The 56,338-nt window shown below is 67.1% G+C and carries 50 protein-coding genes and 1 pseudogene (1 of these 51 cut by a window edge); 17 read left to right on the forward strand and 34 right to left on the reverse strand.

The genetic code is table 11. The annotated features are described in order from the left end of the window. Window positions 1-164: 164 nt before the first annotated feature. Both ABE423_RS02375 and ABE423_RS02380 read left to right on the forward strand, forming a co-directional pair. Entirely contained in the window at window positions 165-1,235 is a 1,071-nt protein-coding gene (locus ABE423_RS02375; RefSeq protein ID WP_253143342.1) for a sensor domain-containing diguanylate cyclase, read from the forward strand. Window positions 1,236-1,355: 120 nt separating this feature from the next. Next, window positions 1,356-2,516 carry an AAA family ATPase gene (locus tag ABE423_RS02380; RefSeq protein ID WP_134951490.1) on the forward strand — a complete coding sequence of 387 codons (1,161 nt, stop codon included), beginning with the start codon at window positions 1,356-1,358 and terminating at the stop codon, window positions 2,514-2,516. Window positions 2,517-2,546: 30 nt separating this feature from the next. Here ABE423_RS02380 and ABE423_RS02385 read toward each other — a convergent pair whose 3' ends face one another. The 3 genes from ABE423_RS02385 to ABE423_RS02395 are packed head-to-tail and all read right to left on the reverse strand — an operon-like array spanning window position 2,547 to window position 4,795. Continuing rightward, window positions 2,547-3,494 (reverse strand): DMT family transporter, encoded by a 948-nt coding sequence (locus ABE423_RS02385; protein WP_049461762.1) that lies wholly within the window; start codon window positions 3,492-3,494, stop codon window positions 2,547-2,549. A gap of 45 nt (window positions 3,495-3,539) precedes the next feature. Further along, a complete protein-coding gene (locus tag ABE423_RS02390; RefSeq protein WP_125893806.1) occupies window positions 3,540-4,352 on the reverse strand; it encodes a DUF72 domain-containing protein in 813 nt (270 codons plus the stop codon). Next, window positions 4,352-4,795 carry a VOC family protein gene (locus tag ABE423_RS02395; protein WP_253143341.1) on the reverse strand — a complete coding sequence of 148 codons (444 nt, stop codon included), beginning with the start codon at window positions 4,793-4,795 and terminating at the stop codon, window positions 4,352-4,354. The genes ABE423_RS02390 and ABE423_RS02395 overlap by 1 nt, the downstream gene beginning before the upstream one ends. Window positions 4,796-4,905: 110 nt before the next feature. Here ABE423_RS02395 and ABE423_RS02400 point away from each other — a divergent pair, with 110 nt between their 5' ends. The 3 genes from ABE423_RS02400 (at window position 4,906) to agp (ending at window position 9,771) form a co-directional block, all read left to right on the forward strand. Beyond that, complete coding sequence (locus ABE423_RS02400; RefSeq protein ID WP_253143340.1) at window positions 4,906-6,465, forward strand: serine hydrolase; 1,560 nt, start codon at window positions 4,906-4,908, stop codon at window positions 6,463-6,465. 199 nt (window positions 6,466-6,664) lie between these two features. After that, entirely contained in the window at window positions 6,665-8,497 is a 1,833-nt protein-coding gene (smrA, locus tag ABE423_RS02405) for a multidrug efflux ABC transporter SmrA (RefSeq protein ID WP_180838104.1), read from the forward strand. 44 nt (window positions 8,498-8,541) lie between these two features. Further along, the gene (gene agp / locus ABE423_RS02410) at window positions 8,542-9,771 is read left to right on the forward strand and encodes a bifunctional glucose-1-phosphatase/inositol phosphatase (RefSeq protein ID WP_125893815.1); all 1,230 of its coding nucleotides are present in this window, start codon (window positions 8,542-8,544) and stop codon (window positions 9,769-9,771) included. A 142-nt stretch (window positions 9,772-9,913) separates the two neighbouring features. Here agp and ABE423_RS02415 read toward each other — a convergent pair whose 3' ends face one another. Further along, on the reverse strand, window positions 9,914-11,722 hold the full coding sequence (locus tag ABE423_RS02415; RefSeq protein ID WP_346484867.1) for a DUF885 domain-containing protein: 1,809 nt from the start codon (window positions 11,720-11,722) through the stop codon (window positions 9,914-9,916). A 113-nt stretch (window positions 11,723-11,835) separates the two neighbouring features. Here ABE423_RS02415 and ABE423_RS02420 point away from each other — a divergent pair, with 113 nt between their 5' ends. Together ABE423_RS02420 and ABE423_RS02425 are read left to right on the forward strand one after the other, a co-directional pair. Beyond that, window positions 11,836-12,192, forward strand: coding sequence for a GFA family protein (locus tag ABE423_RS02420; RefSeq protein ID WP_046983156.1), 357 nt, complete (start codon window positions 11,836-11,838; stop codon window positions 12,190-12,192). 32 nt (window positions 12,193-12,224) lie between these two features. After that, window positions 12,225-13,004, forward strand: a complete 780-nt coding sequence (locus ABE423_RS02425) for a DUF4349 domain-containing protein (RefSeq protein WP_346484914.1) — start codon at window positions 12,225-12,227, stop codon at window positions 13,002-13,004. A 31-nt stretch (window positions 13,005-13,035) separates the two neighbouring features. Here the strand turns inward: ABE423_RS02425 and ABE423_RS02430 are convergent, their stop codons facing one another. Beyond that, a complete protein-coding gene (locus ABE423_RS02430; RefSeq protein WP_005415831.1) occupies window positions 13,036-13,329 on the reverse strand; it encodes a hypothetical protein in 294 nt (97 codons plus the stop codon). A 68-nt stretch (window positions 13,330-13,397) separates the two neighbouring features. Beyond that, window positions 13,398-14,342 carry a LysR substrate-binding domain-containing protein gene (locus ABE423_RS02435; protein ID WP_346484870.1) on the reverse strand — a complete coding sequence of 315 codons (945 nt, stop codon included), beginning with the start codon at window positions 14,340-14,342 and terminating at the stop codon, window positions 13,398-13,400. 115 nt (window positions 14,343-14,457) lie between these two features. Here ABE423_RS02435 and ABE423_RS02440 point away from each other — a divergent pair, with 115 nt between their 5' ends. Beyond that, complete coding sequence (locus tag ABE423_RS02440) at window positions 14,458-15,330, forward strand: DMT family transporter (RefSeq protein ID WP_346484872.1); 873 nt, start codon at window positions 14,458-14,460, stop codon at window positions 15,328-15,330. On the opposite strand, the gene ABE423_RS02445 is transcribed toward ABE423_RS02440, so the two are convergent. Both ABE423_RS02445 and ABE423_RS02450 read right to left on the reverse strand, forming a co-directional pair. Further along, window positions 15,318-15,608 carry a hypothetical protein gene (locus ABE423_RS02445; protein ID WP_153856883.1) on the reverse strand — a complete coding sequence of 97 codons (291 nt, stop codon included), beginning with the start codon at window positions 15,606-15,608 and terminating at the stop codon, window positions 15,318-15,320. The two genes, ABE423_RS02440 and ABE423_RS02445, sit on opposite strands and share 13 nt — an antisense overlap. 285 nt (window positions 15,609-15,893) lie before the next feature. Next, the gene (locus tag ABE423_RS02450) at window positions 15,894-16,796 is read right to left on the reverse strand and encodes a peptidylprolyl isomerase (RefSeq protein ID WP_346484874.1); all 903 of its coding nucleotides are present in this window, start codon (window positions 16,794-16,796) and stop codon (window positions 15,894-15,896) included. A 136-nt stretch (window positions 16,797-16,932) separates the two neighbouring features. On the opposite strand from ABE423_RS02450, the gene ABE423_RS02455 reads away from it, so the two are divergent. Together ABE423_RS02455 and ABE423_RS02460 are read left to right on the forward strand one after the other, a co-directional pair. Then, window positions 16,933-17,298 (forward strand): PadR family transcriptional regulator, encoded by a 366-nt coding sequence (locus tag ABE423_RS02455; protein ID WP_032128337.1) that lies wholly within the window; start codon window positions 16,933-16,935, stop codon window positions 17,296-17,298. After that, window positions 17,295-18,284, forward strand: a complete 990-nt coding sequence (locus ABE423_RS02460) for a sensor domain-containing protein (RefSeq protein ID WP_346484877.1) — start codon at window positions 17,295-17,297, stop codon at window positions 18,282-18,284. The genes ABE423_RS02455 and ABE423_RS02460 overlap by 4 nt, the downstream gene beginning before the upstream one ends. A gap of 199 nt (window positions 18,285-18,483) precedes the next feature. Here the strand turns inward: ABE423_RS02460 and phaZ are convergent, their stop codons facing one another. Both phaZ and ABE423_RS02470 read right to left on the reverse strand, forming a co-directional pair. After that, window positions 18,484-19,791, reverse strand: a complete 1,308-nt coding sequence (phaZ, locus tag ABE423_RS02465) for a polyhydroxyalkanoate depolymerase (protein ID WP_107433367.1) — start codon at window positions 19,789-19,791, stop codon at window positions 18,484-18,486. Between the two features lie 93 nt (window positions 19,792-19,884). Beyond that, the gene (locus tag ABE423_RS02470; RefSeq protein ID WP_253143336.1) at window positions 19,885-20,475 is read right to left on the reverse strand and encodes a class I SAM-dependent methyltransferase; all 591 of its coding nucleotides are present in this window, start codon (window positions 20,473-20,475) and stop codon (window positions 19,885-19,887) included. A gap of 149 nt (window positions 20,476-20,624) precedes the next feature. Here ABE423_RS02470 and ABE423_RS02475 point away from each other — a divergent pair, with 149 nt between their 5' ends. Continuing rightward, on the forward strand, window positions 20,625-21,080 hold the full coding sequence (locus ABE423_RS02475) for a CopD family protein (RefSeq protein WP_032128333.1): 456 nt from the start codon (window positions 20,625-20,627) through the stop codon (window positions 21,078-21,080). A gap of 140 nt (window positions 21,081-21,220) precedes the next feature. Here the strand turns inward: ABE423_RS02475 and ABE423_RS02480 are convergent, their stop codons facing one another. From ABE423_RS02480 to ABE423_RS02595, 24 genes and pseudogenes are all read right to left on the reverse strand, one after another. After that, complete coding sequence (locus tag ABE423_RS02480; protein WP_032128332.1) at window positions 21,221-22,180, reverse strand: acetyl-CoA carboxylase carboxyltransferase subunit alpha; 960 nt, start codon at window positions 22,178-22,180, stop codon at window positions 21,221-21,223. A 113-nt stretch (window positions 22,181-22,293) separates the two neighbouring features. Beyond that, the gene (locus ABE423_RS02485; RefSeq protein ID WP_125893830.1) at window positions 22,294-23,163 is read right to left on the reverse strand and encodes a hypothetical protein; all 870 of its coding nucleotides are present in this window, start codon (window positions 23,161-23,163) and stop codon (window positions 22,294-22,296) included. A gap of 64 nt (window positions 23,164-23,227) precedes the next feature. Continuing rightward, window positions 23,228-26,818: a DNA polymerase III subunit alpha gene (dnaE, locus tag ABE423_RS02490; protein WP_121503847.1), complete on the reverse strand. Its 3,591-nt coding sequence runs from the start codon at window positions 26,816-26,818 to the stop codon at window positions 23,228-23,230. Between the two features lie 218 nt (window positions 26,819-27,036). Beyond that, complete coding sequence (locus ABE423_RS02495; protein WP_049461544.1) at window positions 27,037-27,705, reverse strand: ribonuclease HII; 669 nt, start codon at window positions 27,703-27,705, stop codon at window positions 27,037-27,039. Further along, a pseudogene (gene lpxB / locus ABE423_RS02500) lies at window positions 27,702-28,865 on the reverse strand (lipid-A-disaccharide synthase); the annotation flags it as partial. The gene ABE423_RS02495 and the pseudogene lpxB, both read right to left, overlap by 4 nt. Before the next feature lie 92 nt (window positions 28,866-28,957). Beyond that, window positions 28,958-29,749, reverse strand: coding sequence for an acyl-ACP--UDP-N-acetylglucosamine O-acyltransferase (gene lpxA, locus ABE423_RS02505; RefSeq protein ID WP_032128327.1), 792 nt, complete (start codon window positions 29,747-29,749; stop codon window positions 28,958-28,960). Between the two features lie 16 nt (window positions 29,750-29,765). Further along, on the reverse strand, window positions 29,766-30,224 hold the full coding sequence (gene fabZ, locus ABE423_RS02510; protein ID WP_032128326.1) for a 3-hydroxyacyl-ACP dehydratase FabZ: 459 nt from the start codon (window positions 30,222-30,224) through the stop codon (window positions 29,766-29,768). Further along, a complete protein-coding gene (gene lpxD / locus ABE423_RS02515; RefSeq protein ID WP_346484881.1) occupies window positions 30,221-31,243 on the reverse strand; it encodes a UDP-3-O-(3-hydroxymyristoyl)glucosamine N-acyltransferase in 1,023 nt (340 codons plus the stop codon). Before lpxD ends, fabZ begins: the two co-directional genes overlap by 4 nt. Before the next feature lie 434 nt (window positions 31,244-31,677). Beyond that, window positions 31,678-34,041, reverse strand: a complete 2,364-nt coding sequence (bamA, locus tag ABE423_RS02520) for an outer membrane protein assembly factor BamA (protein ID WP_049463624.1) — start codon at window positions 34,039-34,041, stop codon at window positions 31,678-31,680. Window positions 34,042-34,115: 74 nt separating this feature from the next. Then, the gene (gene rseP, locus ABE423_RS02525; protein WP_197614916.1) at window positions 34,116-35,474 is read right to left on the reverse strand and encodes an RIP metalloprotease RseP; all 1,359 of its coding nucleotides are present in this window, start codon (window positions 35,472-35,474) and stop codon (window positions 34,116-34,118) included. A gap of 55 nt (window positions 35,475-35,529) precedes the next feature. Then, window positions 35,530-36,720, reverse strand: coding sequence for a 1-deoxy-D-xylulose-5-phosphate reductoisomerase (locus tag ABE423_RS02530; RefSeq protein ID WP_346484883.1), 1,191 nt, complete (start codon window positions 36,718-36,720; stop codon window positions 35,530-35,532). A 2-nt stretch (window positions 36,721-36,722) separates the two neighbouring features. Further along, a complete protein-coding gene (locus ABE423_RS02535) occupies window positions 36,723-37,559 on the reverse strand; it encodes a phosphatidate cytidylyltransferase (protein ID WP_010486331.1) in 837 nt (278 codons plus the stop codon). Next, window positions 37,556-38,323, reverse strand: a complete 768-nt coding sequence (gene uppS / locus ABE423_RS02540) for a polyprenyl diphosphate synthase (protein WP_032127943.1) — start codon at window positions 38,321-38,323, stop codon at window positions 37,556-37,558. The genes ABE423_RS02535 and uppS overlap by 4 nt, the downstream gene beginning before the upstream one ends. Window positions 38,324-38,328: 5 nt before the next feature. Beyond that, complete coding sequence (gene frr, locus ABE423_RS02545; RefSeq protein ID WP_032127942.1) at window positions 38,329-38,883, reverse strand: ribosome recycling factor; 555 nt, start codon at window positions 38,881-38,883, stop codon at window positions 38,329-38,331. 96 nt (window positions 38,884-38,979) lie between these two features. Next, complete coding sequence (gene pyrH / locus ABE423_RS02550; RefSeq protein ID WP_032127941.1) at window positions 38,980-39,708, reverse strand: UMP kinase; 729 nt, start codon at window positions 39,706-39,708, stop codon at window positions 38,980-38,982. Between the two features lie 121 nt (window positions 39,709-39,829). Further along, window positions 39,830-41,368, reverse strand: coding sequence for a GGDEF domain-containing protein (locus ABE423_RS02555; protein WP_132809702.1), 1,539 nt, complete (start codon window positions 41,366-41,368; stop codon window positions 39,830-39,832). A 257-nt stretch (window positions 41,369-41,625) separates the two neighbouring features. Next, window positions 41,626-42,501 (reverse strand): translation elongation factor Ts, encoded by an 876-nt coding sequence (tsf, locus tag ABE423_RS02560; protein ID WP_253143333.1) that lies wholly within the window; start codon window positions 42,499-42,501, stop codon window positions 41,626-41,628. 126 nt (window positions 42,502-42,627) lie between these two features. Further along, window positions 42,628-43,434, reverse strand: a complete 807-nt coding sequence (rpsB, locus tag ABE423_RS02565; protein WP_005408748.1) for a 30S ribosomal protein S2 — start codon at window positions 43,432-43,434, stop codon at window positions 42,628-42,630. Between the two features lie 220 nt (window positions 43,435-43,654). Continuing rightward, a complete protein-coding gene (locus ABE423_RS02570; protein ID WP_125893837.1) occupies window positions 43,655-44,353 on the reverse strand; it encodes a molecular chaperone in 699 nt (232 codons plus the stop codon). After that, complete coding sequence (locus ABE423_RS02575; protein ID WP_049399532.1) at window positions 44,353-44,571, reverse strand: hypothetical protein; 219 nt, start codon at window positions 44,569-44,571, stop codon at window positions 44,353-44,355. The genes ABE423_RS02570 and ABE423_RS02575 overlap by 1 nt, the downstream gene beginning before the upstream one ends. Before the next feature lie 260 nt (window positions 44,572-44,831). Continuing rightward, window positions 44,832-45,869: a spore coat U domain-containing protein gene (locus tag ABE423_RS02580; protein ID WP_346484886.1), complete on the reverse strand. Its 1,038-nt coding sequence runs from the start codon at window positions 45,867-45,869 to the stop codon at window positions 44,832-44,834. Then, complete coding sequence (locus ABE423_RS02585) at window positions 45,866-48,244, reverse strand: fimbria/pilus outer membrane usher protein (RefSeq protein ID WP_346484888.1); 2,379 nt, start codon at window positions 48,242-48,244, stop codon at window positions 45,866-45,868. Before ABE423_RS02585 ends, ABE423_RS02580 begins: the two co-directional genes overlap by 4 nt. Before the next feature lie 7 nt (window positions 48,245-48,251). Further along, entirely contained in the window at window positions 48,252-49,001 is a 750-nt protein-coding gene (locus ABE423_RS02590) for a molecular chaperone (protein ID WP_049399527.1), read from the reverse strand. Further along, complete coding sequence (locus ABE423_RS02595; protein WP_032127934.1) at window positions 49,001-49,531, reverse strand: spore coat U domain-containing protein; 531 nt, start codon at window positions 49,529-49,531, stop codon at window positions 49,001-49,003. Before ABE423_RS02595 ends, ABE423_RS02590 begins: the two co-directional genes overlap by 1 nt. Window positions 49,532-49,704: 173 nt before the next feature. Between ABE423_RS02595 and map the strand changes: the two genes are divergently transcribed. The 6 genes in view from map to dapE are tightly spaced (at most 31 nt apart) and all read left to right on the forward strand, a layout consistent with a single transcriptional unit that may run on beyond the window. After that, window positions 49,705-50,547: a type I methionyl aminopeptidase gene (gene map, locus ABE423_RS02600; RefSeq protein WP_080355365.1), complete on the forward strand. Its 843-nt coding sequence runs from the start codon at window positions 49,705-49,707 to the stop codon at window positions 50,545-50,547. Between the two features lie 2 nt (window positions 50,548-50,549). Beyond that, a complete protein-coding gene (locus ABE423_RS02605) occupies window positions 50,550-53,177 on the forward strand; it encodes a [protein-PII] uridylyltransferase (protein WP_125893843.1) in 2,628 nt (875 codons plus the stop codon). Further along, a complete protein-coding gene (gene dapD / locus ABE423_RS02610) occupies window positions 53,177-54,286 on the forward strand; it encodes a 2,3,4,5-tetrahydropyridine-2,6-dicarboxylate N-succinyltransferase (protein ID WP_346484891.1) in 1,110 nt (369 codons plus the stop codon). Before ABE423_RS02605 ends, dapD begins: the two co-directional genes overlap by 1 nt. A gap of 2 nt (window positions 54,287-54,288) precedes the next feature. Continuing rightward, complete coding sequence (locus tag ABE423_RS02615; RefSeq protein WP_346484893.1) at window positions 54,289-55,158, forward strand: hypothetical protein; 870 nt, start codon at window positions 54,289-54,291, stop codon at window positions 55,156-55,158. Between the two features lie 31 nt (window positions 55,159-55,189). Next, window positions 55,190-55,561: an arsenate reductase gene (locus tag ABE423_RS02620; protein ID WP_180838119.1), complete on the forward strand. Its 372-nt coding sequence runs from the start codon at window positions 55,190-55,192 to the stop codon at window positions 55,559-55,561. After that, a protein-coding gene (dapE, locus tag ABE423_RS02625; protein WP_346484895.1) for a succinyl-diaminopimelate desuccinylase crosses the window boundary here: on the forward strand, window positions 55,558-56,338 show its 5' portion. 356 nt of this gene lie beyond the right edge of the window; 781 of the gene's 1,137 nt are visible here — the first part of the coding sequence; its start codon is at window positions 55,558-55,560; the stop codon falls past the right edge of the window. Before ABE423_RS02620 ends, dapE begins: the two co-directional genes overlap by 4 nt.

A 56,338-nucleotide genomic window follows, 5' to 3' on the forward strand; every position in this document is an offset into this window, starting at 1 on the left:
CTATGCCGGGGTCGTGGTACCGGGGGGTTGGGCCGGCCGGGGGCGGGCTGCCCCTGGATTCTTTGGCGGGGGGTTTGCGGCCCCGCGCCCGGCACTCCCCGTTGTGCGGATTGCGCACCGGCATCAGCTAGACTCCGCAGTGACCTGCCGGAATGTGACGCTGCATGATCAAGCCCGACAAGCCTGCCAACGAAGCCCTTCGGCTCGAGGCGCTGTACCGCTACCGGATCCTGGATTCGCAGCGTGAGAAATCCTTCGACGACCTGGTCGCGATCGCCAAGGCGGTCTGCGGTACCTCGATGGCGGCGGTGACCCTGATCGACGTCGAACGGCAGTGGTTCAAGTCGATCCAGGGCATCGACGCGGCGGAAAACCTGCGCAGCGAATCGATGTGTGGCCACGCCATCCTGCAGCCACAGGAAATCATGGTGGTCGAGGACGCGTTGCAGGACATCCGCTTCCATGACAACCCGGTGGTGACCGGCGACCCGCACATCCGCTTCTACGCCGGTGCGCCACTGATCAGTTCCGATGGCCTGCCACTGGGCACGCTGTGCGTGTTCGATGCACATCCGCAGCGCCTGCCCAGCGACAAGGCCGAGGCACTGGCCGCGCTGTCACGGCAGGTGATGCTGGTGATGGAGCTGCGCCGTTTCGCGCTCGACATCCAGAAGCACATGCTGGAGCGCGATGACTACGAGCGCCTGTTGGCGGAGTACCAGGACGTGCTGCTGGCGCAGAATGCCGACCTGGCCGAGCAGAGCCGCACCGATGCGCTGACCGGCCTGCCCAACCGCCGCGCAATGGCGGCGGCACTGGAAGAGGCGGTGGTGGAGATCGATGGGCAACCGGGCGTCGCCTGCGTTGCGTTGCTCGACATCGATCATTTCAAGCACATCAATGATTTCCAGGGCCACGCTACAGGCGACCGGGTGCTGGCCGAGCTGGGCGTGCTGCTGCGCTCGCACTTCGCCGGCCGCGGCATGGCTGCGCGCTACGGCGGCGAGGAGTTCGTGGCGGTAATGCCGGGCACCGACCTGCACACGGCCGAACTGCAATGCGAGTTCCTGCGCCTGGCCGTGGCTGACCTGCCGCTTGGATTCCCGGTCACGATCAGCATCGGTGTTGCCCAGCACCAGCCAGGTGAAAGCGTGGATGACATGCTGGCGCGCGCCGACAAGGCGCTGTACCGGGCCAAGGGCAATGGTCGCAACCGGGTGGAACGGGCGGGCTGAGCCCTGCATGCAGTAGATCCACGCCATGCGGGGATGCTTTTGCAGATGAGGTAACGCCGTGTCGCGGCCTGTGCGATTGCGCCCGGCGAATATGCCGTTCCTGTTCCCACGGACACAACCATGCTGCAGACCCTGGCCATCGCCCACTATCGCTCGCTGCACGGGCTGATACTGCCGCTGCAGCAGTTGAATGTGGTGACCGGCGACAATGGCAGTGGCAAGTCCAGCCTGTACCGCGCGCTGCGCCTGCTGGCAGAGACCGCGCAGGGCGGCGTCGCGGCGGTTCTGGCCCGCGAAGGTGGGCTCGGTTCGGCGCTGTGGGCGGGGCCGGAAAAAATGGACCGTCGGGTTGCTGCCGGCGAAATCCCCTTGCAGGGCGGCCCACGTCAGGAATCGGTGGGATTGAAGCTGGGCTTCACCACCGACGAGTTCGGCTATGCCATTGACCTGGGCTACCCACCGCCCAGCCGTTCGGCCTTCGCACTGGACCCGCAGATCAAGGCCGAGGCGATCTGGGCCGGGCCGTTCCTGCGCAGCGCCAACCTGCTGGTCGACCGACGTGGGGCAATGGTGCGGCAACGCCATGCGCGCGGTTGGGATCTGGTCGATGACCGGTTGTCGCTGTTCGACAGTCTGTTCACCCAGGTTGGCGATCCGCAGCGCATGCCGGAAACCATCGCCCTGCGCGAGTACATCCGTCGCTGGCGCTTCTACGACCATTTCCGCAGCGACGCCGATGCCCCGGCACGGCAACCGGCGATGGCCACGCGCACGCCGGTGCTGCATCACGACGGTCGCGATCTGGCGGCGGCCTGGGTGACCATCCTCGAGATCGGTGATCCGGGCGCACTGGCGCGCAGCGTGGAGGATGCGTTCCCGGGCGCCACGGTGGGGTTCGAGGAACTGGATGGCCGGCTGGCCCTGCGCTTCCACCAGCCGGGGCTGCTGCGGCCGTTGTCGATGGCCGAGCTGTCCGACGGCACGCTGCGCTTCCTGCTGCTGGCCGCGGCACTGCACACGCCGCGCCCGCCGCCGCTGCTGGTGCTCAACGAACCGGAGACCAGCCTGCATCCGGACCTGCTGCCGGCGCTGGCGCGGCTGATCATCGCGGCCAGTGCGCGCAGCCAGGTGTGGGTGGTCTCACACGCCAGCCGACTGATCGCAGCACTGGAGCAGGCGCCCGGCTGTCATTCGCTGCATCTGCACAAGGAACAGGGGCGCACGCTGTTGAGCGGGCAGGGCTTGCTGGATGCCCCGGCATGGCACTGGCCGCAGCGCTGACAAGGCGATTCGCACCCTGCGCGGATATGCTCAATCGGCGATGTTGCGTGCTTCCGACGTACCGAGAATCTCCGGGTGCTGCACCGGCTTGCGGCGGTTCAACAACGGATGCAGGAACACCGCGCCGACGATGATCGCCACGCCCAGGTAGAACCACGGCGTGACCTCGTGCTGCTCGCGCAGCAGCACCACTGCCAGCACCACCGCGTAGACCGGTTCCAGGTTGGTCACCAGCTGCACGGTGTAGGCGCTCAGGTGGCGTAGCGCGACCAAGGCCAGGGCGAACGGCAGCAGCGTGCAGAACCCGGCCAGTACCAGTAGCAGGATGCCGTCGTGCAGGTCCGGAACCACCCATAGTGGGCTGGCCAGCGCCGGCAGCAGGTAGGGCATCAGCGGTGCCAGCAGGGTCAGGGTGAGGGTGCCGGCGCCCAGCTCCAGTGCGGTGACTGTAAGCGGATCGGCGTGGCTGACCATGCGCTTGTTGAGCGAGCCGAACACCGCCACCAGCAGCGCCGATATCGCGCCGATCAACACACCCAGGCGCATGCCATCGGGCACGCCACCGACCACCAGTGCAACACCCGGCAGCACGGCCAGGCCGAAGGCGAGTTCACGCAGCTGGAACGGTCGCTTGGCTACCCACGGTTCGATGATCGAGGTGAATACCGGCGCCAGCGCGATGCAGGTGGCGGCCACCGAGGCGTTGGCCAGCTTCACCGCGCCGTAGAACGTCAGCCAGTGCAGGGCGACCAGCGCGCCGATGCCGGCGTAGCCCGCCACCAGGCGCAGTGGCAGGGTGCGCAATCCGCGCCAGACCCGCGGCAGCAGGGCCAGCATCGCTGTCACCAGCAGCATGCGCCACCAGACCAGCGGCAGCGCGGGCAGAGTGATCAGCTTGCCGAGGATGGCAGTGACGCCCCACAGCAGGACACAGAAGTGGATCTGCCACAGCGCTTTGCGGGTGTCGGGTGTGCTCATCCGCCTATTGTGAGGCAAGGCGGCGCCCGTCGCGCATCGGTCGTGCTATGCGCCGCCGTCCACGTGCCGCTGTAGCGCCATCGCCGCCGCAGGATTGCGCGCTTTGGCGGCGCCGATGCACAGCAGGTAGACCTCGCGCGGCTCTGACGGTGCCTGCCCGGCGAGGCAGGGCAGGTCGGCTACCGGCTCGCCGCGTGACCAGCGTCCTGCGCGCTCCGCCCAGCGCTGCTGCACGGGTGCCGGCAGGCCCTCGTTCAAGCGGGCCTGGCTGCGCTTGATCCTGGCGTAGACGAAGCCGGCACTGACATCGCCGTGTAGTGGCGCCTCGTCGCTGTCCTCGATCACCAGCGCCACGCCATGGCGGCGCGCGGCGGCGACCAGTGCCGGGCCATGTGCCTCGGCGTTGCGGACCTCCAGCGCATGCTGCAGCGGCACGCCGTCCAACTGCTTCGGCAGCTGTGCCATCAGTGCGTCCAGCGCTTCGGCATCGGCCGGATGGCGTGGGTCGAACTGCCACAGCAAGGGGCCGAGCCGGTCACCCAGCGCGAGCGCCGCCTGCAGGAACGGCGTTGCAGCCTCCACAGTGCTGGACAGGTCGCGGCGCTGCACCAGGTAGCGTGGCGCCTTCATCGAAAAACGGAAGCCGTCCGGCGTCTGCGCCGCCCATTGCGCGCACTGGGCGGCAGTGGGCGTGCGGTAGAAGGTGCCGTTGATCTCGATGCAGCGCAGCGCGCGGCTGGCATGGGCCAGTTCCTCGCGTTGCGGCAGGCCCGGCGGATAGAACATGCCACCGCGCCATTCGGGAAACACCCAGCCACCGATACCGCAGCGGATCGCGGCCTGCGTCGTTGCGGCCATCACTGGCCGTGGTCCGCGCGCCACGGATCGTAGCTGCCGAACCACCACATGTAACCTTCCGGGTCGGCACAGGCGTAGCCACGGCCACCGTAGTCCTGGTCGGCAATGTCGATGACGATGCGGGCACCGGCAGCCTTGGCCCGCGCATAGTGCGCATCGGCATCGGTGACGATCACGCAGGCGCTCTGCGTCTGGCGGCCGCCGACCTCGTCCGGCATCACCGCCAGCTTGGACCATTCGCCGCTACTGCTGCTCGAGCCGAGCATGATCATGCCGTTGCCGTATGTCAGCTGCGCATGGAACACCGTATCGCCGTCGGCATACACCGCCTGGACGTGAAAACCGAAGGCGCGTTGCAACCACTCGATGGCGGCCTGCGCGTCGCGGTAGCGCAGGCACGGAATGATGGTCGACCCGTTGCTCGGTTGGCCGTTCCCGCCCATGACACCCCTCCTATGGCACAGGGCAGGGTGCGCCGCAGACCGTTACCATCGCGCGAAACCCCGGTGACGGCCTGCACATGGCCGCCACCCCTGTTCGGAGATCGTGCTGGATGAAACCCTGGATTGGAGGAGCCGTGCTGCTGGCGTGCACGACCATGGCGAGTGCTGCCACCCCGGCGCAGCTGCAGGACCTGGATGCGACCGTCGAGCGCGTGCGCGCGCAGTTCGACGTGCCCGGCATTGCCGTGGCCGTGGTCAAGGATGGCGAGGTGGTGCTGGAACGCGGCTGGGGCGTGCGCGAGCAGGGCAAGCCGGAACCGGTGCAGGCCGATACGCTGTTCGCCATTGCTTCCAACACCAAGGCGTTCACCGCCACCTCGCTGAACCTGCTGGCCGAGGACGGCAAACTGAAGATGGACGACAAGGTGATCGACCACCTGCCGTCGTTCCGCATGTCCGATCCGTTCGTGACCGGGCAGATGACGATCCGCGACCTGCTTTCGCATCGCAGCGGGCTGAGCCTGGGCGCAGGTGACCTGCTGTTCTGGCCGACCACCTCCTACAGCAATGCCGAAGTGGTGGAGCGGCTGGGCAAGGTGCCGCTGAAGGGCGGTTTCCGCGAGAGCTATGCGTACGACAACATCCTGTACGCGGTTGCCCAGCAGGTGATCGAGCATGTCTCCGGCATGAGCTACCAGCAGTTCCTGCAGACCCGCATCTTCGACAAGGTGGGCATGGCCGGCACACGCTACAACGCCGATCACCTGAAGCCGGGCGACAAGGCCGCGGTCGGCCACGCCAAGTACGATTTCAAGGACCTGCGTACCGTTGCACCGCTGACCTGGTCGAACAATGCCGGCGCCGGTGGCATCTATTCCAGTGCGCACGACATGGCGCGCTGGATGCAGGTGCAGCTGGACGAAGGCAAGCTGGCCGATGGCACCGCGCTGTTCAGCGACAAGAGCCAGCAGCAGATGTGGCGGATGATCACGCCGCAGTCGATTCCGGCGCCGAGCGTGCCGGAGCTGGCGCCGGCGCGGGCCAACTTTGCCGGCTACGGCGAAGGCTGGAGCCTGAGCGACTACCGTGGCCGGAAGCTGGTCTGGCACACCGGTGGCTGGCCGGGCATGGTTTCGCGGCTGACCCTGGTGCCGGGCGAGAAGCTGGGCGTGGTGGTGCTGACCAACCAGGAAGTGGGCGCGGCGTTCAACGCGATCACCCTGAGCGTGCTTGATGCCTATCTGGGCGGCGAGAAGCACGACTGGGTGGATGCCTATGCCAAGGCCGTGGCCAAGGGCCAGGACAAGGCCGACGAGGCCTGGGCCAAGCACCAGAACGCGCGCGACAAGGGCAGCAAGCCATCGCTGGCACTGGCCGGCTACACCGGCACGTTCCGCGACCGCTGGTATGGCGACATGCAGATCAGCGCCCAGGGCAAGGGCCTGCGCCTGCGCTTCATGAAGACTGCACAGCTGAGCGGTCGGCTGGAGCACTGGCAGCACGACACCTTCATCGTGCGCTGGGACGACCGTTCGCTCAACGCCGACGCGTTCGTGAACTTCAGCCTGGATCCGGACGGCAAGGTGCGCGAGGTGCGCATGCAGTCGATCTCCGACCTGACCGATTTCAGCTTCGATTTCCAGGACCTGCTGTTCGCCCCGGTGAAATGACGTCGCCGGGCGTGGCCCGGCGCTGCCGTTTGACGAATCCCATCGGTAGTGCCGGCCGCTGGCCTGCAACCTGATGATCCCCGGAAGCGTCGCGAGGGGGCCGGCCAGCGTCCGGCACTACCGGAACCGCGGCGATCATCGGCTGGCGTACACACGCGGCGTGGGATACTCCGCCGGCTATTGATGGCGAGGGAATGCGATGTTCCGTTGGTTTGAATCCCTGATCCCGGTGTTCCCGCCCGTGGACGGGCGCATGCCGCCGCGCAAGGTGGTGCCGTTCTACCTGCACTACCTGCGCCCGGTGTGGCCGGTGCTGCTGGCCACCCTGATCGCCGGCCTGCTGCTGGCGCTGGTGGAAGTGGCAATGTTCGATTACCTGGGCCGCATCGTCGACATGGTCGCCGAGCAGCCGGGGGGCGATTTCTTCAAGCGCCATGCCAATGAGCTGGGCTGGATGCTGTTCATCACGGTCATCGCGCGGCCGATCCTGGTCGGCCTGCACAACCTGCTGGTCAACCAGGCCATCGTGCCTGGCCTGAGCAACCGCTCGCGCTGGCTGATGCACAACTACGTGGTGCGGCAGAGCCTGAACTTCTTCCAGAACGACTTCGCCGGCAGCGTGGCCAACCGGGTGATGCAGACCGGTACCTCGCTGCGCGAATCGGCAGTGCAGATGGTCGACTCGCTCTGGTACATCGTGGTCTACACCGGCACCGCGCTGTACCTGTTCGCGCAGGCCGACTGGCGCCTGATGGTGCCGTTGATCCTGTGGCTGCTGGCCTATGCAGTGATCCTGGCCTACTTCGTTCCGCGCGCGAAGGAACGCGCATGGATCGCCTCCGAAGCGCGTTCCAAGGCGATGGGCCGCATCGTTGATGGCTACACCAACATTCCCACGTTGAAGCTGTTCGCCCATGGCGGACGCGAGCAGGCCTATGTGGCCGAGTCGATCCAGGAACTGGCGGTCAAGCACCGTGCGCAGACCCGCATCACCACCGGCATGGACCTGACCATCGCCATCGTCAACGGTTTCCTGATTGCCGGTACCTGTGGGCTCGCGCTGTGGCTGTGGAACGGTGGCCACATCACTGTTGGCGCGATCACGCTGGCGACCGGCCTGGTGATCCGCATCCACAACATGTCCGGCTGGATCATGTGGACCATCAACGGCATCTTCGAGGACATCGGTACGGTGCAGGATGGCATCACTACCATCGCCCAGCCGCTGACCGTGCAGGACCGCGAGGATGCAGTGCCGTTGCAGGTGACCCGTGGTGGCGTGCACTTCCAGGACATCCACTTCCACTACGGCAAGAAGGGCGGTGTGATTGCCGGCCTCGATCTGGTGGTGAAGCCGGGCGAGAAGATCGGCCTGGTCGGTCCTTCCGGTGCCGGCAAGTCGACCCTGGTCAACGTGCTGCTGCGCCTGTACGACCTGGAAAGCGGCCGCATCCTGATCGACGATCAGGACATCGCCCATGTCACCCAGGAGAGCCTGCGCCAGCAGATCGGCGTGGTCACCCAGGACACCTCGCTGCTGCATCGCTCGATCCGCGACAACCTGCTGTATGGCCGCCCCGATGCCACTGACGAGCAGCTGCATGCCGCCGTGGCCAAGGCGCGCGCCGCAGCCTTCATCGATACGCTGGTGGACGGGCAGGGCCGGCGTGGCTACGACGCGCACGTGGGCGAGCGCGGCGTGAAGCTGTCCGGTGGTCAGCGCCAGCGCATCGCCATCGCCCGCGTGCTGCTGAAGGACGCACCGATCCTGGTGCTGGATGAGGCGACCTCGGCACTGGACTCGGAAGTGGAAGCGGCGATCCAGGACAGCCTGGACCAGCTGATGGGCGGCAAGACGGTGATCGCGATCGCGCACCGGCTGTCGACCATCGCACGCATGGACCGGCTGGTGGTGATGGACCAGGGCCGCATTGTCGAGACCGGCACCCATGCCGAGCTCATTACGGCCGGTGGCCTGTACGCGCGCTTGTGGGCGCGGCAGACCGGTGGTTTTGTGGCTGCAGACCAGTAGACCCACGCCATGCGTGGATGCATTCCCTGGGGTCGGAGGCCCGCATGATTCGTTCTCTACGCCCCCTGCTGCTGGCGCTGGTGCTGGCACTGGTCGCCACTGCCGCAGCCGCTGCATCGCCATCAGTGGAAGGCGAAGCCCTCGAGCAGGTCATCCTTCTCAGCCGCCACAACCTGCGCGCACCGGTGGTGGCATCGGGTGCGTTGGCCAATGCGACTCCGGAGCGCTGGCCGAGCTGGGACGTAGGCGCCGGCGAGCTGACCACCAAGGGCGGCGTGCTGGAGGTCTACATGGGCCGCTACATCGGCCAATGGCTGCGGCAGGCAAAGTTGATGCCGGCAACGGGCTGTCCGCAGCCGAGCGACTTCCACGCGCACGCCAACAGCCTGCAGCGCACCCAGGCGACCGCACAGTTCTTCGTTGCAGGTGCCTTCCCGGGCTGCCACGTGACGGTGGAACAGCGCATGCCGCTGGGCACGATGGATCCATTGTTCAATCCGGTGATCCACAACAGAGACACGCTCTTCCGCGAGCGTGCGCTGTCGGCGATGCAACAGGCGCAGGCCGCATCGGATCTGGCACCGGCGCTGGCGGCGGTGGAGGCGATCACCCGCTACCCGCAGTCGGCTGCATGCGCAGGCCGCAGCGAATGCCACCTGACGCCGGCCGATTCCATTTTCAGCGCAGAGCCGGGCAAAGAACCGCGTACTTCCGGTTCGCTGGCCCTGGCAAGCGGGTTGGTCGATGCCTTGTTGATGGAGCACTACCAGGGAAGTGGCATTCCCGGCGAAGGCTGGGGCCGATTGAACACGGAGGACCAATGGCAGGCGCTGGCGCAGGTCCGCAACCGCTACCAGGACATCCTGTTCGGAACACCCGAGGTGGCGCGTGACGTGGCTGCGCCGCTTTTGGCAAGAATAAACGGGCTGTTCGAAGATCCGGCGTCACCGAAGGTGAGCCTGCTGGTCGGCCACGATTCCAACATCGGTTCCGTGCTGGCGGCGCTGGGAATCACGGACTACACGTTGCCGGGCCAGTATGAGAAGACACCGATCGGCGGCCTGCTGCAGTTTGAACGCTGGCGTGATCGTGGGGCCGGCGAAGTGCGTTTCCGCCTGGCCTACGTCTACCCGACCACCGCGCAACTGCGAGATGCGCTGCCGTTGAGCGATGTACAGCCACCCGGTCGGGTGGAGCTCGCGCTTCCCGGGTGTGGGCAGAATGGATGCAGTGACGTGCAGTTCGAGCGCGTGCTGCATCGCGCGGTGAATTGAATGCCATCCACGCATGGCGTGGATCTACTGGCAGGCGGGTAGTAGATCCACGCCATGCGTGGATGGGTCCATCCCGGGACGCCGAACAGAAAACGGCCCGGGTTTCCCCGGGCCGTTCCGTTTCCAACTCACACCTGCGCGATCACTCGATCGGCTGGTCCAGCATCAGCTGGCGTGCGAAACGCACCGGCGGCGCGCCGTAGGACAGCATCTGGTCGTGATAGGCCTTGAGGTTGAACTTGTCGCCCAGCTTGTCCTGCATCGCCTTGCGGGTGTCGAAGTGTTCCTGCGCACCGACGAAGTAGGTCGGCAGCTGTGCCGAGGTCAGCTGCGCGCGCACCCACTTGCCCGAGGCTTCGCTTTCCTGCTGGAAGGCATCGTGGGTCATCAGGTGCATCGCCTTCTCGCGATCCCAGTTGTCCACGTGTACGCCCTGGTCGAGGATCGCGTTGGAGATCGTGCGCAGGTAGAACTTCAGCTGCACCAGGTGGAACAGCGGGTCGTTGTTGAGGTAACCCTGCTCCTGCATCATCCGCTCGGTGTAGACCGCCCAGCCTTCGGCGAACAGGCCCGAACGCAGCACCGCACGCAGGGTGGAGGGGAACTTGGCCGAGTGCCAGCCTTCCAGGTAATGGCCCGGAGTACCTTCGTGGATGCTCAGCAGGTGGATCATGCGCGAGTTGTACTCACGCAGGAACGAGTCGACCTGCTTGTCGTTCCAGTCGTCCGGAATCGGCGACACGGCGTAGAAGGTCTTCAGGTTCTTGTCCAGCGGGCCCGGCGAATCGCAGTAGGCCACGGCCACGCCACGCTGGAATTCCGGCATCAGGATGATGTCCACCGGCGCGTCGGGCAGGGTCATCAGATCGTGCTCGCGCACGAATGCGGTGGACTGCTCCAGTGCGGCCTTGGCATCGTCGACGACCTTGTCGCGTGCCGGCTTGTCGGCGTAGGCCAGCTCCAGCGCGGCCTCGATCGCCTTCTGCTGCTGCTCGTCGGTCGGCTGTGCCGGCATCTCCGGTGCGCCCGGCTTGTCCTTCAGCACGGTCTGCGCGATGCCGTACATGTCTTCGCGCACGCGCTTGAGTTCGGCGCGTGCTCGCTCACCGATCTCCTGGCGCGACAGCGACGAGTTCAGCGCGAATTTCAGCTTCTGGTCGTACTTTTCCGCACCGATGCGGAAGTCGCCCTTGGCGTTCGGCACCAGGGTCTTGTCCAGCCAGGTCTGCTGTTCGTCCACCGCCTTCTTCAGGCCATCGATGGCGGCCTGCAGGCGCTGCTGGTCGGCCTGCGGCAGTTCGCCGATGTGCGGGGTGATGAAGGTATCGACGATGCTGAGGATGCCCTTGTTCTGCTTGGCCACCGTCTCGGCATGGATCTTCGGCACGCGGGCCGGATCCAGGTTCTCGCGGGCCTGGGCGAAGATCGCCGGCAGCTTCTCCATGCGCGCGGTGGCCGACTTCAGGCGCTCGGGCAGCGGTGCGAACTCACGGGCCATCAGGCCGTAGATCGCGCTGCCGGCCACGCCGTTGTACAGCTGCGGGTCCCACTTGCCGGACTGCATGACCTCGGCATTCCAGATCTCGGACTGCAGCTGGTTGCGCAGGATCGCCGCGTCCACCTGGTTTTCGCGGCCGAGCTTGGCCACCTCGATCTTGTCCAGCTCGCCCAGCAGCGCCTTGTAGGCGGCCAGGGTCTTCTGCTGGCCGGCGGCACTGAGGTCATCCAGTTCGCTGTCGTAGCGGTGGTCACCGATCTGGGTGGCGCTGACCGGCGAGAGCTGCATCCAGGTGTCAAGGGCGCGCTTGGACAGGTCGGCGAAGGCGGCATCAACCGCCGCGTCACCGGCCTGCTGGTTGGCGGCCGGGGTGGAACCGTTGGTCGGGGCGTCGGCCGGCTGGCAACCGGCAAGGGCGGCGACCAGGGCGAGGGCAAGAAGATGCGGGCGCATCGGCGTTCCTGTACTGGGGTCAATTCCCGAGCATAGGCCTCCGGGGCTGCTTTGTCCCCGTGCCATAGGATTACCATGGGCACTGACAAGGACCCTCCAGCGGAGCGTAGGACATGGAATACCAGGGAAGCTGCCATTGCGGCAGGATCGCATTCACCGTACAGGCCGAGGCGCCGATCAGCGACGTCATCGACTGCAACTGCTCGATGTGCCGTCGCCGCGGCAGCCTGCTGTGGTTTGCCCCGCGCGAGGCGTTCCAGCTGAGCACCAATCCCGCGGACGTGGCTACCTACCACTTCAACAAAGCCCACATCGATCATCACCACTGCCGCGAGTGCGGCGTTGCCCCCTACAGCGAAGCGGTGGACCCGCGCACCGGTACGCCGATGGTGGCGGTGAACGTGCGCTGCGTACCGCAGGTAGACCTGGCCACGCTGGCGGTGATGTCCTACGACGGAGCGGCACTGTGACGCCGCTGCGCGCGTGGACGCGTGTGGTGGCGATGCCGGTGCTGCTGCTGGCGCTGGCGGCCTGTGCCAAGAACGGCGAGAGGGCGCAGGAGGCGGGTGCGGCCGCTGCCGATGCTGCTGTCGCTTCGCCGGAAGGTGCGTTCCTGGCCTACGAGCATGACGTGCAGATCCAGCTGGAAGCGGCGCAGATCGCTGTGCGCATCCAGCAGGTGGCGCAGGCCTGCCAGAGTGCGAAGTTCGGTGATTGCGCGGTGCTGCAGGTCGACCAGCGCAGTGGCGAGCAGCCCAGCGGCGAGGTCAAGGTGCGCATTGCGCCAAAGGGCACCGAGCCGTTGATTGCTCTGGCCGGTGAGGGGGGCACGCTGCAGTCGCGCAATACGCGCGCCGAGGACCTGGCGCAGGAGGTAGCAGACACCGCACTGACCAAGGCGCGGCTGGAGAAGGAACATGCGCGGCTGCTGTCCTACCAGGACCGCAAGGACCTGAAGATCGAAGACCTGATGGCGATCACCACGCGCCTGTCGGAGATCGAAGCGGGCGTCGAGCAGGCCAACAAGGATTCTGCGCAGCAGCGCCGGCGCATCGATACCCAGCTGGTCACGATGCACTTCGATACCACCTCGGGCCAGCGCAGCCGCAGCGAGATCGGTGAGGCGCTGAGCGAATCGGGCAGCATCCTCAGCACCAGCGTTGCGTTCCTGATCCGCGCTGCCGCCGCGTTGTTGCCGGTAGCGGTGCTGGCGTTGATCGCGGCCTGGGGGGTGCGGGCGTGGTGGCGTCGCCGCCGTCGCACGCTGCCGCCCACCCTTTGAGGACAAGGTTGATGCCGGCAGCCAGCCGGCATCAGCCCTCGTCGGTCTCGTACTCGACGAACACATCCAGCTCCAGCGCCAGTTCCTGCACCGCATCGCGCACCTTCTGCGCGGTGCTTTCGTTGCCGACTTCCACCTCCAGTTCGTGGATGCCCGGGCCGATGTCATCGGACAGCCCGGCAGAACTGGAATCGTCGTCGTCCATGTGCGGCATCAGGTCGTCGGTTTCCTCGACATGTTCGATGCCGTCCAGGCCGAGCAGCAGGTCGCTGATGGCACGGGCGTCGTCTTCGGTTCCGGTGATGCGCAGTCGCAGCATGGCCATGGCGTCGATACGGTGTGGGGTTGCCTGCAGCCTAGCCAGCGTGAAGCAAAGAACGGGTGAGGGCGCAGTCAGCCGTGCGTGGCCGGGCGCCCGAGCAGGCTTTCCGGCAATGCGGGAATCGGCGTGCGTTCGTCCTGCGCCTGCTCCAGCAACCAGTCGATGAACAGGCGCGCGGCGTGGCTCGGCGGTTGCCCTTCGGCATGCACCACGTGATACGCGTAGCGCGCCTTCAGCGCCGGGCCAGGCAGGCGTACCACCTCGTAGCGCTGCAGGTAGGGCTGCGCGATATGGGTACGTGCCAGCACAGTGCCCATGCCGTACACCGCGGCACGCATCGCATCGGTACTGTCGGCGAAGGTATGCATCGGCGGCAGTGGCGAGGGTGGGCGCACGCCGGCATGGCGGAACCAGTCACGCCAGCCCTGCGGCGACAGATCGGTCAGCAGCGGCAGGTCGGCGATGCGCGCCGGATCGACCAGCGTTTCGACCCCGGCCAGCGCCGGCGAGGCCACCGGGAACAGGTAGTCATCCATCAGGTGCTGTGCACGCAGGCCCGGCCATTGGCCCAGCCCGTAGCGGATGCCGACTTCCGGCCCGTTGTCGTCGTAGCGGTCCAGGCCGCTGCCGGTATGCAGCTCGATGCGGATGTGCGGATGGGCCTGGGTGAAACGCGGCAACCGCGGCAGCAGCCAGCAGTACGACAGTGAACGCAGCGTGGTGATCCGCAACGGCACGCTGTTCGCATCCGGGTGCAGATGGTGGGCGACCGCCGCGACATCGGTGAAGGCGGCGCTGGCGGCGTCGGCCAGCTGCCGGCCCTCGGCGGTCAGGCGCACGCCGCGGGCATGGCGCAGGAACAGCCGGGTCTCCAGCACCTCCTCCAGGCGGCGCACGTGATGGCTGACCGCGCTGGCGGTCAGGTGCAGCTCCTGGGCGGCCTGGGCGAAGTTCTGGTGGCGCGCTGCAACCGCGAACACGGCCAGTGCGGGGAGCAGGGAAGGGCGTAGCTGCATGTCCAGCCTCAAACCATATTTGTGGCTGGCAGCGATACTACGCGCTTGTGTGGCGGGCGTCTGCGCCTGATCCTTTCTGCCTTGGCGAGGAACAGACGATGGACGGAGGCAGGGCATGAATGCGGTCCCACAGGCGGCCGAGCGCGACTGGCGCACGCCGCTGGAATTGACCCTGCTGGGCGCCATCTGGGGCTGCTCGTTCCTGTTCATGCGGGTGGCAGTGCCGTCGTTCGGCCCGTTCGCGCTGGTCGAGGTGCGGCTGGTGCTGGGCGCGCTGGTGCTGCTGCCGTTCCTGTGGCGCGCCCGCGCACAGTTCCCGCCGCGGCGCTGGCTGTGGCTGGCGCCGATCGGCCTGATCAACTCGGCGCTGCCGTTCGTGCTGTTCGCCTATGCCGCAGAGCAGGCGCCGGCCGCGATCGGTGCGATCTGCAATGCGATGACGGTGCTGTTCGCCGCGCTGATCGCGTTCCTGTTCTTCGGCGAGAAGATCGGCATGCGCCGTGCGGGCGCGCTGCTGGTCGGCTTCGCCGGCGTGGTGGTGCTGGCCACGGCCAAGGTCTCCGGCCTGAGCATCGGCACCGCGGTGCTGGCCGGTGCGTCGGCTTCGTTGCTGTACGGCCTGGGCGTGAACCTGGTGAAGCGGCACATGACCGGGTTGCCGTCGGCTGCGGCTGCGGCGGCAACGCTGTCCTGCGCTTCGCTGTGGATGCTGCCGATGGCGGTCAGCCACTGGCCGCAGGCGGCGATTCCGGCCAAGGCGTGGGGCGCGGCGATTGCCCTGGGCGTGGCCTGCACTGGGCTGGCGTTCCTGATGTTCTATCGTTTGATCGGCCGTATCGGCCCGTCGCGTGCATCCACGGTGACCTACCTGATTCCGCTGTTTGGTGCGGCCTTCGCGTGGTTGTTCCTGGGCGAGCCGGTGACGCTGCAGATGCTGATTGCCGGTGCGTTGATTCTGGGTAGCGTGGCGGTGAGTCAGAAGGGTTGAGGTGTTTTGCACGTGGCGCGTGCTGAAGGCGCTTCATTGTTCATGGGCGTTACTTTTCTTTGTACGCAAAGAAAAGTAACCAAAAGAAACGTTCCGCCGGTCACGAGCCGATGCTGCGCATCGGTGCCCTGCGCTCCTCGGCCCGTCGAGGGACGGCGCGGGAACTCGCTGCGCTCAGACACCCGCGCCTCTTCGCCCTCGCCGGACCTGCGGTGCTCGGCTCGCTCAAGGCGGACCCAGATCAAAGGCCACAGCTGCACCCAGTAGATCCACGCCATGCGTGGATGCTTTTGCGGTTGATCTTGACCTTCCAGTCCGCCTTGAGCGAGCCGAGCATCGCAGGGGAATCAGGGGCGAAGAGGTGCCGATGTCTGAGCGCAGCGAGTTCGGCACCGCCCCCTGATTCACCGAGAAGCGCAGGGGACCGGCGTGCGAAGCACGGCGGCTCGCGACCTGGCGGCGCGTTTCTTTTGGTTACTTTTCTTTTCGCGCGAAAAGAAAAGTGACGCCCATGAACGATGAAGCACCTTCAGCACGCGCCACGCGCAGAACCCGCGACGGCGTTACTTCACCGGCACCGGAACATTGCAAAGATCGATATGCCCCGCCGGGCGCTTGTAGAAATCATCCACGCGATTCCGCCGCGCTTCCACCGTATCGGCGAAGGTCTTCGAGTCGGTACGCAGTACCTGGATCGGCGTGCGCTCGGCCACCGGCACATCGCTGGCACGGCGGATAGACACGATCGGCGTGCGCAGCTTCGGGTCGGCATAGAAACCCATCGGCGCCGGGCCGCGCGGCGTTGCACTGAGCAGTTCCATGCCCTTCAACACGCGGCCGACCAGGGTGATGTTGCGGTCCAGCTGGCGCGGCGACTGGCCGGTCACCACGTACAGTTCGGCACCGATGCTGCTGTCTTCCTCGTTGCTGCGGCCAGCGCCGAGCATGCCGTAGCAATGCGCCAGCCAGGCCTTGCCGGCCTGCGGGTCCTGGCCGACCGGGAAGCCGTCGACGAAACCGGTCTGCGCGGCCCAGCCATCGCGATCCGGCAGCACGCTGACCTTCAGGCCGGCGCTGGCGCGTTCGAATTCGGCCGGCAGCTTGCGCGCGGCGCTGCCGAACGGCTTGGCCTTGGCGGCGTCATCGGCGTCGGCATCGCCGAACTGCACCACGAAGTTGTCCTGCGAGCGGTAGATGCTGGTGCCGTCCCAGAAGTGCTCGTGGGCAAAGGTCTGGATGTTGCCGACATGGCGCGGAGCGAACTGCGGCGCCAGCTCGATGATCACCCGCCCGGCCGGCAGGTCCATGTACAGCAGGTTGGCCGGGTCCGGGGTGCGCCAGTCGCTGGCCGCCGAGGCATCGAGGATCTGCTGCGGGCTGCGGTAGGGCGTGGCCGCGCTGGCCAGGACGGGCAGCAGGCAGGACAGGGCGAGGGCGGTCAGGGCAAGGCGACGGTGGTGCGGCATGGGAACCCCGGAACATGAACGAGGCTTCGATTCTGCGTGAGCGGCCCGGCCACGCCAACCGGCAGAGTGACTAACGACACATTCGCTATACCGAACTTCGCACTACTGTGGACTTCAACGTAGTGGAGGGCCGGTCATGTCCGAGGACGATGTCCAGCTGAAGAAGTTCCAGAAGGAGCTCAGCGCCGGGACGGTGTCGCTGGCCCTGCTGGCGGTGCTGGCCCGGGCCGGAGAGCCGCTGTACGGCTACCTCATTGCCAAGGAGCTGGAGCGGGTGGGCGAGGGCGTGCTGAGCGGCAAGCAGAGCGCGCTGTACCCGGTGCTGCGCAATCTGGAGGGCGCCGGCCTGCTGGAAAGCCATGTGGAGCCGTCCAGCAGCGGGCCGCCGCGGCGCTACTACCGCATCAATGAACGTGGCCGCGAGGTGCTGGCGCAATGGCGCCAGGCCTGGCAGGCCACACGCGATTCCGTCGATTCCGTGTTGGAGGGGGTACCGCAATGAACGACCCGAGCCTGGCAGGCCGAGCCCTGCCCACGACCATCCCGCAGTACCTGGCGCAGCTGCGCGCGGCATTGGAAGGCGCCGACCCGGCGATGGTGCAGGACGCGCTGTACGACGCCGAGGAATACCTGCGCTCGGAGCTGGCGGCGCAGCCCGGCCGTAGCGAGGCCGAGGTGATCGCCGACGTTGCCGGCAGCTACGGTGCGCCGGACGAGGTAGCCGAAATCTACCGCGAGACCGAAGTGACGGTGAATCGCGCGCTGCGTACACCGCGTGCGGATACCGCACCGGTGCTGCGTGCGGCGGCGGAAGCCAGTGGCGTCGAGCCGGCCGCACCCCCGCCGGTACCGGTGCCGCGTTCGCTGCTGGCGCGCTTCTTCGGCGTGGTGACGGATCCGCATACCTACGGTGCGCTGTTCTACATGCTGCTGTCGCTGGCCACCGGCATCTTCTTCTTCACCTGGGTGGTGACTGGCCTGTCGCTGTCGCTGGGCCTGCTGATCCTGATCATCGGCATCCCGCTGACCGTGCTGTTCTTCGGTTCGGTGCGCGGGCTGGCGCTGCTGGAAGGGCGGCTGGTGGAAGCGCTGCTGGGCGAGCGCATGCCACGTCGTCCGCGTTACACCGACCGCAGCCGCACCTGGCTGCAGCGCATCGGCGACATGTTCACCGATGGCCGCACCTGGCTGACGCTGCTGTACTTCGTGCTGATGCTGCCGCTGGGCGTGATCTACTTCACCATCGCGGTGACGTTGCTGTCGCTGTCGCTGAGCCTGATCTGGGCGCCGGTCGCGGCGATCTTCAGTGGCGACATCCCCGGCGTGTACATCAACGACGTGAACGTACTGCCGATGGCGGCCTCGCCGCTGGTGGCGATCGCGGTTGCCGCGGCGGGCGCGCTGCTGCTGCTGCTGACGATGCATCTGGCACGCGGCATCGGCAAGCTGCATGGGCTGATCGCCAAGAACCTGCTCGTGCGGCTGTAAGCGGGTGCGGACGCTCCGGTAGGTGCCAACCTTGGTTGGCACGATCCATCAGTGCAGAGGCGCTTGGCGGAATTCGCTTTGGTAGGTGCCAACCTTGGTTGGCACAATCCTTCAGATACCGGGATTCAGGGTAGAGCGCCAACCAAGGTTGGCATCTACCAGGGCGTACCGACCAAGGTCGGCACCCACCCTGGGCGAGTTACCCCGCCTTTCGCCGCAACGGGGTGACGTTGCTCTTCTTCTTCGTGACCTTCGCCGCCGGTGCATCGGCATGCGCGGCGAAGAAGTCGCGCACCTTCGGGTACACGACTTCGCGCCAGCGACGGCCGCTGAAGATGCCGTAGTGGCCGGCACCTTCGACGATGAAATGCTCACGGCGGCCAGCGTCGATGCCGGTGCACAGCGCCTGCGCGGCTTCGGTCTGGCCGAGGCCGGCGATGTCGTCCAGCTCACCCTCGATGCTCAGCAGCGCGGTGTCGCGGATCGCCGACGGATCGACCTTCTCACCGTTGACCACCCACTCGCCACGCGGCAGCAGGAAGTCCTGGAACACCACGCGGATGGTATCCAGGTAGTACTTGGCCGGCATGTCCAGCACCGCGTTGTACTCGTCGTAGAAACGACGGTGCGCGTCGGCGTCTTCCAGGTCGCCCTTGACCAGGTCGGTGTAGAAATCCCAGTGCGAGCTGAAGTGGCGGCTCGGGTTCATCGACAGGAACCCGGCGTGCTGCAGGAAGCCCGGGTACACGCGGCGGCCGGCGCCGGGATAGCTGGCCGGCACGGTGTGGATGACGTTGTTCTCGAACCACGACAGCGGGTTCTGCGTGGCCAGGTTGTTCACTGCAGTCGGGCTGCAGCGTGCATCGATCGGGCCACCCATCATCACCAGCGTGCGCGGCGTCGGCTCGCCACGGCTGGCCATCAGTGAAACTGCCGCCAGCACCGGCACGGTCGGCTGGCACACGCTGACCACGTGCAGGCGCTCCACGCCGAGGTGGCGGATGAACTCCTGGATGTAGGCGATGTAGTCGTCCAGGCCGAACTCGCCTTCGCTGGCCGGCACCATGCGCGCGTCGACCCAGTCGGTCACATACACGCGGTGGTCGCGCAGCAGCGTGCGCACGGTGTCGCGCAGCAGCGTGGCGTGGTGGCCGGACAGCGGCGCCACCACCAGCACGAACGGCTGGTTGAGCATGGTGTGCAGCTGGTCGGCTTCATTGCTGTGGCGCTTGAAGCGCAGCAGCTTGCAGAACGGCTTGCTCACTTCCTCGTGCACGACGATCGGCACGCGCTCGCCATCGACGTCGATTTCGTTGATGCCCCACTCGGGCTTCTCGTAATCCTTGCCGATGCGATGGAAGAGTTCATTGACCGCCGCCAGGCGATCAGCGCCGGGCATCTGCGACCACCAGTGGCCCTGGTTGGCGAAGAACCTGGCGTTGGCCTGGGCCTGGTGCACCCAGGGGGCGAGCAGGTTGCGGGTCAGTTCGTGCAGTTGATAGAGCATGACGACCGAATATGTATGGTCATATGTTGCCGCGCAGCATATCCCATCCGGGTGTCCCGCAGGTTAAGTTGGCTGAAAATAATGAATCCGGATTCACATCCGTTCCAGCGCGGCCGCATCGCCTGCCAGGGCGGGGCCGAGCCAGCAATGCGACCCTACCGGCTGCAGACCGTGCCGGGCCAGCGTCCGCCGGTACCAGCGCGCCGGGCGGGCCTGGAAACCCTCGTGGTCGCCCTCGAACGCGTCCTCGGCGGCGAAGGTCTCCAGGAAGGCCACGCCGCCGGTCAGCTCCGCCACGCCGGCCAGTCCGGCACGCAGCTCACGGTCGGGCACGTAGTGCATCACGTCCGAGCAGATCAGCAGGTCGACCGGGGCGCAGGGCCGCAGCCAGGCGAAATCACCGAAGCGGGCCAGGTGCAGGTTGCGGGTGCGGCCGTAGCGGCGCACAGCGTACTCGCTGCTGTCGAAGCCGAGGTATTCGACCTTCGGACGCAGCTTCAGCAGCGGCGCGCGCCAGGCGCCTTCGCCGCAGCCGATATCCAGCACGCTGCGGATCGGTCGCTCCAGGTAGTACTCGGCGCTGGCCACAGCCAATGCCACCTTGCGTGCCAGGCGGGCGCTGCCACCGATGTCGGCGCTGCGGTACCAGCGTTGGAAGTAGGCGGCGTCGTAGGTCTTGTCCATGGGGCGGTGCACGATCGGGGAAAACGGCGCTTATCGTACGGCGTTGCGGCGTGCCATGCGTCGATGTGTCGCGGCGCTGGGGCGTGGGGTGGCCCGGCCACGGCATGCGAGAATGGCCGCCAACCTACGCCAGCCGCCGGAGCGAGCGCATGCAGAGCTACTACTGGGTCAAGACCTTCCACATCGTGTTCGTGGTGGCGTGGATGGCGACGGTGTTCTACCTGCCGCGCATCCTGGTGAACCTGGCCGAGACCGCAGGCCAGCCGGCGGTGACCGAGCGCCTGCAGCTGATGGGCCTGCGCCTGTACCGTTTCGGCCACTCGATGTTCGGTCTGGCGTTCCTGCTGGGCCTGGTGCTGTGGCTGGGCTACAAGGTCATTCCGGATTTCCCGACGATGGTTGCCTCGGGCGGCGCCGGTTGGCTGCATGCCAAGCTGGGGCTGGTGGTGCTGCTGCTGGTGTACTTCAGCTGGATCGGGCGCCTGCTCAAGGGCGTGGCCAAGGGCAGGGCGCTGCCGTCGTCGCGCGCGCTGCGCTGGATCAACGAGATCCCGCTGCTGGCGTTCATTCCGATCGTGTGGCTGGTGCTGGCCAAGCCGTTCTGACGCGGGGTCATCTGCACCCGGTAGATCCACGCCATGCGTGGATGCCGCCAGGGCGCAAACGAAAGAGCCGGGCGATTGCCCGGCTCTTTCGTTTCTGCAATCACCTGCGTGTTGCCGGCCAGCGGCCGGCACTACCGGGCTTAGGCCGCTTCGTACGTGCCGTAGCTGCGCAGGCGGGCGTAGCGCTGTTCCAGCAGCTGCTCGGTGGACAGCTTGTCCAGCGCGTCCAGCTCGTTCAGCAGCACCGCCTTCAGGCGCTTGGCCATCTGCGTCGGGTTGCGGTGGGCGCCGCCGGTCGGCTCGCGCACGACCTTGTCGACCAGGCCCAGGCTCTTCAGGCGCGGGGCGGTCAGGCCCAGCTGTTCGGCGGCATCCTTGGCCTTGCCGGCATCCTTCCACAGGATCGAGGCGCAGCCTTCCGGGGTGATGGTCGAGTACACCGAGTACTCCAGCATCACGGTGCGGTCGCCCACGCCCAGCGCCAGCGCGCCGCCGGAGCCACCTTCACCGATCACGGTGCAGATGATCGGCACCTTCAGTTCGGCCATCTCGATCAGGTTGCGTGCGATCGCTTCGGACTGGCCACGCGATTCGGCATCGATGCCCGGCCAGGCGCCGGCGGTGTCGATCAGGGTCAGCACCGGCAGGCCGAAGCGCTCGGCCATCTTCATCAGGCGCAGGGCCTTGCGGTAGCCCTCCGGCTTGGGCATGCCGAAGTTGCGCTTGATCTTTTCCTTGGTGTCACGGCCCTTCTGGTGGCCGATCACCATCACTGCACGGCCGTTGATGCGTGCCAGGCCGCCCATGATCGCCTTGTCGTCGGCGAAGGCACGGTCGCCGGCCAGCTCCTGGAACTCATCGAACATGACGCGGAGGTAGTCGGCGGTGTACGGGCGCGACGGATGACGGGCCAGCTGCAGCACCTGCCACGAGGTCAGGTTGCGGAAGATCTGCGCGGTGCGCATGCGCAGCTTGTCCTGCAGCGCGTGCACTTCCGCCTCGACATTGACCGCCGGCCCGGCACTGGCGTTGCGCAGTTCCTGGATCTTGGCTTCCAGGTCGGCGATGGGTTGCTCGAAGTCGAGGTAGTTCGGATTCATCGGAAGCCGTCGTGTAAAGAAGAGGGGAATTCTAGCCGAATGCGTGCAAACCACCCGTACGCCTTCGTCTGGAAGGCGACGGTAGCGCAGCCGGGCAGGGGGCGCCAGTCAGCTCAGGGCACCACCAGGGCGCTGCGGCCCATCAGCTGGCTGCGCTGGGAAACGAAGTCGTTGTAGGCCTCGTTGGCCTCCCGGCCCAGCCCGCTGCCCAGGGTGGCGGTGGCCGAGGTGAAGGCCATCTGCGCGGCGAAGTCCTGCTTGCGCAGGGCCTTCTGTTCATCGGCGGTGGTGGCCTTCAGCCAGCGCGCATAGACCTCACGCAGCGGCGCGGCATGCGCCTCGAAGGCCGGCACCAGCGCCGGCAGGCTGGCCGGGGCCGGTTCCAGGCTGAACGCCGGGGCCACGTAGCCGGCCGGCTGCTCGCGCTTGAACGCACCGGGCTCTCCCATGCCTTCTTCCACGTAAGCGATGAAGTCCGGCGCGGTGAACACCTTGGCCACGATCTGGCCGCCGCTGGAATCGACGTGGGCGACCACCTTTTCCTTGGGGAACGGTTCGCGCACGCCGTAGGTCCAGGTCTTGTCGATGAACAGTTCGTGGCTCTTTTCGAACGGGCCTTCGAAGTCGACGCCGCCCAGCTCGATGCCGGCCTTGCCGGTGCCGAAGTTCTTCAGCTTGCTCTCATCGGTGACATAGATCTCGCGGGCGACCACGTACTCGCTCAGGGTTGGGTTGATCAGCCCGCCACGACCGTCGACGTAGACGATGAAGCGCACGTCGCCGAGCTTTTCGGTGTGCAGGCGATGTTCGCCGACGGCCAGCGAAATCGGGCGCGAGCCCTGTGCGGCCACCGGCAGGTCCTTGCCATCGATGCTCAGTGCCAGCGGCGTGTCGGTCGGGTTGTCGATCTGGAACTCGACCTTCGAGGGCGAACAGGCGGCCAGGGCCAGCGCGGCGGCGAACGGGAACAGCAGGGTCTTCATCGGCAATCGTCCTTGATACATGGAACGGGAAAGCAGGGGTTTCAGCAAAACCAGGGAGCCAGCTTCAGCTGGCCCACGGCGGGCTGTAGCGCACCTTCAGGGTGCGCACGGCGGGGTCGGCGCGCAGCGCCTCCATCAGCTTGGAATCGATGCGTACCGCGCTCTGCCCGGACACATCGAGCATGCCGGCGACGCCGCCGTGCGGCCCCTTCAGCAGCAGGTCCAGGCGCAGCGGCGTGCGGCCAGGGCGATGGCGGTCGAGCAGCGCATCAATGCGTTCCCAGACCGGGCGCTGCTGGCGCAGGTCCAGGCGCAGCGAGAGCCGGGTGGCGTAGTTGGCGCAGACTTCGTCGAAGTCCCAGCACTGGCGGATGCGCAGCGCGAAGCCACCGTTGAATTCGTCCTCGCGCAGGCCACCCTTGACCACCAGGATGCGGTCCTTGGTCATCAGGTGGCCGAACTCGGCCATCGCGTCGGAGAACGCGCTGCACTCGACGCGGCCACGGCCGTCCTCGAGCTGGATGAAGATCTGGCTCTCACCCTTGCGGCGCACGCCGACCACCTGGCCGGCCAGCACGGTCTGTACTTCCGGGCGCCAGCGCTTCTCGCCGCCGCCGCCGCCGCCACTGTTGGCGCTCCAGATCTTCTCCACCGAGCCCAGGTCGTTGCCGACCAGGTCGCGCACATCGTCGCGCCAGGGATCGAACGGGTGGCCACTGAGATAGAAACCCAGCGTGTCGCGCTCGCCATTGAGGCGCTGCAGCAGCGGCCATTCCTCGGCTTCGGGCAGGTCCAGCTGGATCGTGGTCGCGCTCGGGTCGGGGCCGCCGAACAGCGAGTTCTGCCCGGACGCACGTTCGCGCGCCATCTGGTCGGTGGCCTTGATCACTTCCGGCAGCTGCAGCATCAGCGAGGCGCGGTTATGCCCGAGCTCATCCAGTGCGCCGCAGTTGATCATCGCTTCCAGCGTGCGCCGGTTGAGCTTGGCCGATCCGACGCGGGTGCAGAAGTCGAGCAGGTCCTTGTAGTCGCCACCCTTCAGGCGCTCGTCCACCACCGCTTCGCAGGCACCCTGGCCGACGCCCTTGATCGCGCCCAGACCGTACTGGATGGTGTCCGGGGTGACGGCTTCGAACATGAAGGCCGAGTGGTTCACCTTCGGCGGCAGCACGGTCAGGCCGAGGTTGCGCACCTCGTCGAGGAAGCCGACCACCTTCTCGGTGTTGTCCAGGTCCGAGGACAGCGTGGCCGCCATGAACTCGGCCGGGTAATGGCGCTTCAGCCATGCGGTCTGGTAGCTGACCAGCGCGTAGGCAGCGGCGTGCGACTTGTTGAAGCCGTAGCCGGCGAACTTCTCCATCAGGTCGAAGATCGCGTCGGCCTTGGCCTCGTCCACGCCGTCCTTGGCCGCGCCTTCGCGGAAGATCTCACGGTGCTTGGCCATTTCGGCCGGCACCTTCTTGCCCATCGCGCGGCGCAGCAGGTCGGCGCCGCCCAGCGAGTAGCCGCCGACGATCTGCGCCATCTGCATCACCTGCTCCTGGTACACCATGATGCCGTAGGTGTCCTTCAGGATCGCTTCGGTGCGCGGATCGGGATAGATGATTTCTTCCTGGCCGTGCTTACGCGCATTGAAGGAGGGAATCAGGTCCATCGGGCCGGGGCGGTACAGCGACACCAGCGCGATCAGGTCTTCGAAACGGTCGGGGCGCGCGTCCTTCAGCAGGCGGCGCATGCCCGAGGATTCGAACTGGAACACCGCGCCGGTATTGCCGTTGGCAAAGATGTCCTTGTAGGTGGGCGTGTCGTCCAGCGGGATCGCGGCGATGTCCACCGGCGGAATGCCGGCGCGCTCATGGCGCTTGTTGATCGCCTTCACCGCCCAGTCGATGATGGTCAGCGTGCGCAGGCCGAGGAAGTCGAACTTCACCAGGCCCACTTCTTCCACGTCGTTCTTGTCGAACTGGGTGACCGGGTTCTTGCCGAGTCCGTTCTCGTCGTGTTCGGCGTACAGCGGGCAGAACTCGCTCAGCGGTTCGGGCCCGATCACTACGCCACCGGCGTGCTTGCCGGCGTTGCGGGTCAGGTCTTCCAGCTGCAGCGCCAGATCGATCAGGTCGCGGACATCGTCCTCGGTCTCGTAGCGCTGGATCAGTTCGGCCGACGCCATTTCCGAGCTCGGGCCTTCCTTGCCCTTGCCCAGCGCATCCTTCAGGTGGATGCCGAGGATGTTCGGGATCAGCTTGGAGACACCGTCGACCAGGCCGTACGGGAAACCGAGCACGCGGCCGGAGTCGCGCACCACCGCCTTGGCGGCCATGGTGCCGTAGGTGATGATCTGGCTGACGCGCTCGCGCCCGTACTTGCGCGCGACGTAGTCGATCACCTCGTCGCGGCGGTCCATGCAGAAGTCGATGTCGAAGTCGGGCATCGACACGCGTTCCGGATTGAGGAAGCGCTCGAACAGCAGGTTGTACGGCAGCGGGTCCAGATCGGTGATCTTCAGCGCCCAGGCCACCAGCGAACCGGCACCCGAACCGCGGCCGGGGCCGATCGGAATGCCCTGGTTCTTGCCCCACTGGATGAAGTCGGCCACGATCAGGAAGTAGCCCGGGAAGCCCATCTTGATGATGGTGTTGAGCTCGAACTCCAGGCGCTCGAAATACTCTTCGCGGGTCTTGCCCGGCGCCAGTGGATTCTTCTCCAGGCGCTCTTCCAGGCCATCGCGCGACATCTTCTGGATCCAGGTGTCCAGGGTCTCGTCGTCGGGCACCGGGTAGTTGGGCAGGAAGTAGGTGCCCAGCCGCATCTCGATGTTGCAGCGTTCGGCCAGCGCCAGCGTGTTGTCGATCGCATCGGGGATGTCGGCGAACAGCGCACACATCTCCTCGGCCGACTTCAGGTACTGCTGGTCGCTGTACTCGCGCGGGCGCTTGGGATCGTCCAGCACGCGGCCGGTGGAAATGCATACGCGCGCTTCGTGCGCGCTGAAATCCGTCGGCGACAGGAAGCGTACGTCGTTGCTGGCCACCACCGGCAGGCCACGCTGGCCGGCGGCCATCAGCGCGAACTGGTTGAAGGTTTCTTCGCCCTCGCGGCCGGTGCGGGTCAGCTCCAGGTGCAGGCCGTCGCCGAACACGCGTTGCCAGTCGGCCAGCTGCTGCTCGGCCAGTTCATGCTTGCCGTCCAACGCCAGGCGCCCGGCCAGGCTCTGCCGGCCAGCGAGTGCGAACAGGTTGGCGTTGCCGGCCTTCAGCCAGTCCGGGTGGATTGCCACGCCGCCTTCCGGGCGATGGCCTTCCATCCAGGCGCGGGTCAGCAGCCGCGACAGGCTCAGGTAGCCCTCACGGTCGCGGCACAGCAGGGTCATCCGCCACGGGTCCTGGCCTTCCTCGGCGATCAGTACGTCGGCGCCGGCGATCGGCTTGATGCCCACGCCTTCGGCGGCCTTGTAGAACTTGACCAGCGCGAACAGGTTGTTGAGGTCGGTCACCGCCAGCGCGGGCAGGCCGAGCTCGACCGAGCGCGACAGCAGGTTGGCCTGCTTGGCCTTCTTCGGGTCCGCCTGGTCGGGCTTGGCCGGCACGCGGATGGTCGAGTCCGCCAGCGAGAACTCGGTGTGGACGTGGAGATGTACGAAGCGGGAGTTGGACATGCCGGACCAGGTTGGAGCGCGCGGGCCCCGGGTGCTGACGGAAGATCGTCGCCGGGGTCGGGATGCGCTGGAGTGCCCGGTCAGGGTAGCGAGGGCAGGGGGAAGCGACAAGGACTTGACGGTGCGCCGATTGCGCGAATGTCGCCGGGCATGGCCCGGCGCCAGCGGAGGCGTTCACATTGCCGTGAAAGCGCCGGACGATACCCGGCAGCCGTTGTTCAAGCGATGGCTGTGATCGCGGGGGCTGGCGCTGTTTCCAGGCACTCGCGCACCGGGGCGAAGCTGCGCCGGTGCTCCACGCAGGGGCCGTGCTCGCGCAGGGCGGCCAGGTGGGCCGGGGTGCCGTAGCCCTTGTGCTGCTCGAAGCCGTACTGCGGATGGCGGGCATGCACCTCCTGCATGTAGCGGTCGCGCGAGACCTTGGCCAGGATCGAGGCGGCCATGATCGCGCGGTCGATGCCATCGCCGCCGACCAGCGCCTGCGCCGGCAGTACCAGACCCTTGGGCACCACGTTGCCATCGATGCGCGCGAAGCCGGCCACGTGGGCGACCGCTGCGACCACGTCGCGCATGCCCTGCAGGGTGGCCTGGTAGATGTTCAGACGGTCGATGGTGTCCACGTCCACCAGCACCACATGCCAGGCCAGGGCGCGCTCGATGATGCGGTCATGCAGCTGCTCGCGGCGCGCCGCGGTCAGCTGCTTGGAATCGTCCAGGCCGTTGATGCGCGGCCGTGCCGGGTCGAACACCACGGCCGCCACCGCGACCGGCCCGGCCAGCGGGCCACGACCGGCTTCGTCGACGCCGGCGACCAGGCGCTCCGGCTCGACCACCGCCGCGCCATCGAACAGGGTCAGGCTGGCCGCTGCGGCGTGGCGGCGGCTCATGCCTGGGCCTGGTCGCGCATCAGCAGCTCGCCGACGGCGTCGGCGGCACGTGCCGACGCATTGCGGCGCAGGCGCTCATGCAGGCGGGCATAGGTGTCCTGCAGGTCGGTCACCCGCTGCGGGTGGTCGAACCATTGCTGGATGGCCGCAGCCAGCTTGTCCGGCGTGCAGTCATGCTGCATCAGCTCCGGTGCCAGGTCCTGGCCGGCCAGGATGTTGGGCAGGGCAAAGCGGTCGACCTTGATCAGGCCGAATGCCTTGACCAGACGGTAGGTCAGCTCGTTGACACGGTAGCCGACCACCATCGGCCGCTTCACCAGCATCGCCTCCAGGGTCGCGGTACCGGACGCCAACACCACCACGTCGGCCGCGATCATGGCGTTGCGCGCCTGGCCGTCGAGCACATGCGAGTACGCGACCGGCAGCGCCGAGCGCGACAGCTGCTCTTCGATCAGCCGCTTGCATGCGGGGTTGGCGGCAGGCACCACCACGTGCAGGCCGGGGATGCGCTCGGAGACCTGCCAGGCGGCTTCGAAGAAGGGTTCACCGAGGCGCGAGATTTCGCCCAGGCGGCTGCCTGGCAACACCGCCAGCACCTTGGCCGACGTCGGCAGGCCAAGCGCGGCGCGCGCTTCCTCGCGGTTGCCCTGCAGGGGGATGTCATCGGCCATCGGATGGCCAACGAAACGCGCGTCGATGCCGTGCTTGGCATAGATGGGCGGTTCCATCGGGAACAGGCACAGCACCAGGTCGGCGCTGCTGCCGATCTTCTCGGCGCGCTTCTCGCGCCAGGCCCAGACCGAGGGGCTCACGTAATGCACGGTGCGCACGCCGCGCTGCTTCAGCCAGCGTTCGATGCCCAGGTTGAAGTCGGGCGCGTCGATGCCGATGAACACGTCCGGCTGCCATTCCAGCGCACGCTGGCGGAACGCGGAACGCAGTTTGAGCAGGCGTGGCAGATGGCGCAGTACTTCGGTCAGGCCCATCACCGCCAGCTCGCTGGCATCGTGCCAGGTCAGGCAGCCGGCGCTGCGCATGGCATCGCCACCGATGCCGGCGAATTCGGCATTCGGAAAGCGTGCCTTCAGTTCGCGCACCAGTCCCGCACCCAGCAGATCACCAGAGGCCTCACCGGCCACCAGCGCGATCCGCAAGGGGCGCTCGCTGAGCACCCGCTGCGCGGGGACGCTGCCGGCCATCGAGGCCAGCGGAATCACGGCGGCGCCGGCCGGCGCCTGGCCGGTCGTGCTGCTCATCGCAGCAAGGGCCTCTCGGCGTGCTCGATGAAGTCCAGCATGGCCTTCACGTCATCGCTGTCGCGCGCCTGTTCGGTCAGCTGCACCTTGGCTTCGGCCAGTGGCAGGCCCGCCACGTACAGCGTGCGGTAGGCACGCTTGATGGCGGAAATGCGCTCGGCGTCGAAGCCGCGGCGCTTCAGGCCTTCGCTGTTGATGCCGCGCGGGCGGCCCAACGAATCGGTGCCGACCATGGTGAACGGCGGAACATCGCCATTGGTCAGCGCGCCCATGCCGAGGAAGGCATGCGCGCCGATCCGGCAGAACTGGTGGGCCCCGGCGAAGCCGCTGATGATCACGTAGTCACCCACGGTCACGTGGCCGGCCAGGGTGGTGTTGTTGGAGAACACGCAGAAGTTGCCGACATGGCAGTCATGCGCCACGTGCGTGTAGGCCAGCATCCAGTTGTCGTCGCCGATGGTGGTGATGCCGCCGCCGCCGCCGGTGCCACGGTTCAGCGTGACGAACTCGCGGAACACATTGCGGTCGCCGATCACCAGCTCGGTGCGCTCCCCTGCATACTTCTTGTCCTGCGGTTCGCCACCGACGGCTGCGTGGCCGATGAAGCGGTTGTCGCGGCCGATCTTCGTCGGGCCGTGGATGCTGCAGTGGGGGCCGATCACCGTGCCGGCACCGATTTCCACATCGGCACCGATCAGGGTGAACGCGCCCACCTGGACGTCATCGGCCAGGCGCGCGGCCGGGTCGATGACGGCGGTCGGGTGGATCCGCGGTGCGTTGTCAGTCATTCCTGCCTCCAGTGGATCAGCCCTTGGCGCCGGCGCACATGACTTCGGCCGAGGCAACGACTTCACCGTTGACCTTGGCTTCGCCGTAGTACCAGCCCATGTTGCGGATCAGGCGCTTCATCTGCACATCCAGCATCAGCACGTCGCCGGGAACGACCTGCTTGTTGAAGCGGGCGTTTTCCACCTTGACCATGTAGAACAGCTTGGACTGCGAGTCACGGCCGAGCGTGAGCTGGGTCATCACGCCACCGGCCTGCGCCAGCGCTTCGATGATCAGTACGCCGGGCATGATCGGGCGGCCCGGGAAGTGGCCCTGGAAGAACGGCTCGTTGATGCTGACGTTCTTCTGCGCAAGGATGCGCTTGGCGTCGATGTCGAGCTCAAGCACCCGGTCCACCAGCAGGAACGGGTAGCGGTGCGGGAGCAGTTCCTGGATCTGGCAGACGTCGATCGGAAGCTGCAGCGTGTCGTTCATTCTTTCTCCTTGCCAGCAGCCAGGACGCGGCGAGCCAATGCGTCCAGCTGCTTGAAGCGCGCGGCGTTCTTGCGCCACGTGCGGTTGTCGGTCAACGGGGTGCCGGACGAGTACTCGCCCGGCTCATGGATGGAATTGCGGACCACCGACTTGCCGGTGATCACGACCTTGTCGCAGATCTCGAGGTGGCCGACCACGCCAACGTGGCCGCCGAGCAGGCAGTAGCGGCCGATCTTGGCGCTGCCGGCGATGCCGGTGCAGCCGGCGATGGCCGAGTGCGCACCGATCTGCACGTTGTGCGCGATCTGCACCAGGTTGTCCAGGCGCACGTCTTCGTCCAGCACGGTGTCTTCCAGCGCACCGCGGTCGACGCAGGTGTTGGCGCCGATCTCGCAGTCATCGCCGATGCGCACGCCGCCGAGCTGCGGCACCTTGATCCATCTGCCGGCGTCCATGGCCAGGCCGAAGCCATCGGCGCCGAGCACGGCACCGGGATGCACACGAACCCGCTTGCCGAGCTTGACCCGGGTGACCAGGGTGACCCGCGCGATCAGCTCGCAGCCGTTGTCCAGGCTGCAGTCTTCGCCGATCACGCTGCCGGTGCCGATGATGCAGTTTTCGCCGACCACGCTGCGTGCGCCGACGGAGACGAACGGGCCGATATGCGCGCTGGCGGCGACCTGCGCGCTGGGATCGATGACGGCGCTGGGGTGGATGCCCGGCGGGCGCGTCGGCGCGATGTCGAACAGCGCGGCGATCTTGGCGAAGGTGGTGTACGGGTCCTTGGCCACAAGCGCGGCGCCGGGGGCGGCCTCGGCGTCGTCGGCACGCAGGACCACCAGCGAGGCCTGGCTGTCGGCCAGCTGGGCGCGGTAGCGCGGGTTGGCGAGGAAGGTCAGCTGGCCAGGACCGGCATGGGCGAGGGTGGCCACGCCATGGATGGCGGTGGCGGGGTCGCCGTGGACCTGCAGGCCGAACTGCTCGGCGAGTTGCTGGGCGGTGTAGGTGGGAGTATTCACGGCGGGAGTTTAACGTGTGACGGCATTGCGGTCATGCGGGGCGGTCATGCAGCCAACGGCAGGGCCCCTCGCGGCCGGCAGAGCCAGTGTCATGGGCTGGGTCGGACGGGGCGGGGCTGCGGGGGGCGGCGCAAGTACGTCCATGTAGCCTTGGTCGCCGCATCCATGCGGCTCACACCCCCGCAGCCCCACCCCGTCCGACCTCCGAGGGCGTGGCGCGAGTGCCAGCCACGGAAAAACAGAAAAGATCAAAAGCAGAGCGGGCGCTTCCGGCATCCAGGCCAAACGAAAACGCCGGGCAGAGCCCGGCGCTTCGCATCCCGTCTGGTGGAGAGCCCCCCTTCTGTTAAGGTGGGCGCGCCAGCGGCGCGGGGGATAGGTGAAATGCGCGGGCAATTCACCGGAGGTGGATCAGTTCTGAGGAACGTTGTTCCTCAGAACTGGCCACCGAACGTGAATTGCAGACGTTCGATCTTGTCATCGTCTTCCTTCTTCAGCGGGAAGGCGTAGCTGATCGAGATCGGGCCGACCGGGGCGCGCCACAGCAGGGCCACACCGGTGGACACGCGCAGTTCGTTGGCCTTGAAGTTCTTGGTGCCGTTGTAGACGTTACCGAAGTCGACGAAGGCGGACACGCGTGCCGACGGGCTGTCGAACAGGCGCGGGAAGTAGGCTTCGACCGAACCGACGGTCTTCAGCGAACCACCCAGCGGCTGGCCTTCCGGGTAGCCGTTGGTGACTTCGCGCGGGCCGAGGGTGTTGTCTTCGAAGCCGCGCACCGAGTTGGTACCGCCGGCGTAGAAGTTCTCGAAGAACGGCAGGCCGCTGGCGGTCACCGTACGGGTGGTGCCGTCCGGGTTGGTCAGCGTGCGGGTGTAGTCGTTGCCATAGGCATCGCCGTAGCCCACTTCGGCACGGGTGTTGATCACCAGCGACGGCATGATCGGCCAGTACTTGCTGATCTGGTAGTTCAGCTTGTAGTACTCGATGGTCGAACCCGGCAGCGTGGTTTCCAGGCCGATGCGCTGGTAGGTACCGCGGGTCGGCATGAAGTAGTCGTTGCGCGAGTCACGCGCCCAGCCCAGCTCGGTGCGCCAGGCATGGAACGTGCGCCTACCGACGGCGTTGATGTAGTCGATGATCGACTGCGGGGTCGAGCCCTGGTAGGTGGTGATCTGGTTGCTGTCGATGCCGAACATCAGCGAGACGGTATCGGTCTCGGTGATCGGCACGCCGAACACCACCTGCGCCGAACCATTGGTGCTGTTGTACTGCGCGGTGTTGAAGTCGGAGTAGTCCAGTTCGCGCCAGGACAGGTTGTAGCCCAGCGACACGCCGTCATCGGTGAAGTACGGGTTGGTGTAGCTGAAGCCGTAGCGCTGCAGGTAGCTGCTGCGCGAGGCTTCGACCGACACGCGGTTGCCGCCGCCGAGGAAGTTGTTCTGCGACAGCTGCACCGAGGTGGTCATGCCGTAGGACTGCGAGTAGCCCAGGCCGAACACGAAGCTGCCGGACGTGGTTTCCTTGACGTTGTAGACGACGTCGACCTGGTCGTTGCTGCCGCTTACGGCCGGGGTTTCAACATCCACCGACTCGAAGTAGCCCAGGCGCTGCAGGCGGATCTTGGAGCGGTCGATCGCGGCCTGCGAGTACCAGCTGTTCTCGAACTGGCGCATTTCGCGACGCATCACTTCGTCGGACGTACGCGTGTTGCCACGGAACAGGATGCGACGCACCGACACGCGCGGGCCGGGCACGACCTGCATGTTGATCGCCACGGTCTGCTCGGGGCGGTTGGTGGTCGGGATCGGGTTAACCTTGGCGAACGCGTAGCCGATGTTGGACAGCGAGTTGGTGATGGTGTCCGAGCTGAATTCCAGCAGCGCACGCGAGAACGTGTCGCCGGACTTCTGGATCACCATGCGCTCGACGTCCTCCTGCGGAAGGATCGTGTCGCCGCTGACCTTGATCTCGGAGATCTTGTACTGCGCACCTTCGGTCACGCCGGCGGTGAGGAACATGTCGCGCTTGTCGGGGCTGATCGACACCTGGGTCGAATCAATGCTGAAGTCGACATAGCCGCGGTCGAGGTACCAGGAATTGAGCTTTTCCAGGTCGCCGGACAGCTTTTCCTTGGAGTACTGGTCGTCACGGCGGTACCACGATGCCCAGTTGTGCTCCTTGGACTCCCAGGTCTCCAGGATGTCCTTGCTCTCGAACTTCTCGGTGCCGACCAGGTTGACGTGACGGATCTTGGCCGCCTTGCCTTCCTTGATGGCGATCGCGATGTCCACGCGGTTGCGGTCCAGCGGGCTCACCGTCGGGGTGATCTCGACGTTGTACTTGCCGCGGTCGTTGTACTGGCGACGCAGTTCCTGGGTCACGCGGTCCAGGCTCAGGCGATCGAAGGTGCCGCCCTCGGTCAGGCCGATGTCGGACAGGCCCTTGAGCAGCTGCTCGGACTTGATGTCCTTGTTGCCGGTCACGGTCAGCTTGTTGATCGCCGGGCGTTCCTTGACGGTCACCACCAGGATGCTGCCCTGGCGGTCCAGCTGCACGTCTTCGAAGAAGCCGGTCTTGTACAGGGCGCGGATGGTCTCGCCGACCTTGTTGTCGGTGACCGTCTCGCCACGCTCCACCGGCAGGTAGGTGAATACCGTGCCCGAGCTGATGCGCTGCAGGCCATCCACGCGGATGTCGCTGACAGTGAAGGGCTCGGCTGCCTGGGCCAGGGCGGGAGCGCCGGTGACGGCGGCGAGGGCGAGGGCCAGCAGGCGGCGATTGGGGAGTCGCGTCATGTCACGTCCGGTAGGAAGGTCGATTTCATTGGTGCGGGATGCCGACGCTGTAGACGGCAACAACGTGGAAAAGTTCATCGCGGGACCAGGCCGAGGATGTCGTTGTAGAACGCCAACCCCATCAGCCCGGCCAGCAACGCCAGGCCGATGTACTGGCCGGCGGCGATGGCACGCTCGCTCAGCGGGCTGCCCTTGACCAACTCGATAAGGTAATACAGCAGGTGGCCGCCGTCCAAGATCGGGATCGGCAACAGGTTGATGATGCACAGGCTGAGTGACAGCAGGGCAAGGAACTGCAGGAACCAGTCCAGGCCGCGTTTGGCCGAGATGTTGGCTACCCGGGCGATGGTGACGGGCCCGGAAACGTTCTGCAGCGAGGCTTTGCCGGTGACGATGCGGCCCATCATGCCCAGCGAATCGGCCGCCAGGCGGCCGGTTTCGCGCACGGCCACGGTGACCGCGTCGAGCGGACCATAGCGCAGCAGGGTGTCGTAGGGAGGGCTGAACGAGGTCGGGAACTGCACGCCGATCTGCCAGATCGGCTCGCCCTTTGAATCCTTGCCCTGGCGCGGGGTGACTTCCAGCGCCAGGCGCTCGCCGCCCCGCAGGACCTCGATCATGCCCGGGCCGCCGGCGCGGCCCAGCGTCTGGATCTCGCCGATGACCTGGTCGGCGCCGTCGATGCGCTGGCCGTCGATCGCTACGATCAGATCGCCCGGCTGCAGCTGCCCGGCCACCACGGAGTCCGCGGTGAGCGACTCGACCAGCGCCGGTTGCAGCCACGACTGCCAGTACAGGCCAGCCAGGATCGGCACGCGCCGTTCATCGAAGCCGGGGGGCAGCTGCGACAGCGGCAGGCTGCGCACGCGCACCTGGTCGGCCGGGTCCAGCACTTCCAGCTTCACGTCGCGGCGGTCCATCGCGGCGGCGGTCAGCGCCATGCTGGCCTCGCCGAGGGTGACCACCGGGCGCTCGTCCACGCGCAGCACACGGTCGCCGCTGGTCAGGCCGGCGCTGGCGGCGATGCCGCTGACACGGCCGATGGTCGGCGAATAATCCTGCTTGCCGATCACGAACATCGCCCACAGCAGCAGGATGCACAGCAGCAGGTTGGCGATCGGTCCGGCGGCGACGATGGCGATGCGCTGCCAGACGGTCTTGTGGTTGAAGGCCTGGCCGCGCTCGTGCGGGTGCACTTCGACCTCGCGCTCGTCCAGGAACTTCACATAGCCACCCAGCGGGATGGCGGCGATGGCGAACTCGGTGCCGTGCCTGTCCCGGCGCGACCACAGCGGCCGGCCGAAGCCGACCGAGAAGCGCAGGATCCTGACCCCGCACAGGCGCCCGACCCAGTAATGCCCGAACTCGTGGAACGTGACCAGCAGCCCGAGGCTGACAATCATCCACCAGACCGATCCGATGAAGTCAGTCATGCAGGCTCACAGTGGCGGGCAGGGGCGGCGTCGTCATGCTGGGCGAGGCGGTCGTTCAGGCGGCGTCGATGGCGTTCAGGGTCAGCTGGCGTGCCCGCTGGTCGGCGGACAACAGGACCTCCAGTGTATCGGCTGGCTGGGTCGGCAGTGTTGAAAGAGCGTTAGCAACCAGCTCCGGGATGGTCAGGAAACCGATCCGGCCCTGAAGAAACGCTGAAACCGCCTCTTCATTGGCAGCGTTCAGCACCGCCGGGGCGGTGCCGCCGGCCCGCATCGCCTGCCAGGCCAGGGCCAGGCAGGGGAAGGCGTCGGTGTCCGGGGCCTCGAAATCGAGCCGGCCCTGGGCCAGCAGATCCAGCCCGGATACGCCCGATTCAATGCGTTGTGGCCAGCCCAGGCCAACGGCCAGTGTGGTGCGCATGTCCGGCAGGCCCATCTGCGCCAGGGTCGAGCCGTCCACGAACTCGACCAGCGAGTGGACCAGGCTCTGCGGGTGCACCAGCACTTCGATGCGCTCTCCGGGGATGCCGAACAGGTGGTGGGCCTCGATCACTTCCAGGCCCTTGTTCATCAACGTCGCTGAATCGACCGAGATCTTCGGCCCCATCGACCACTTCGGGTGGGCAACGGCCTGGGCCGGGGTGACCTGGGCCAGTTCGGCGCGGCTGCGGCCACGGAACGGGCCGCCGGAGGCGGTCAGCAGGATGCGGCGCACGCCGGCGCCATCGACGCTGGCATCGCGCGAGCGCAGGCACTGGAAGATCGCGCTGTGCTCGCTGTCGATCGGGATGATCTCGGCGCCCGCCTGATGGGCAGTACGGGTCAGCAGCTCACCGGCCAGCACCAGCGATTCCTTGTTGGCCAGCAGGATGCGCTTGCCCGCGGCGGCGGCGGCCAGGGTGGAAGACAGCCCGGCCGCACCGACGATGGCGGCGACCACGGTGTCGCAGGCATCGCTGGCGGCCAGCTGGTCCAGCGCGGCATGGCCGGCATGCACCTCGGTGGCCAGTCCGGCATCGCGCAGGCCATCGCGCAGCTCAGCGAACAGCGATTCGTCGGCGATCACCGCGTGCGCGGGCCGGTGCTGGCGGCACAGTGCCAGCAACGCCTGCACCTGACGACCGGCGGCCAGCACGGTGGCCTGGTAGCGCTGCGGGTGGCGGGCGATCACGTCCAGCGTGGAGGCACCGATCGAGCCGGTGGCGCCGAATACGGCGACCCGGCGCAGGTCTGCGACAGCATTCATGGTCAGAACCCGAAGATTTCCTTGCCGAGTGCGAACACCGGCACTGCAGCCAGGACGCCGTCGACACGGTCGAGTACGCCACCATGGCCCGGAATCAGGTGGCCCGAGTCCTTGGCGCCCGCGTGGCGCTTGATCAGGCTTTCGAACAGATCACCCAGCACCGAGGCGAATACGGCCACCACCGAAGTGATCAGCAGGCCCGGCAGGTGTGCGGTATCGATGCCGGCCAGCCAGCCCAGGCCGACGGCCACGGCGACACCGGCCAGCAGGCCGCCGAACAGGCCTTCCCAGGTCTTGTTGGGGCTGATGCGCGGGGCCAGCTTGTGCTTGCCGAAGTGACGGCCGGCGAAATAGGCGCCCGAATCGGCCGCCCAGACCAGTGCCAGCGCAGCCAGCAGCCACAGGTGGCCCTGCTTGCCCGGCGGATCGCCGCCGGCATGGATCAGCACCAGCGCGGCCCAGGCCGGAACGATGGCCAGCGTACCGGCCAGCATCTTCACGATGCGCGAGGGTGCCGACGGCTGCGCGCCGAAATTGAAGAAGCGCAGCCAGACCAGCGCCGCCAGCCACCAGGCAACACCGGCCAATGTGGTGATCTGGAACAGCACCAGCGTGCTGCCATCGGCCCACACCAGCAGCACCATCAGCAGCAGGTTCAGTACCAGCAGCACGGTGCGCGCCAGGGTGTCTTCGATGCCGGCCAGCTTCAGCCACTCCCACAGGCCGATCAGCAGCACCGCAGCGGCCGCCGCTGCCAGCCATTGGGTCGGCAGCAGCAGGATCGCGGCAATGGCGACCGGCGCCATGATCAGCGCGGCAAGGACTCGGGTCTTGGTCATGGGCTGGAAGTCTCGGTGGCCAGTGCGGCGATCTGGGCGCTGGTCAGGCCGAAACGACGCTCACGGCTGCCGTAGGCGTCCAGCGCCTGCTGCAGCAGGGCGGGATCGAAGTCTGGCCACAGCGCCTCGGTGAACCACAGCTCGGTGTACGCCAGCTGCCACAGCAGGAAGTTGCTGATGCGGGTGTCGCCACCGGTGCGGATGAACAGGTCCGGTGGCGGCAGGTCGGCCAGGGCTACCTGGCTGCCCAGCAGCGATTCGTCGATCTGTTCGGGCAGCAGGCGGCCGGCGGCGACTTCAGCGGCCAGCGCGCGCGCGGCACGGGCGATGTCCTGGCGGCCACCGTAGCTGGCGGCGATCGACAGGGTCAGGGTGGTGTTGTCTGCGGTGCGCTGCTCGGCCAGCTGCATGCGGCTGACCAGCCCGGCACCGAAGCGTTCGCGCTCGCCGATGAAGCGCACGCGCACGCCGCGCCGATGCAGCTCGTCCACTTCGCGGTCGAGCGCGCCGAGGAACAGCTTCATCAACGCATCGACTTCTTCCTGCGGCCGGCCCCAGTTCTCGCTGGAAAACGCGAACAGGGTCAGCGCCGGAATGCCCAGCTCAAGGCAGCGCTCGATGGTGCGGTTGACCGCACGCGCGCCGGCCCGGTGGCCGATCACGCGCGGACGACGGCGCTGCTGTGCCCAGCGCCCATTGCCATCCATGATGATGGCAATGTGGCGGGGCAGGGCGGCCGGCAACGGAGGCGGGACTGAAGGCATCGACTTCAGACCGACAGCAGTTCTTTTTCCTTGTCGGCAACGACCTTGTCGACGTCCTTGATGTTGGTGTCGGTCAACTTCTGGATGTCGTCCTCACCGCGCTTCTTCTCGTCTTCGCTGATCGCCTTGTCCTTGACCAGCTTGGCGATTTCCTTGTTCGCGTCCTGACGGATGTTGCGGATCGCGATCTTGGCGCCTTCGCCTTCCTTCTGCACCTGCTTGGCCAGCTCCTTGCGGCGCTCTTCGGTCGGCGGCGGCATGTTGATGCGGATCGCGGTGCCCAGGGTGTTCGGGGTGAACTCGGCGTTGTAGAGACCCTTTTCGATCTCCTTGATCATGCTCTTGTCGAACGGCGTGACCAGCAGCGAGTGGGCGTCGGCGTTGGAGATCGATGCGACCTGGTTCAGCGGGGTGCTGGCGTTGCCATAGGCGCTGACCGTGACGCGGTCCAGCAGGGCCGGGGTGGCGCGGCCGGTGCGGATCGAGGTGAGGGTGTGCTTCAGAGCGTCGATGCTCTTGGCCATGCGCGTCTGCGCGTTGTTCTTGATGTCGTTGAGCATCGCCCGGTCCTGGGTGTAACTGGAATCGGGCGATTATAGGCGAATACGGGACGCTGCCGGGCCAGAATCGGCCCGGAGCTCGCCTGGCGCTCAGGCTCAGGCCGGGTCGCGGCCCTGGACCAGGGTGCCGATGTTCGCGCCGCTGAGGATCTTCAGCAGCTCGCCCGGCTGGCCCATGTCGAACACGCGCATCGGCAGGTCGCTGTCGCGGGCCAGTGCGAAGGCCGCGGTATCCATCACTTCCAGGCCGCGGCGGATCACTTCGTCGTAGCTCAGGCTGTCGAAACGGACCGCGTCGCTGTGCTTGTTCGGGTCCTTGTCGTACACGCCATCGACCTTGGTGGCCTTCAGCAGCAGGTCGGCACCGATCTCGATCGCACGCAGCGCGGCGCCGGAGTCGGTGGTGAAGAACGGGCTGCCGACGCCGGCGGCGAAAATCACCAGGCGGCCCTTTTCCAGGTGGCGGATGGCGCGGCGGCGGATGTAGTCCTCGCACACGTCGTTGATCTTGATCGCGCTCATCACGCGGGCCTTGGCGCCCAGCTTTTCCAGGGCGTCCTGCATGGCCAGGGCGTTGATGACCGTGGCCAGCATGCCCATCTGGTCGCCGGTGACCCGGTCCATGCCGCCAGCGGCCAGGCCGGCGCCGCGGAAGATGTTGCCGCCGCCGATCACCAGCGCCACTTCGGCACCGGCCTGCTGGGCTTCGATGACCTCACGGGCCAGGCGATTGATGATCTTCGGGTCGATGCCGTAGTCCTCATCTCCCATCAGCGCCTCCCCGGACAGTTTCAGAAGGATGCGGCGATAGGCGAGCTTGGACATAGGGACCTCGGGTGCGTGGAAATCGCGGGCGATTCTACGCGCATGCGGCGTTGGGCCAAAGTGTTTTGTGCACTGCGGCGCGAAATCCTGCCGTCCGCCCCGCTCACGCGGGGCGTCCCGTTCAGCCCAGCTCGGCGCCGGCGGTGGCTGAAAGCTCGTCGTGGCCGAGGGCGCCGGGGGAGCGGGCGATCACCCGGTTGCGGCCCAGGTTCTTCGAGCGGTACAGCACATCGTCGGCTGCGCGCAGCAGGTCCTGCACGTCGGCAAAGCGTTCGTAGCCGCCCTGGGTGGCCACGCCGGCGGAGAAGGTGACGAACAGCGGGCCTTCCTCCAGCTCGGCCATCGGCGTGGCGACGATGTTGGCCAGCACGCGCCGGATCACGTCCAGCGCCACCGATTCACTGGTGTTGGGCAGCAGCGCGACGAATTCCTCGCCACCGAAGCGGGCCACGGTGTCGCTGTTGCGCAGCTGGCCCTGCAGCTTGCCGGCAAAGGCGCGCAGCACCTCGTCGCCGGTCAGGTGGCCGTGGGCATCATTGATCTTCTTGAAGTCGTCCAGGTCGATGAAGGCCACCGACAGCGGCCAGCCCTGGCGCCCGGCGCGCAGGAACTCCTGTTCCAGCACCGCCTCCAGCTGGCGGCGGTTGAGCACGCCGGTCAGGGCGTCGCGGTGGGCCTGGTCGGCCAGGCGCTTGGCCCGCGCCTCGAATTCGTCGGCGCGGCGGCGTGCCTGATCGGCATCCTGCAGCTCGCGCAGGTTGCGCAGGGTGGCCAGTTCCTGCGCGTGGTCGATCAGCTCCCGGACCCGCGAGGGCGAGTTCAGGCCGGCCTCGAACAAGCTGGCGATATCCGGAAGGGCATCGCTGATGCGGGTCAGCACCTGATCGAAACGGGCGCTGTCGAGCTCCAGCCGGTCATGCACCTGGTGCAGAGCGCGTTCGCGGGCGGCATCGGCGTCTTCGTCCAGCCAGATGTCGGCAACAGCGCCGGACAGCTGCACGCATGCCTGGAACGGCGAATCGGCAGCGTCGTCGTCCTCGCTGTGGCTGATGCTTTCCACCAGGTAGCGCGGCAGGCCCCACTGTTCGGCCACCCAGGCGCCGACATCGGCGTGGCTGCAGCCCAGTTCCTCGCGCTCGCGTGCGACCAGATCGGTATTGTCACGGGCTTCGCGCAGCAGTGGCAGGTAGCGCTCCGATTCGGCCTGGGCCAGGCACAGCACGCCCAGGTCCTGCAGCAGCCCGGCCAGCATCAGTTCCTCCAGCCGACGCAGGCCGCGTGCCTGGCCCAGCTGGCTGGCGGCCAGGGCGCTGAGAATGCTGCGCTTCCACGCGCGCTGGCGCAGGTCGTGGTCGGCACCGCCGCCACCGGTCAGGCCCTGGGTGACGGTGAAGCCGAGGGCGAGGCTGATCGTGGCATTCAGGCCGAGCATGGTCAGCGCCTGGCCGAGGTTCTCGATGCGGCGGCGGCTGGCGTACAGCGGCGAATTGGCGATGCGCAGCATGCGAGCGCTCAGCGCCATGTCGATGGCGATGATGTCGGCGGCGGTGGCGATGTCCGCTTCCGGGTCCTGGGCCAGCTCGATGATGCGCAGGGCAATACCGGGTGGCGAGGGCAGGTTGCGGCAGAGCGCCAGGGCAGCTGTCAGCTCGGGAGGCATGTCGGGTCGTTCAATTCCATTGGGACAAGAATACCTAGGAATGCATCACAGTCCGCGATTTTCGTTCCTGCTATGTGACTGTGGATTCCCTGCGCCGAGTATCGGCTTGATTCGCGCGCAACGCAAAGGTGCCGGTGTGCGCACCAACGGTGTGCACCCACCGATGGGGCATGAGTTCATCCCTTGGCCCATACATAAAAAAAGAGCCGCGGTTTCCCGCGGCTCCTTCTGGTCGCTTCACAGCCGGAAGGCTGGAATCAGACCTGCATCGCCTTGGCAACTTCAGCGGCGTAGTCTTCCACCACCTTCTCGATGCCTTCGCCGACGATCAGCAGCTTGAAGCCAGCCACGTCGGCGCCAGCGGCCTTGACCACCTGCTCGACGGTGGTGTCGCCCAGCACGTAGGTCTGGCCGTACAGGGTCACGTCGCTGACGATCTTGTTGATCTTGCCGCTGATGATCTTTTCCAGGATCTCGGCCGGCTTGGCCTTGTCCTTTTCGGACATCTTGGCCAGCTCGATTTCCTTTTCCTTCTCGACGAACTCGGCCGGGACGTCCGCAGCCTTGTTGTGCGGCGGCTTCAGGGCTGCCACGTGCATGGCCAGGCCACGGGCCAGCTCGACGTCGCCGCCGACCAGGTCGACCAGCACGCCAACCTTGCCGTTGGTGTGGACGTAGGCGCCGATGGTGTTGTTGCCATCAACCTTCACCATGCGACGGATCTGGATGTTTTCACCCAGAGTCTGCACGGCGGTGGCGCGGGCTTCTTCAACGGTGCGGCCATCGGCCAGCTTGGCAGCCTTCACGGCTTCGACGTCGTCGGCGCCCGATGCCAGGGCGGCAGCGGCGACGGCATTGACGAAGGACTTGAAGTTGTCATCGTTGGCGACGAAGTCGGTTTCCGAGTTGACTTCGACCAGCACGGCCTTGCCGCCATCCTGGGCCAGGCCCAGACGGCCTTCGGCGGCCACGCGGTCAGCCTTCTTGTCGGCCTTGGCAGCGCCGGACTTGCGCATGGCTTCAGCAGCAGCGTTGATGTCGCCGTTGGCTTCGGTGAGAGCCTTCTTGCATTCCATCATGCCGGCGCCGGTGCGCTCGCGCAGTTCCTTGACCAGGGAAGCAGTGATTTCCACGGGATTACCTCACGAAAGAAAGGGGTTGGGCCGGCATGGTGGCCGGCCCGTGTGACACGGTCCTGTCACGCGCCAAAGGCTGCGCGCAGGGAGGGTGGACGCCGGGCGTCCACCCCGGGGCCTGGATCAGGCCTGGGCGTCGTCGCCCTTCTTGGCAGCCTTCTTGGCCGGAGCGCGGCGGGCCGGCTTCTCTTCGCCTTCGGCAGCAGCTTCGGCGAACTCTTCCTCACGCACCGAAGCAGCGTGCGGCGCAGCAGCCTTGCCTTCCAGCACGGCGTCGGCAGCGGCGCGGGCGTACAGCTGCACAGCGCGGATGGCGTCGTCGTTGCCCGGGATGGCGTAGTCCACCAGTTCCGGGTTGTAGTTGGTGTCGACCACGGCGATGACCGGGATGCCCAGCTTCTTGGCTTCCTTGATCGCGATGTCTTCGTGGCCGATGTCGATCACGAAGATGGCGTCCGGCAGACGGTTCATGTCCTTGATGCCGCCCAGCGAGGCTTCCAGCTTGTCGCGCTCGCGACGCAGGCCCAGCACTTCGTGCTTGACCAGCTTCTCGAAGGTGCCGTCGGTTTCACCGGCTTCCAGTTCCTTCAGGCGGGCAACAGACTGCTTGACGGTACGGAAGTTGGTCAGGGTGCCGCCCAGCCAACGCTGGTTCATGAACGGCATGCCGCAACGCTCGGCTTCTTCCTTGATGGTTTCGCGGGCGCTGCGCTTGGTGCCCAGGAACAGGACGGTGCCGCGCTTCTGGGCAACCGACGAGATGAAGTTCATCGCATCGTTGAACAGCGGGACGGTCTTTTCCAGGTTGATGATGTGGATCTTGCCGCGGGCGCCGAAGATGTACGGAGCCATCTTCGGGTTCCAGTAGCGGGTCTGGTGGCCGAAGTGGACGCCGGCTTCCAGCATCTGACGCATGGTGACCTGGGGCATTGCAATACTCCTGATATGGAACCGGCGATTCCGCCCGCGGGGATAGGTATGCGGGACGCGTGGAAGCGCGGATGGTTCCGGGGTTGGGCTTCCCTGTTGCCTCCGTGGCCGAACTCCTTGCGGAGCACCCCGGCACGGATGGGGGCAGCAGGTGTGGATTCACCGGTGACGTCCGGTGTGGACGGTCTCCCGCGCACGCAGGCGGCAGGAATCCGGTCGATTATAGCCCGCTGGGAGCGCTCGCTGCAATTGCCGGGTCCGGCGCGGTCAGATCGACCACGCGGCCGTCCTGCAGCCGGGCCTGGAAATGGCCACCGGCATAGCTGTCGGCATGGACGGGGAGGGCCCAGCGGCGTTCCCGGCCCGCCAGCAGGTAGCCGGCCAGTCCCGGCAGCAGCAGGGTGCGGCGTCCATCGCCGGCGACGAACGCAAGATCGTGCAGGCGGGCGTGAACGGAACCTGCGTTGCGCAGTCGCAGAAGAGGCTGCGACGTGCCGGATTCGATTCCGGCATGCAGGTCCGGCCGCGCCAGGGGCGCCGCATGCCCCCGGAACAAGGGCAGCGAGTAGCGTGGCAGGCCCGGTCCGCTGGGGCTCAGGATCACCCGGTAGGCCTGCTCGACGGCAACGGGCGACGTCTCCCGAGGCAGCAGCCAGATGCGTTGACGGGTGCCGGGCGGGAGGTCGAGCCGGGCGGGGCTGGCCAGGATCTGGTCGCTGGGCCGCAGCTTTTCCGCATCGACCTGCTGTTCCCAGGCCAGGATCCGAACCTCGCCCTGCCAGCGGCCGGGCCCGGGGTTGTACAGCCACAGCTCGCCGTGCCCCCCTTCGGCGGGCAGCTGCAGGGTGGTGGGCACCAGGTCCAGCGCCGCAGCGGGCAGTGCCAGCAGCAGTGCCAGCAGGCTCAGCAGGATGCGCATCAGTAGATGAGGGTCACGGCAGGCGCCGCGTCGTCGCTGTCGGCCGGCGGCGCGAGGTCGCGGATCTGTTGCGGAAGCTCGGGCGCGTCGCTGCGCCGGTGCGGCGCCGTGCATCGGGTGTTGCCGGCATCACTGCTGCAGCCCTCGACCACAGTCAGCCGGATCTGCAGGGAGGTGCTGCCGGGATCGGCCCACGCGGGCGTACTGGCGACCAGCATCGCCCCGATCAGAAGTGCGCGAACCACCTGCCATCCACCGTACTGTAGGACCCGTTGCGCGGTATCGGCCGGATCGGCCGAATCTGTAGGCTCGACTGCCAGTCGACTGGTCCTGGCGCAGGAGGGATGCGCACATCCACGCACGGCGTGGATCTACCGGAACCCACCCCGGTGGGTGCCGACGATTCCAAACCCACCCCGGTGGGTGCCGACCATTCCAATCCATCCCGGTGGATGCCGACCGTTGGTCGGCACACAGGTCAGTAAGTGATCGTCACCTGCACCAGATCGTTGTAGGTACCGGCCGGGGGCTGGCCGGTGACCGGCGGCACCCGGCCATGGATGGTCAGCTGCTGCGCGCTGCCATTTCCGGTGCCGCCAACGGTATCGACATTGAGGGTATTGCCCCAGCGCAGGCTGCGCGCGGCGTCGCGGTACAGCTCATAGGGGAGGTAGTAGGTGCCGCTGCCAATGGTGGTGGCCATGCGCCGGGTGGTGGAGGCGGCGGGGTTGTTCTGGCCGTTGTTGAGGCTGATCTGGTAGGCGGTGTTCTTCAGGCAGGTCAGCGTGAGCGTGGCGGTCCGGTCGATGTTGGCGGAAATGCTGCCGGTGACGTTGCCGAAGTCCATGTTGGTGGTGACGTAGCTGCCGCATTGCGGCAGCACGTTGGCAGTGGCAGTGAAGCTGAAGGCCGCACTGGCGCTGTTGGTGCCGGTTGCGCCGCCGTTGCAGGTGGCCGGCACGGTGGCGTTGCCGAGCAGGACTTCATTCCAGGCCCAGGTGAGCACCACGTTGGCGCCACTGAAGGTGCTGCTGTAAGCACCCGAAGCGAGGATCTGGTTGGCGGGGATCTGCGCGAACAGCTGCACGGACTGCGCACCGCTGCCGCCGGTCAGCAGCGGCACGTTGTAGCTCATGGTCAGTTCCTGCGCCGGCGGCGTGCCGCGTGGCACCAGGCCGGTGACCTGGCCGTAGCTGGCGTTGTTGTAGAGCTGGAAATTCATGGTGTCGCTGCTGGAAGTGGACATCGTGCGGAAGGTGGAGGTGCTGCCGCCGCCACTGCCTGCGCCGATACCCACGCAGACGCGGACGCCGGTGGTGGCCAGCAGGCTCAGTGCGGCGGTGGTGCAGGTCACCGTGATGTTCAGCGTCGCCGCCGTAGGGCCGGGAGCGTTGCTGTTGATGTTGCCGAACGGCAGAGTCGGGTTCGCGGTTGCCGTGCAGACCGCTGTCGCCTGGGCCGGTAGTGCCACGAGCAGGCCGGCGAACAGCAGCATGCCGAGCAGCAGCACTCTCATTGCGCCACCTCCGGGATGCACGGCAGCGGTGCCGGCTTCGGCCGGGCGCCGGACGCCACTACCTTGGGCTGCTCGGGTACCTTCACCCGGCACTGGCCGCGGCTGGTGGTGATGTACAGCACGCTGCCGGCAGCGACGTCTTCCAGATACAGCAGGCCGTCATAGCCCACCGTGGCCTGGCGTCCGCCGGGCAACTGCACTTCGCTGCCCACTTCCAGCGGCTGCCCGTCCATGCTCTGCAGCGTCAGGCTCAGAGAGGGCCGCGAGCGCAACTGGAATGTCACGTGGGTCCCAGCGCGCTGGCGCGGCGTCACCCAGTCCTCGATGCGGTCGGCACGCATGTCCTCGGGCAGGTCCAGGGTGTCGATCGAGACCCGGTTGCGCTGCCAGGACAGCAGCGGGCTGACCAGCAACAGGCCACGATCATCGGTGACGCCGATCAGGCGGTTCTCCAGCCGCACCGGCACGCCACCAACACCATTGGTGCTGATCACCGCGAATGCATCGGAGACCTCGCGGGTGGCAAACGCGTGCCCGCCCATCCAGACCAGGCTGCCACTGGCGCTGCCGTAGGCATAGTTGAGCCCGCCCTGGCGCGAGGCCCCGAAGGAGTAGCGGCCGACGTCATTGAGGATGCCGACTTCGGCCAGGCCGCCACTGCCGTCCTCGCCGTGGCGCACCTGCGCGCGCCAACCGATGCCGCCTGCACTGCCATCGCCGGGCACCGGCTGGGTGACGTCGGCCACCCAGGTCTGGCTGTCGCCATTGCGCTGGCTGGACAGGCTGGCCTGGCGGTTGTTGCCCAGGCTGGCGGTTACCGACAGATAGATGCTGCGGTCATCACTCTGGTCCAGGTTCTGGTTCACCGAGAGGTAGGCTGACCAGCGCTGGCTCCAGGTCCGCGACCAGAACAGGCTGGCGTAGCGGTTGTCTTCGCCATCGGGGTAGCGCAGGCGCAGGTAGCTGGCGCTGAGCGTGCCCAGCCGCAGCAGGTCGGCGCCGACCGTGGCCTGTTCGCTGATGCTGGGTGGCAGGTTGCCCTGCAGTGCGCCCAGGTCGCGGTAATCACCATGGCTGCGCACGGTGCGCAGATTGACGTTGAGTCGGCGGTTGTTCCAGCTGTAACCCAGCGCCCACTGGCCACCCTGCAGGCCCTGGTAGTTGCTGTGCGCATAGGCGGCGTTGAACACGCCCGCGCCGCCGAGCAGCCACCCGCCGCCGATGCCGGCCTGGGCCAGGCCACCGCCGCCTTCGGCATGCGCTTCACCGGTGAAGGTATCGCTGATGCCGCCGCGCCAGCTGGCACTGGCCACGGTGCGGTCGTCGTAGGCGAAGGAGCGCTGGCCGAAGTCCTCGCGCAGTTGGCCAACACCGACCGACCAGTCCGACAGGCCCTTGGCCAGCAGTTGCTGGGTGCCATAGAAGCTGAAATCCAGTGTCTGCATGCGGCCGAATGCGTCGGTGACCACCACCTGTGCGCTGCCGGTGCCGCTGATGCCCGGCTGTGCGGCCAGCTGGAACGGGCCGACCGGGACCTGGCCGCTGTACTGGCGCAGGCCATCGACGTACAGCTCGACCGTGGACGGCACCACCGCCTGGCCGAGGAAACTGGGCGTGGGGGTCAGCACGCGATAGGGCTGCAGGCCGTAGTTGCGACCGATCTGCAGGCCACCCAGGCGCACCGGACGGGTCCAGTCGACGAAGCCGCTGTAGAAATCGCCGACCTCCAGCGTCATCGCCTGGTCGGGGAAATCCAGGCTCCAGCGCGTATCCAGGCGCACGCTCTCCCCTCGCCAGCGACGGTCGCCAGGCTGCTGGTAGCGCCTGCTGACCGCGGTGTTTTCGAAGGTGCCGTTGCCGACGCCGAACAGGCGCAGTTCGGAGCTCAGGCTGAGGTTGCCCAGCGTATCCACCCGGCTGCCATACACGTCGTAGTTGAGCAGCAGTCCGGGTGAGGCACTGCCTGCGGGCGCGCGTGTCTGCGGGCGGCTGAGCACGGTGGTTGGCAGGGTCAGCTGGTCCAGTGGCACGTCCAGCGCCAGGGTCTGCAGGCGTGCGTCATAGCGCACCACCGCGCCGCTGATCTGGTCCAGGTACACCGGTGCATCGCCGTGGGCGTTGAAGCCGAGCTGGCGCAGTACGTCGGGGCTGGCCTGCAGGCGGCCACGGTTCTCGATGAAAGGCAGCAGTCCGCGTGGGGTGCTGTTGAGCGAAACGTCCAGGTACTGCGTCTGGTTGGCGGTCAACGGTGTGGGCGGTGGCAGCATCGCATCGGCGGAGATGCCTGATACATCGGCGGTGGCGGTAGCCGCTGCACCGGACACATCGGCGGCTTGGGTCGCCGCAGGAGCCAGGGCAGCAAGCAGCGCGCCCATCAACGCCTCAGCGAGCCGATGGGGGCGACAGCGGCGTCTGTTCCGACTCGCCATTGAGCTTGGCCGTGATCTGGTCGTTGTCGCGGTCGATCGCCGTGCGCTCGATCGGCCAGCGCATCACCTGCCCGGGCAGCACGTAACCCAGCAGTCCGGGATGCACGATGCGTGGGCGCGTGGGGCTGCCCAGCGCAAGATCGGCGATCTGCGCATAGCTGTTGCCTGCGTTGGCCACCTCGACGCCGTTGCGGCCATCGGGCAACTGCACCAGGCGGGCCTGCAGCTGCGGCGCAAGCTTGCCGGCGGCGGGCTGCACGAACACCGGTATCGAATAGCGCAGCACGAACTGCATGCCGTCGGCGCGGGTGGCCAGGTCGGGCACCTCGTCGACAATCAGCCTGTAGTACTGCTGTGCCGGCGGTGGCGTCCTGTCCGGACGCATCACCCGGACCAGCTGCTGCTGCCCGGCAGCCAGTTCCTGCATCGGCGGGGTGACCACCAGTTCATCGGTGGGCAACAGTTGCTCCTGGCCGTCCTGCTGCACCCAGCGGAACACCCGAACCTGCAGCTTCACCGGCGAGGTGCCACTGTTGGTCAGCCAAAGCTCGCCGGCACGCTGGCGCGCTTCCAGCTGCAGGCTGGTCGGGGCGACCTGCAGGCTGGTGGCTTCGACCGGGGCGGCGAATACCAGGCTCAGGACGAGCAGCGCCACGCCGGTGGCGCGCCACGGGCGGGGTCCGGCCATGCGGGCGTGCTCCATCAATAGGTGATCGTGGCGGTAACCGTATCCAGGTAGTTGCCGGTCGCCGGGTTGTTGGTGCTCAGGTTCAGGATCTGGCCGTAGACGATGTAGGGCACGGCCAGGCCGGTGCCGATGCCAGCCTGGGTGTTGGTGCCGGAGGTGGCACCCCAGACCAGGGTGTGCGCGGCGTCCTGGTAGAGCTGGTAGCCGACGTAGTTGTTGGCGGTCACCGCGGCGTTGGTGTTCTTCATCCGGCGAGTGGTGACGTCATTGGCGGTGCTGGCATTGGCACCCGCATTCAGTGAAATCGTGTACGGGGTCAGTGCCGAGCACTGGGCGGTCACCGTGCCCTGGCCCAGGGTGGGGGTCGCGGTGGTCGAGGCCGCCGTGCCGAAGTCAACGTTGGTGGCGGCAGCAGCCGTGATCGTGCAGGCCTTGGTCACCACCAGGGTGACATTGAAGGTGGTGGTGTCTGCGGCCAGGGCCGGGCCGGACAGCAGCACCCCGGCCAGGGCCCAGGCAAGCGGGGAACGAAGCGCGGATCGCATGGACAACCTCCCTGACCCGAAGGTCCGTTGAACAAGGCGAAGGCGGCACGTTCGGCACCGCTTCGGCGACGGTGACCCCAGCTTAGGAGGCGTAAGTGTCTGTATTCCGTGATAAACAGGGAGGCGAAAGGGGGGCGGCGATCACGCTTTCACTTTCCTTGCCGGAACCGTGCATGGCCCGGATCGCCAGTTGGGTGGCGTTCGTTCAGATTGTGGCCGGATCGGCGATAATGGGGGCCATGAGCGTGAATCTGAAAACCCCGCAGGAAATCGAGATGATGCGAATCGCCGGCCGCATGGCCAGCGAAGTGCTCGACATCGTCACCCCCCACGTCAAGCCCGGTGTCACCACCGAGGAACTGGACCGCATCTGCCACGACCACATCGTGAACGTGCAGGGCGCCGTTCCGGCCAACGTCGGCTACCGCGGCTTCCCGAAGACCGTGTGCACCTCGGTCAACAACGTCATCTGCCATGGCATCCCCAGCGAAGGGAAGGTGCTCAAGGATGGCGACATCATCAACATCGACGTCACCGTCATCAAGGATGGCTGGCACGGCGACACCAGCCGCATGTACTTCGTCGGCACCCCGTCGGTGATGGCCCGCCGCCTGGTGGAAACCACCTACGAAGCCATGTGGCGCGGCATCCGCGCGGTGCGTCCGGGCGCGACCCTGGGCGACATCGGCCATGCCATCCAGAGCTATGCCGAAGGCGAGCGTTTCAGCGTGGTGCGCGAGTACTGCGGCCACGGCATCGGCAAGGTCTACCACGATGAACCGCAGGTGGTGCATTACGGCCGCCCGGGCCAGGGCCTGGTGCTGCAGCCTGGCATGACCTTCACCATCGAGCCGATGATCAACGAGGGCACCCGCTACAACAAGGTGCTGCCGGATGGCTGGACCGTGGTGACCAAGGACCGCAAGCTGTCGGCACAGTGGGAGCACATGATCGCGGTCACCGAGACCGGCGTGGACGTGCTGACCCTGTCGCCGGGCGAGTCGCAGGTCTCCTGAGGATGCTGCCGGCGAGTTCGCTGCTGGACACGCCGGCCGCGTCGCTCAACGACCCGGACTGGGCTGCTGCCGCGCGCCAGGCGCTGCAGCAGGCCGACGCGCGCCTGTACCGCCGCTTCGACCAGGGCGACAACATCGAGCGCCTGCTGGCGCTGCGCGCGCGCGCTGCCGACCATCTGATCCGCCTGGCCTGGCAGCGCTGCCTGCCGGCCGACAGCGGGCTGTCGCTGTTCGCGGTCGGCGGCTATGGCCGCGGTGAACTGTTTCCGCGTTCGGACATCGACCTGCTGGTGTTCGGCGATCCGCCGGCACAGCTGGCCCATGAGGCGGCGCTGGCGCGCCTGTTCGCGCTGCTATGGGATTGCGGGCTGGCCGTCAGCCATGCGGTGCGTTCTGCATCGCAGTGCCGCGAGGCGGCAGTGGACCAGACCGTGCTGACCGCGCTGATCGAGGCGCGCCCGATCCTGGCCGATGATGTGGCGCGCCGCGCGCTGCGCGAGGCCGTCGACGATCGTGAACTGTGGCCGGCGCGCACCTTCTTCCTGGCCAAGCTGGAAGAGCTGCGCAACCGACACCAGCGCTTCGGCGATACCGCCGACAACCTGGAGCCGGACCTGAAGGATGGCCCCGGCGGCCTGCGCGATCTCAATACGCTTGGCTGGATGGCGTTGCGTGCCTTCGGCGTGCGTGACCTGGAGGCGCTGGTCGGGCTCGGCCATCTGGGCGCAGACGAAGCGGCAGCACTGAAGCGCGAACGTGCGGTGCTGGCGCGGCTGCGCTTTGGCCTGCATCTGGTCGCGCGTCGCCCGGAAGAGCGCCTGCGTTTTGATTACCAGAAGACCCTGGCGGCACGCCTGGGCTTTGAAGACGATGCCGAGAACCTCGGTGTCGAGAAGATGATGCAGGGCTTCTACCGCGCCGCGCTGGTCGTGCGCCGGATCAGCGACCGCCTGCTGCAGCGCTTCGAGGAACAGTTCGATGGCGAGGCGCAGCCGGAGCCGCTGACCGTGGGCTTTTCCCTGCGCCGTGGTTACCTGGCGGCCAACGAAGCCGACTGGCCGCGCGGCGACATCGGCCAGGTGTTCGCGCTGTTCGCCAGCTGGGCCAACAATCCGCAGGTGCGCGGCCTGCATTCGCTGACCGCGCGTGCGCTGGCCGAAGCGCTGCCACTGCTGCCGGCTTACGACCAGGCTGATGCCGATGCACGCGAGCAGTTCCTGGCGCTGCTGCGCGGCCAGCGCCCGGTCGATACGCTCTCGCGCATGGCGCGGCTGGGCGTGCTTGGCCAGTGGATTCCCGCGTTCGCCCAGGTCAGCGGGCGCATGCAGTTCGACCTGTTCCATGTCTACACCGTCGATCAGCACACGCTGATGGTCCTGCGCAACATCGGCCTGTTCGCCAGCAGTCGCGCCGACGAGCGCTTCTCGATCGCGCACGAAGTGTGGCCGCGCCTGCGCAAGCCCGAGCTGCTGCTGCTGGCCGGCCTGTTCCATGACATCGCCAAGGGCCGTGGCGGCGACCATTCGGAGCTGGGCGCGGTGGACGCGCGCGCGTTCTGCCAGGCGCATGCGCTGAGCACGTCCGACACCGAACTGGTGGCGTGGTTGGTCGAACAGCACCTGCGCATGTCGGTGACCGCGCAGAAGCAGGACATCGCCGATCCGGAGGTGATCCATCGCTTCGCCACCCTGGTCGGCAGCCGCGACCGCCTGGACTACCTGTACCTGCTGACCTGCGCCGACATCGCCGGCACCAGCCCCAAGCTGTGGAATGCATGGAAGGACCGCCTGCTGGCCGACCTGTACTTCGCCACCCGGCGCGCGCTGCGCGAGGGGCTGGAACACCCGGTGCCGGCGGCCGAGCGCGTGGCCGAAGCGCGTGACAGCGTGCGCGCGCTGGTGCGCGAGCGGGGTTACGACGATGCCACCATCGATCGCCAGTTCGCGGTGATGCCCGACGAAGGCTTCATCCGCCTGCGCCCGGAGCAGCTGGCCTGGCAGGCTGCCGCGCTGGTGCCGGTGAAGCAGGGCCAGGCGCTGGTGAAGGTACGCCGGATCAGTGTCGACGATCCTGCGCTGGAAGTCTTCGTGCATTCGCCGGACCGCGACGGCCTGTTCGCCGCGATCGTGATGACGCTGGACCGCAAGGGCTACGGCATCCACCGCGCACGCGTGCTGGACGGTCCGGCCGATACCATCTTCGATACCTTCGAAGTGAACCCGGCCGATACCTTCGCCGATGGCAGCAGTGCCAACCTGGAAGCGGCGCTGCGCGAGGCACTCAGTGGTGACCTGTCGCGCCTGCGGCCGTCACGCCGGGTGGTGCCACGGCAGCTGCGGCACTTCCGCTTCGCCCCGCGCATCGAATTCCGCGATGAGCCGGGCGCAACCCGTTTCGCCCTGGTCGCCCCCGACCGCCCCGGCCTGCTGGCCGATGTGGCGTTCGTGCTGCGCAATCAGGGCCTGCGCGTGCATGATGCGCGCATTGCCACGTTCGGCGAACGCGCCGAAGACACCTTCGTGATCAGTGACGAGCACGACCTCCCCCTGACTGAACCTGCCCGGCAGCAGCTGCATGACGCGATGCTGGCCTGCCTGGACCCTGATCGAAACGCCGGAGACCCCGCCTGATGGCCACCAAGCCCGCCAAGAAGACCGCCGCGACCCCCAAGAGCGCAGCGGCCCGGAAACCTGCTGCTGCCGCACCGGCCGCGAAGAAGACCCCAGCGCCGAAGAAGCCCGCTGCGGTGAAGGCCCCGGCGAAGAAAGCGGCTGCGGTGACGGCCCCGGCGAAGAAAGCGGCTGCGGTGAAGCGTGCTGTGAAGAAGCCGGCGCCGGCCAAGAGTGCCGAAGCGGTCCGCGCCGAAACCATCGCCCGCAAGTCGCTGCGCAAGCCTTCAGCCCCGGGCGTGGAAGAGCTGAAGTTCGGCATCGAGAGTGCCTTCGAGCGCCGCGCTACCTTGACCCTGCACGAGCTGGAAGGCTCGACCAAGCCGCTGGTCAACCGCGTGATTGACGGCCTGGAGAGCGGTGAGTTCCGTGTTGCCGAGCCGGACGGCCAGGGTGGCTGGAAGGTCAACGAGTGGCTGAAGAAGGCCGTGCTGTTGTACTTCCGTGTCAATGACATGGCCGTGGTCGACGCCCGTCCGGCGCCGTTCTGGGACAAGGTCGAATCGCGCTTCGCCGGCTATGACGAGGCGAAGTTCCGCCGTGGCGGCGTGCGCGTGGTGCCGGGCGCGATCGCCCGCCGCGGCACCTACTTCGGCAAGGACGTGGTGCTGATGCCGAGCTTCACCAACATCGGCGCCTATGTCGGCGAAGGCACCATGGTCGACACCTGGGCCACCGTCGGCTCCTGCGCGCAGATCGGCCAGCACTGCCACCTGTCCGGCGGCGCCGGCATCGGCGGCGTGCTGGAGCCGCTGCAGGCCAGCCCGACCATCATCGAGGACCACTGCTTCATCGGTGCGCGCTCGGAAGTGGTGGAAGGCGTGGTGGTCGGCCACCACAGCGTGATCGGCATGGGCGTGTTCCTCAGCCAGAGCACCCGCATCTACAACCGTGCCACCGGCGAAATCACCTACGGTTACATCCCGCCGTACAGCGTGGTGGTGTCCGGCTCGCTGCCGAGCAAGGACGGTACCCATTCGCTGTACTGCGCGGTGATCGTCAAGCAGGTTGATGCCAAGACCCGCAGCAAGACCAGCGTCAACGACCTGCTGCGCGGCCTGGCCGACTGAGGATGACGGCGCCGGAGGATCTGGCGCAGTCCGCGATCTACCAGCATCCGTCCGACACCCTGGTCGGGCGGATGCTGCCGCGCCTGCTGCACGCCCCGCGCTGGACCCGGCTGCGCCGTGCACTGTCGCGGCGCTGGCCGATGCCGGCGCTGGTCAGTGACGTGCGCGATGTGGTCTACGTGAGCTGGTGGATCGACGTACGCCACGCGCCGATGCCACCACCAGGCCATCACTACGTGGTCCACGCCGGGCGCACGCCCTACACCATCCTCAGCTACCGGCACGGGCACTTCGGGCCCGCGCTGGCCGGGCCGCTGCGTTTGCTGATGCCGTCTCCCAGGCAGAGCAACTGGCGCTGGTACCTGCGTCGCGACGACGCTCCGGATGGGGCGCCGGTGGTGCTGTTCGATCGCAACGTGATGGACCAGCTGGCCTTCGTCGCCGGCGCGCGCGCTTTCAGCGATGCCATGCAGCCGCACCTGTCCACACGCTTCGAGCATGTGGTGCGCACCGATGGCGATGGGCACACCCTGATCGAAGGCGGGCAGGGCAGTGCGCCGAGGTTGCACCTGCAGTGGCAGGCCGCTGCAGGCTGGGAGGATGCGGCGGTGTGGTCGGCGGCCTTGGACGGCCACCAGGCCCTGCTGCGTTTCCTCACCTGCCAGGACGAGGCCATCGCCCGTACCTGCGACGGCCGCTGGGCCAGCACCCGCATCGCGCTGCCGGTGGAGATCGACAGCCTGCAGCCCCTGCGCCTGATCGGTGAGCAGCAGTGTCCGCGGCTGCAGGCGATGGACTTGGCGCTGCAGGAAGGGCTGGCCTTCCGGCTGCCACGGGTGCCGTTCCGGGTCGTGTCCGAGCGCCTGTTGTGAGATTCTGGCCCTCTGTTTTCCAGCATCACAGATGGCCATGAGCACCACTGTCTACGGTTTGAAGAACTGCGATACCTGCAAGAAGGCGACCAAATGGCTGGACCGCTTCGGCGTGCCTTACACCTTCGTCGATTACCGCGAGAACAAGCCGAGCCCGGAAACACTGCTGGCGTGGGCTGGGCAGCTGGGGGGCCTGGCCGCGATGGTGAACAAGTCGTCCACCACCTGGCGGCAGTTGCCGGACAACCGCAAGGCCGCCGACTCCGAGGCCGAATGGAAGCTGCTGCTGCGTGAATACCCGCAGCTGATCAAGCGTCCGCTGGTGGTCACGGCCGATGGCACGGTCAGCCAGGGCTTCAGCGACAACGGTTTCAAGGCCCGCTTCGGCGTGGGTGACGCATGAGTGCGGTCCTCGACCTGACCTGCGAACTGATCGCACGACCCTCGGTGACGCCGGATGATGCTGGCTGCCAGACACTGCTGGCGGCACGCCTGAAGCAGGCCGGGTTCCAGTGCGATCACCTGCGCCTGGGCGAGGTCGACAACCTGTGGGCGACCCATGGCCAGGGCGCGCCGGTGCTGGTGCTGCTGGGCCATACCGACGTGGTGCCGACGGGCCCGCGCGAGGCCTGGGCCAGCGACCCGTTCACGCCGCAGATCCGTGACGGCGTGCTGTACGGCCGTGGCGCCGCCGACATGAAGGGCAGCGTGGCGGCGTTCGTGGTCGCCGCCGAGCAGTTCGTCGCCGCACATCCCGATCACCCTGGCACGCTGGCGGTACTGCTGACCAGCGACGAGGAAGGCGATGCCATCGATGGTGTGCGTCACGTTGCACGGCTGTTCGCCGAGCGCGGCCAACGCATCGACTGGTGCATTACCGGAGAGCCATCGTCTACCTCGACGCTGGGTGACCTGCTGCGCGTAGGCCGTCGTGGCAGCCTGTCGGCCAAGCTGCGCGTGCAGGGCGTGCAGGGGCATGTGGCGTACCCGGAAAAGGCGCGCAATCCGATCCATCAGGCGGCACCGGCACTGTCCGACCTGAGCGCAAGGCGCTGGGATGAAGGTTATGAGAGCTTCCCGCCGACCAGCCTGCAGATCTCCAACATCCATGCCGGCACCGGTGCCAACAACGTGATTCCCGGCGAGCTGGAGGTGGATTTCAACATCCGCTACAACCCGC

The organism is Stenotrophomonas sp. TWI1409 (assembly GCF_039673015.1).
Taxonomy (GTDB): domain Bacteria; phylum Pseudomonadota; class Gammaproteobacteria; order Xanthomonadales; family Xanthomonadaceae; genus Stenotrophomonas; species Stenotrophomonas maltophilia_A.

Excerpts from the sequence above, each read along its gene's own strand:
- agp (WP_125893815.1), top strand. The coding sequence starts at position 8,542 with ATGATTCGTTCTCTACGCCCCCTGCTGCTGGCGCTGGTGCTGGCACTG.
- ABE423_RS02460 (WP_346484877.1), top strand. The coding sequence starts at position 17,295 with ATGAACGACCCGAGCCTGGCAGGCCGAGCCCTGCCCACGACCATCCCG.
- rseP (WP_197614916.1), bottom strand. The coding sequence starts at position 35,474 with ATGACTGACTTCATCGGATCGGTCTGGTGGATGATTGTCAGCCTCGGG.
- ABE423_RS02380 (WP_134951490.1), top strand. The coding sequence starts at position 1,356 with ATGCTGCAGACCCTGGCCATCGCCCACTATCGCTCGCTGCACGGGCTG.
- ABE423_RS02415 (WP_346484867.1), bottom strand. The coding sequence starts at position 11,722 with ATGCGCCCGCATCTTCTTGCCCTCGCCCTGGTCGCCGCCCTTGCCGGT.
- dapD (WP_346484891.1), top strand. The coding sequence starts at position 53,177 with ATGGCCACCAAGCCCGCCAAGAAGACCGCCGCGACCCCCAAGAGCGCA.
- ABE423_RS02430 (WP_005415831.1), bottom strand. The coding sequence starts at position 13,329 with ATGGCCATGCTGCGACTGCGCATCACCGGAACCGAAGACGACGCCCGT.
- ABE423_RS02475 (WP_032128333.1), top strand. The coding sequence starts at position 20,625 with ATGCAGAGCTACTACTGGGTCAAGACCTTCCACATCGTGTTCGTGGTG.
- ABE423_RS02495 (WP_049461544.1), bottom strand. The coding sequence starts at position 27,705 with ATGAGCCGCCGCCACGCCGCAGCGGCCAGCCTGACCCTGTTCGATGGC.
- ABE423_RS02605 (WP_125893843.1), top strand. The coding sequence starts at position 50,550 with ATGCTGCCGGCGAGTTCGCTGCTGGACACGCCGGCCGCGTCGCTCAAC.
- ABE423_RS02570 (WP_125893837.1), bottom strand. The coding sequence starts at position 44,353 with ATGCGCATCCTGCTGAGCCTGCTGGCACTGCTGCTGGCACTGCCCGCT.
- ABE423_RS02425 (WP_346484914.1), top strand. The coding sequence starts at position 12,225 with ATGCCGGTGCTGCTGCTGGCGCTGGCGGCCTGTGCCAAGAACGGCGAG.
- frr (WP_032127942.1), bottom strand. The coding sequence starts at position 38,883 with ATGCTCAACGACATCAAGAACAACGCGCAGACGCGCATGGCCAAGAGC.
- ABE423_RS02485 (WP_125893830.1), bottom strand. The coding sequence starts at position 23,163 with ATGAAGACCCTGCTGTTCCCGTTCGCCGCCGCGCTGGCCCTGGCCGCC.
- ABE423_RS02420 (WP_046983156.1), top strand. The coding sequence starts at position 11,836 with ATGGAATACCAGGGAAGCTGCCATTGCGGCAGGATCGCATTCACCGTA.
- ABE423_RS02375 (WP_253143342.1), top strand. The coding sequence starts at position 165 with ATGATCAAGCCCGACAAGCCTGCCAACGAAGCCCTTCGGCTCGAGGCG.
- fabZ (WP_032128326.1), bottom strand. The coding sequence starts at position 30,224 with ATGAACGACACGCTGCAGCTTCCGATCGACGTCTGCCAGATCCAGGAA.
- ABE423_RS02620 (WP_180838119.1), top strand. The coding sequence starts at position 55,190 with ATGGCCATGAGCACCACTGTCTACGGTTTGAAGAACTGCGATACCTGC.
- ABE423_RS02395 (WP_253143341.1), bottom strand. The coding sequence starts at position 4,795 with ATGGGCGGGAACGGCCAACCGAGCAACGGGTCGACCATCATTCCGTGC.
- ABE423_RS02390 (WP_125893806.1), bottom strand. The coding sequence starts at position 4,352 with ATGGCCGCAACGACGCAGGCCGCGATCCGCTGCGGTATCGGTGGCTGG.
- ABE423_RS02615 (WP_346484893.1), top strand. The coding sequence starts at position 54,289 with ATGACGGCGCCGGAGGATCTGGCGCAGTCCGCGATCTACCAGCATCCG.
- ABE423_RS02535 (WP_010486331.1), bottom strand. The coding sequence starts at position 37,559 with ATGACCAAGACCCGAGTCCTTGCCGCGCTGATCATGGCGCCGGTCGCC.
- ABE423_RS02480 (WP_032128332.1), bottom strand. The coding sequence starts at position 22,180 with ATGAATCCGAACTACCTCGACTTCGAGCAACCCATCGCCGACCTGGAA.
- ABE423_RS02580 (WP_346484886.1), bottom strand. The coding sequence starts at position 45,869 with ATGAGAGTGCTGCTGCTCGGCATGCTGCTGTTCGCCGGCCTGCTCGTG.
- ABE423_RS02445 (WP_153856883.1), bottom strand. The coding sequence starts at position 15,608 with ATGGCGTGGATCTACTGGGTGCAGCTGTGGCCTTTGATCTGGGTCCGC.
- phaZ (WP_107433367.1), bottom strand. The coding sequence starts at position 19,791 with ATGCTCTATCAACTGCACGAACTGACCCGCAACCTGCTCGCCCCCTGG.
- uppS (WP_032127943.1), bottom strand. The coding sequence starts at position 38,323 with ATGCCTTCAGTCCCGCCTCCGTTGCCGGCCGCCCTGCCCCGCCACATT.
- ABE423_RS02385 (WP_049461762.1), bottom strand. The coding sequence starts at position 3,494 with ATGAGCACACCCGACACCCGCAAAGCGCTGTGGCAGATCCACTTCTGT.
- dnaE (WP_121503847.1), bottom strand. The coding sequence starts at position 26,818 with ATGTCCAACTCCCGCTTCGTACATCTCCACGTCCACACCGAGTTCTCG.
- ABE423_RS02400 (WP_253143340.1), top strand. The coding sequence starts at position 4,906 with ATGAAACCCTGGATTGGAGGAGCCGTGCTGCTGGCGTGCACGACCATG.
- lpxA (WP_032128327.1), bottom strand. The coding sequence starts at position 29,749 with ATGACTGACAACGCACCGCGGATCCACCCGACCGCCGTCATCGACCCG.
- smrA (WP_180838104.1), top strand. The coding sequence starts at position 6,665 with ATGTTCCGTTGGTTTGAATCCCTGATCCCGGTGTTCCCGCCCGTGGAC.
- ABE423_RS02595 (WP_032127934.1), bottom strand. The coding sequence starts at position 49,531 with ATGCGATCCGCGCTTCGTTCCCCGCTTGCCTGGGCCCTGGCCGGGGTG.
- ABE423_RS02585 (WP_346484888.1), bottom strand. The coding sequence starts at position 48,244 with ATGGGCGCGCTGCTTGCTGCCCTGGCTCCTGCGGCGACCCAAGCCGCC.
- rpsB (WP_005408748.1), bottom strand. The coding sequence starts at position 43,434 with ATGCCCCAGGTCACCATGCGTCAGATGCTGGAAGCCGGCGTCCACTTC.
- ABE423_RS02470 (WP_253143336.1), bottom strand. The coding sequence starts at position 20,475 with ATGGACAAGACCTACGACGCCGCCTACTTCCAACGCTGGTACCGCAGC.
- bamA (WP_049463624.1), bottom strand. The coding sequence starts at position 34,041 with ATGACGCGACTCCCCAATCGCCGCCTGCTGGCCCTCGCCCTCGCCGCC.
- ABE423_RS02530 (WP_346484883.1), bottom strand. The coding sequence starts at position 36,720 with ATGAATGCTGTCGCAGACCTGCGCCGGGTCGCCGTATTCGGCGCCACC.
- ABE423_RS02590 (WP_049399527.1), bottom strand. The coding sequence starts at position 49,001 with ATGGAGCACGCCCGCATGGCCGGACCCCGCCCGTGGCGCGCCACCGGC.
- map (WP_080355365.1), top strand. The coding sequence starts at position 49,705 with ATGGCCCGGATCGCCAGTTGGGTGGCGTTCGTTCAGATTGTGGCCGGA.
- ABE423_RS02455 (WP_032128337.1), top strand. The coding sequence starts at position 16,933 with ATGTCCGAGGACGATGTCCAGCTGAAGAAGTTCCAGAAGGAGCTCAGC.
- pyrH (WP_032127941.1), bottom strand. The coding sequence starts at position 39,708 with ATGTCCAAGCTCGCCTATCGCCGCATCCTTCTGAAACTGTCCGGGGAG.
- ABE423_RS02440 (WP_346484872.1), top strand. The coding sequence starts at position 14,458 with ATGAATGCGGTCCCACAGGCGGCCGAGCGCGACTGGCGCACGCCGCTG.
- ABE423_RS02435 (WP_346484870.1), bottom strand. The coding sequence starts at position 14,342 with ATGCAGCTACGCCCTTCCCTGCTCCCCGCACTGGCCGTGTTCGCGGTT.
- ABE423_RS02555 (WP_132809702.1), bottom strand. The coding sequence starts at position 41,368 with ATGCCTCCCGAGCTGACAGCTGCCCTGGCGCTCTGCCGCAACCTGCCC.
- ABE423_RS02450 (WP_346484874.1), bottom strand. The coding sequence starts at position 16,796 with ATGCCGCACCACCGTCGCCTTGCCCTGACCGCCCTCGCCCTGTCCTGC.
- ABE423_RS02575 (WP_049399532.1), bottom strand. The coding sequence starts at position 44,571 with ATGCTGGTCGCCAGTACGCCCGCGTGGGCCGATCCCGGCAGCACCTCC.